The following is a 57,671-nucleotide window of genomic DNA, read 5'->3' on the forward strand; positions in this document are numbered from 1 at the left end:
CACTCGCCGCCGTGCGGCTGGGGCAGGCCGCCGTCCTCACCGCCGCCGAAGAAAGGCACCGGGATTCCGGGGGAGCGGCCGGCGTCCCTCCCGCAGCCGGACCCTCCCGCCGCTTCAGGCACCGGTCGGCCAGGGCTCGGCCCGTCCGTCACCCCTTTCGCACGCCCCCGGCGGTCTCCACCGCCGGCCGCCGGGGGCGTACCCGGCGGCCCGCGGTTCCCCGGTCGGCGGGCTGCCGTGCCGGGCGGCCGCCGTCCCCCGGACCTCCGGCGCGAGCCGGACGAAGCCTCCCCTCCGGCGCGAAGCCCCGGAACTGCGCGGACCGGCCCCCGCCTCGGCGGTGCTCGCGCACGCCGGGCTCCCCACCTCGCCGGCGGCGACGTGTTCCTCGGCGTCTCCGGCTTCCCCGTCACCTCCGGCCTGCCGCGGGAGACCAGGCGGTCCGGATCGCTGCCCCCGCGGCGCTCCCGGGCCCGTCACGCGGTGCGCGTCCTCCCGCTCGCGACCCTGGTCCGCCGGGCCACCGTCGTGGGCTGCCGGCTGTTCACCCCGAGGATCCGCCATGAGGAGTTCTGCACGACGCGCCGGCCGGTGCGCCGTACGCCATGACCGTGGACGCGGCGGTCCCCGGGAACCTCGACCGCCCCGACCCGCAGCTGCGGGAACCCCGCGGGCAGGGACACCACCGAGATCCGCACCCGCACCGGCGACCTCACCGGGTTCAGGACCAGCTGCGCCCGCGACCCCCGGGACCGCCTGACCCACGCCCTGGAAACCGATTCCGCGGGCACCCGCGAGGCGTCCTGGCCGTACTGCTGGGACCAGGCCGGCAGCCTCACCTCCCAGCGAGGACGTTCCGTTCGGCCTCGGACACCGCGTTAACCGCACAAGGATCGAGCGCGTCATGCGCGAACGCGGCATCGGGGGTGTCACGCGGCGCAGGCGCCAGGGCCTGACCCGCCCGGTCGAAAGGAGTGCGAGCGGTGCCGCCGGCGCCCTGGTGGCCCTTGTCGGCCCAGCAGTCGATGCCTGCCTCGGCGGGAGCGCCGACGACGCCGCGCTCGTGTGCCGCCCGGACGTCCTGGACGGCTCCGGACAGGGCCGGTGATGCCCACGGCGAACGGCCCTTCGGATCGGCGGCGATCTGCACGGCCATGCCGTGCTTCCTGTGCTTGCCCGAGTGGAGGGGCCGGTCGGCGGCGATCCGGTCGACAGGCAGAAGCGTCCCGTCCAGAATCGGATACGCGTTCATCGAAGCGGCCCGTACGGGTTCGGCGAGCATGGGTGCGAGGGCGGCCGGAAGCTCGACGGCCTCGGTGACGCAGCGGCAGGCGGTAGCGGTACCGACGCCGGAACCGGCCGCGAGCGGGGGGCAGGTGTGTCCGTTGCGGAGACGGGGGAGGGCGGGCAGGGTCTGCCGGCCCGCGTTCAGGCGTCGCCATCGGGTGCCGAGAGCGTGGCGACGCGCTTGCAGCCGGGCGGACAGGAAACGAAGGGCGGAGCTGGACACGTCGGCACCCGGCGGGTGGACAAGCCCGCAGAGCCTCTGCTGGAGATGGTTCTCTTGGCCGAGAAGCCGTCTGCCGGAGCTTCACCCGCCTGCCGGCTCAACCGTCGAGCCCGCCCGTCAGGCTGGAAGGGCCGGCGCGCAGGCCATAGGGAGGAACGCGTTGTTACGTTGTGAAGCGGTCGGCAAACGTCACGGCAGAGGGCGGTGGATCCTCCGCGACGTGGACATGGAGATCGCGGCCGGTGACGTCCTCGCGGTGGTGGGCGGCAACGGTTCCGGGAAGTCGACCTTGCTGAGGATCCTCGTCGGACTGTCCCGGCCCACCTCCGGAAGCGTGTCGGGCCGGCCGTCGCACATCGGTTACGTACCGGACCGCTTCACCGCCCACGACCGCATCTCGGCGATCTCCTATCTCACCCACATGGGGCGCATCCGCGGCCTGTCGGCCTCCGCCGCCCGTGCCCGAGGCAATCACCTGCTGGAGCGGCTGTCCCTGGTGGGAGGGCGGGACGCGCCGCTGCGCACCCTGTCGAAGGGCAACGCGCAGAAGGTGGCGCTCGCCCAGGCCCTGCTCGTCCGGCCCGACCTGCTGGTCCTGGACGAACCCTGGTCGGGTCTGGACACCTCGGCCCACGGAGTCCTCTCCGAGTTCATCGACGAAACGGCCGCACAGGGCGGCGCGGTGGTCTTCACCGACCACCGCGAGGCAATCACCGAAACGCACGCCGGCGGCGTCTACGTCATCAGCGGCGGCCGGGTCACCTTGCACCACAGCCGACACGCCGGGGATCGGGCCTCGATGGTCGAGCTGGTCCTGACGGTGCCGCCCACCGGCGTCGTGCCGGTCGAGACGAACTGGTCGGCGCTGCCGGGTGTGGTGGACTCCGCCCTACGCGGCGGAGAGGTCGTCCTGCGGGTGACGCGGGAGCACTCGGACGCCGTACTGCTGACGGCACTGCGGCATCGGTGGTCGGTGGCGGGCCTCACCGGACCCGTGGGTGGACACGATCACCGGTTCGATGCGCGGAGGGCCGCCCGGTGATCGCCCTGGTCCGCTACCTGTCCACGGCGCTGCTGCTCTCCCAGCGCCACCTCGCGCCGCTGCTGCTGTTCGTCGGTCTGGTGGCCGTGCTGACCGGCAGCGACGCCGGCCCGTTCACCGCGACCTACGCCTCGGTGGCCGGGGTCATGCTGCCGTGCTCGGCCTGGCTGACCGTGGCACTGATCGGTCTGGAGGATCAGCCGCACCGCTCGATCGTCGTCGTCAGCGCCGGCAGCCACCTACGCGTTCTGCTCGCGACGGTCGGGACGGCCGCCGTATGGTGCCTGCTGCTGACGGTCGCCGGCCTGGTGCTGCCGTTGATGTCCGGAACCCGCACACCCGGCCTCGCGGACCTGGCACTGGGAACCGCGGCCCAACTCACCTGTGCTTTCACCGGCATGGCCATCGGACTGGTCAGCTCACGGCTGGTGTTCCGACGGCAGGGCCACGCGCTCGTCCTGGCCCTGGTGCTCCTGCTGGCCGTGCTGCTGGGCAAAGGCGTCTCCCCGGTCAACATCATGCTCACCCACCTGCAGAACGCGCCGGACTCGGCGGATGCCCTGGTGCCCACGAGTGCCCTGCTCGTCGTCGCCGCAGGCTTCCTGGTGGTCGGCGCGGCCATCACACAGGCGATCACCCGCAGAAACGCATGAGCCGTGCGCGGGTGCGCCCGAACCGGCGCGGAGCAGGTCGGCAAAGGCTCAGGGCCCGACATCATGGGGAGGGTTCAAGCAGCGCGACGCGGTCGAACGATGCATCAGCCGGCTCAAGCAACGGCGTGGCCTGGCCATGGGGGCGGACAAGCTCGCCGTCGTGTACCGGGCCGCACCCCATGCGCCGCCGTCCCCCTCCGGGCGCGGTGCCGACCGAGCGGGACGTCCATCAGCTGTCGTGGAAGAACAGCTCGAGATCCTCCATGGACCCTGGACCGGTCAGGAATCCCTCCGCCTGGGCGATCTCCTTCTCCGGTGGTACCCGATGCTCTCGAAGAAGCTGTGCCATCCACTTCTCGCCCTGCTCGCCGATCGCATAGATGCCGGACAGCAGTTCGGCCATACCCGCAGGGTGCTTCGGACTGCGCCCGACGACAGGCTGGAGTTCCCAGCCCCCTGCTCGGGCGGCAAGCCGGAGTACTCCGGCCCAATTGGCGATCCGCCCGATACGTACGTGCCACGAGTCCTCGGTGAACGGGGCCAGTCGGCCGCCGTGCAGAGCATCGGTCGCGGCCATGATGTCCGCCACCACCTGCCGTTCCACGGGATCACGAACCCAGCGCCCCTCCTGCGCCTCCTCGACTGCGGCCGACCACCACTCCCATGCGCCGTCCAGCCGGGCCATGAATGTGTCCACCCCGACAGAATCTCACGCGTATGACTGCGAACCGTCAGGTGGAGGCCGATGCCCCAAGAACCAGCGGATCAAAGCGACACGCCTCAGTCTCGGACCTTCCTGGAACGGCGGGCGGAGTGCCGTCGACCGCGAGGTGGACCCTGCGGTCGACGTGGCCGGCCGGCCGGTCCGGCAAGCGGCACCTCACCTCGGCGGTGAAGCGCTCGGTGAGGACCGTGAAGTGCGTCCGGCCCTTGGCGCCGACCGCCGGCACGGCGCTCACCGGGAACCGGTTCCCGCTGTGCCGCACCACGGGCGTTCTCCCCTCTCGCCCCGGGTGCGGCCGGTAACCCGGTCGGAGCGGATGCCGGCCCGGCCGGCGAGGAGGATCCCGCCGCCGTCCTTCCTCGCCCGCGCGTGGATCTCCGGCCAGGTCTCCCGGCGCCGGCGCGCCACGGCCCGCGGGTCCTGTTCGACAGCCCGTTCGTCGGGGCGCTGGAAGCTCGAGTACAACCCTTCGGACGCGCTGCGGGTCTCATCGGACGTCCGAAACGTTCGGGACTGTCCGGCAGTTGCCGCTTCGGGCGGCGGGGACCCGTGCTGACCACGCACACCCTCTTCGGGCGTCCCCCGTTCCGGACCAGGTGCCGTGACCACAGTCAGGGGGAATTCACCGCATGCGTTACCTGAAAACCGCCATCGCCTCGCTCACCTGTTCCTTCGTGCTCGTTCCGGCCGGGATGGCCTCCGCGGGGACCGGCCCGGCCCCCGCGCCGGCCGCACGCGGCGCTTCGGCCGCGTCCACCGCACCGTCCCCGGCCGGGAACCCGGCGAGCCCGCGGGCGCGGGCCGCTGGGGTGTGCGCGGACGCATACCAGATCGGAAGCACCGGGTACGTCACGCGCAGCGGCAGGACGATCGCCTCCGTCAAGCAGTTCTACTCGCCGTCCTGCGCCGAGAACTACGGCTACGTCTGGGTCTGGCAGAGCTTCCGTGAGGTCGCCGGAGACTACGACGTGACCGCCGCCGTTTACAGCTATGCGCAGGACGAGGTCCTGGGCGAGCGTTCCTGGACCGACTCCACCGCCCAGGAGTTCTGGTCCAGCGGGACCGGCACGGTCGCCGAGTGCACGGCCGCTGTGGGCTCCGTACGGGGCGCCGGCGATCCCGCACCCGTTGCGGGCTACTCCAGCAAGCGCTGCTGACGCATGGTGACGGCGGCGGCAGGTCGCGGAAGCCGGATCCGCGCCTGTGGCGCCGCCGTTCACCCCGGTCCCTCTTCCGCCGGGGCACCGACCTCTTGCCGTGAGCATGGCGGCCGTCTGGATCGTGGTCGCGGACCCGAGAAGGGAGAGAACGGGCGTTTCCGGCGCTGCCGCTCCAAGGTGGGGACGGCTGCGGCGACCGACGACAGGCGGCTCGGGCTGCAGCGGGCCCCGCGGAGGATCCGCCAGGACTTCAGTCCCGCGACACTCCGCTCGACCGGTGCGCGTTGCCGCTGACAGCGCCCGGTGGGCCGTCGGAGCCCTGGACGACGGCGTGAGCGCGACGCTCACCCTCCGGGCCAGCGCCACCGTCACCGGCTCCGTCACCACTGCCGGCGGTGGCATGGCCGTACCGGGCCGCGGTGATCGCACCGTGCCGTCGTAGCCGCACCGAGGAATTCCCGGCTGTGCCGTACGGCGGCCCGTACGGTGGCTGCATGAGCGATGCCGGAACCCCGGGCGGTGCTCCCGCCGACCTCGTCGTCACCGGGTGCGCGGTCCTGGTGCACGACGACGCGGAACGGATCGGATTCCGCGAGGACGCCGCGGTCGTCGTCCGCGCCGGGCTGATCGACGCGGTCACCACGGCCGCCGCCGCGCGGGACGTGCCGGCCGTGACGCGGATCGAGGCACCCGGACAGATCGCGCTGCCCGGTCTGATCAACTGCCACACGCACGCCCCGATGGTGGCCCTGCGCGGGCTCGCCGAGGACCTGCCGACGCAGGAGTGGTTCAACGACGTCGTCTGGCCCGTCGAGACCAACCTCACCGAACGGGACGTGGAGCTGGGCGCGCGGCTCGCCTGCGCCGAGATGATCCGGGGCGGGGTGACCTGCTTCGCCGACCACTACTTCCACATGGACACGGTCGCCGACGTCGTCGCCGAGTGCGGGCTGCGCGCCCACCTCGGTCAGGCGTACTTCTCCGGCCAGGGTCCCCGGGGCCGGGAGACGTCGCTGGAGTTCGCGCTCCGCCGGCGCGGCACCGCCGACGGCCGCATCACCACCGCGCTCGCCCCGCACGCCCCGTACACCGTCACCGACGCCGACCTCGCCGCCACCGCCGACCTCGCCCGCACGCACGGCCTGCCGGTCCACATCCACGCCGCCGAGAACCGCGACCAGACCGCCACCAGCCTGGCCCGGCACGGCCGCACCCCCATCGAGATCCTGGACCGCACCGGCCTGCTCGACACCGACCTGCTCATCGCCCACGGCACCGGCATCCTGGAGCGGGACCTGCCGCTGCTCGAACGCACGGGCGGCCGTACGGCGGTGGCCACCGCGCCCCGCGGCTATCTGAAGTTCGCCTGGCCGGCCACCACTCCGGTCCGGGCCCTGCGCGCGGCCGGCGTCCCCGTCGGCCTCGCCACGGACGGCGCCGCCTCCAACAACTCCCTCGACGTGTGGGAGACCATGGCGCTCACGTCCCTGGTCCAGAAGTTCGCCGAGGGCGACCCGCGCTGGCTGACCGCCCGCCAGGCCCTGCACCACGCCACCTCGCAGAGCGCCCGCGCGGTCGGCCTCGGGGACCGGATCGGCTCCCTCGCGCCCGGCCGACGCGCCGACCTCGTCCTCGTCGACCTCACCGGCCCGCACACCCAGCCGGTCCACGACCTCGCCGCCACCTTGGTGCACAGCGCCCGCGCGGCCGACGTCCGCACGACGGTCGTCGACGGCCGCGTCCTGATGCGGGACCGCGTCCTGCTCACCCTCGACGTGCAGGCCGTCGTACGGGAACTGACGGACCGGCTGCCCGGACTGACCGCGCGCGACCACGGACGGCGCATCCAGGAGTACGACACCTGACCCGGCCGCCCACCGGGACCCGGGTGCCGTCCTTCCCCCCCCCCGGCCGCGGCAGCCGTCGGAGGCGCGGCTGACCGCGCTCCCGGGAGCCGGCGGCACGCCCACCCCGCTCGCCCGGGTGACGGCGAGCAGCCTCTCGACCGCCTCCAGGCGGTTGCCGAGCAGGACGGCCACCCGTTCGCCCCGCGCCGGACCGGCCCCGCCAACCGGCCGGCCGGCCGCTCGGCCCCGCGCCCCAGGCCCCGACAGGTCAGCCGCGTACGGCGGTCCTCGAAGGCGGCCCTCTCCCCGAGCCGCCGGGCGTGGCTCCGGAGCGTCTCGGGAAGCGGCTCGACGACGCCCGCGTCCGTGACTCGCCCACACCCTCCCGCGGACTCGTGGGCGAGGACGGGGGCGTGCTCGGTCCGGTTCCCCCGGGGCACCAGCACGGTGGGCGCGGTGCACCGGGCCGCCGGCTGCCGTCGGCGGTCCATGATCATGGGCAAGGCGGGGTCGTAGCACAGAGGTGGTGCGCCGCGACAGCATCTCGGAGGACGCCGGTTCGAATCCGGCCGCCCCGCCCCCTTCGACCAGGCCCGCACCCGCCGACCCGGGCCGCGGCCCGATGCGGCGGCCCGCCGCATCGGGCGCGCCTTCCGAAAGCCTGCCGGCTGGACCGTGCCCGCCTCGCCCACGGTGCCTGCCGCGGCGCCGCCGGGAGCGGGTGCCGCAGGTGGGCGGACCCCAGGGTGACGTCAGCGGTACAGCGGACCTGTGGTTCTCCCCAGGGGGAGAACTCAGGATGGCAGGCTGTCCGGGGCCTGCCGCCCATCGGCAGCCTTGATCCATGCCTGTATCGCACAGATCACATCGACTGCATCGGTTACTGCTGCTCCTGCTGGCGCTGGCGCTCGAAGCCGGCATGCTGACGGCCGTCGCCGGGCCGGCACACGCGAACGCGGCGACCACCGCCGATCCGGTGCGCGAACTGGCGCGCGTCGCGCAGCGGCTGCGCACCACGGAGCCCGGCGCCCCCGGCAGCGATCTGCGCCCGCTCGGCCGCATGATCGGCTCGGCGAAGATCGTCGGGCTGGGCGAGGCCACGCACAGCTCCCGGCAGTTCTTCACGACGAAGCACCGCGTCTTCCGGTACCTCGTGGAGGAGAAGGGCTTCACCACGTTCGCGCTGGAGGCGCCCTGGTCCACCGGCCTGGTCCTCAACGAGTACGTGGTGCACGGGAAGGGCGACCCGGAGGAGCTCATGCGGGAGGAGTTCCAGAGCTCGTACCGGATCTGGAACACCCGCGAGTATCTCGATCTGCTGAGGTGGATGCGCGCCCACAACGTCCGCCACCCCGACCGCCCCGTGCAGTTCATGGGGGAGGACAACGGCTACGCGGGACCCGGGCTCTTCGCCGAGGTCACGGACTACGTGTCCGCGCACCACCCGGAGCTGCTGCCGGAGTTCCGCCGCCTTTACCGCGAACTCCGGCCGACCGGGAGCGTGGCGGAGACCGTCGACGAGAACCTGGCCAAGCCCGTCGCCGAGCGCGAGCGGGCGGCCGCGGACGCGCGGCGCGCCTACGAGCTGCTGCGGGCGCAGGGGCCGGACGGGGACCGGCGGGCTTACGCGTGGGTCCTCCAGCACGCCAGGGCCATCTCCCAGACCGCCACCCTCTACGCGTACTACGACTTCTCCGACCCGGAGAAGATCGCTCGGGCCATGCTCTACCGCGACCAGGTCATGGCGGAGAACACCGTGTGGTGGCAGCGGCACACCGGCCACCGGATGCTGCTGTCGGCCCACAACGGCCATGTCTCCTACGAGTCCGACCACCCCGAGCAGTATCCGAAGACCCAGGGGGAGTTCATACGCCAGATGGTCGGGGCCGAGTACACGAACATCGGCTACACCTTCGGGCAGGGCTCCTTCAACGCGATGGACCTCACGGATCCGCAGGAGCCCTACCGCCGTTTCTCCGTGGAGCCGCTGGGCGCCGGCAGCAACGAGGAGGTGCTGGAGCGGGTCTCCCGCCGGGACTACTACTTCGACCTGCGGGCCGTGTCCGAGCCGGCGCGGGACTGGCTGGCGGCGAAGCGCCCGACCCGCTCCATAGGGAACGCCTGGCCGGAGGACCCCTACCGGACCTCACTCGGGCGCCAGTACGACGTGCTGATACACCTTCATCGCGTCACGGCCGCGGATCTGCTCCCCACGACCCGGGACCGCGGGCCCGGCCCCGCACGGCGGGGCGTCACCGGCGCCGGATGAGGGGCGGGACGGACGCGCCGCCCCTCGGCGAAGCAGCCGACCGCCGGCGGGTGGCCGTCCCCTTCCGCCACCGACGCGGATCCTCCGCGTCACGGGCCGACGAGGGCGTCGTGGGTGCCGGCGCGGCGCCCCACGACGTGCGGTACGCCCCGGCGTATCTCCTCCCCGGCCCGTACCGCCAGGCCGCCCGGTGCCGTCCCAGAGCGCCTCGAGGACACCGGGCGCGCCGCGGACGCCCTTCACGCGCAGGCCGGCGCGGAAGCGCCCGTGTCCCATGCCCCGAGGGTGACCGTCCCGGTGATCACTCCTCCTGGGCGCAGGATTCGCGGTGCTCCAGGTGCGGGAACAGCGCCTCCCAGCGGTCCTTCCGACGGACTACCGGTTGTGAGCGGCACATGCCCTCGTAGAGGCGGTCGGTGTCATAACGGGGACATGCCAGGACGCGTCCACAGGGCCGGAAGCCGGCGGTGCGCGGTCGTTCCGGACGGGGATCCAGGACACGACGCGCCCGCCCCCGTCGTGCGGCGGTGCCCGTCGGCCCGTGCCGCGGCGGCACGGGCCGACGGAGCCGGAGAGCTTCCGGGCCGTACGGGAGGAGGAGACCGGCACTCGCTTCCGGCCCGGCCGGGCCATCGCCCGGGCACCGCCGCCAGGCCGGACACGGCTCACCGCAGGATGCCGGCGGTGCGTGCGGCGGCCAGCCAGTCGGGGAATTCCTGCAGGAGCCGGTCGAAGAGCCGGTGGTCGGGGACGGCTTGCGGAGTGCGGCCGGCGTGGAAGAAGCCCGCGTTGTCGACGATGCGACGGGCCGGGACGGCGAGGGCGTCCAGCTTGCGCAGGAAGGCGAACTCGTTGTCGTCGGGGTCGCCGAAGCCGATGAACTGCCAGAACAGGGGAAGGCGAGCGGCTTTGCACAGGTAGCGTTCGGCGGCCAGTCTGCTGGTGGGGCCGCCGTCGGTCTGGAAGACGACCAGGGCGGGGCGGCGGCTGCCGGATTCCGTGTAGTGGTCGATGACCTCGTCCATGGCCCAGTGGTAGTTGGTGCGTCCCATGCGGCCGAGGTTTTCGTGCAGTTCGTTGATGCGGCCGCGGTGCCCGCCGAGCGTCAGCTCCGTGGATCCGTCGACGTCGGTGGAGAAGAACACCACCGGAACGGTGCCGTCGTCGTCGAGGTGAGCCGACAGCGACAGAACCTGTTCGGCCAGGTGCTGCATGGTGCCGTCGCGGTAGTAGGGCCGCATCGACCCGGAGCGGTCCAGCACGAGATACACCGCGGCCCGCACGCCCTCCAGCCCATGCCTGCGCACGCCGGCACCCGCCGCCTTGTACAGACTGACCAGATCGGGTGCCTTCTCCTGTACCTTGGCCAGACTGATGGCCGCGGCACGCTCCATGCCGTTCGTCGAGATCATTCCTCCATGGTGCTGCCCCGCTTCCGGGCCGGTGCAGTGGTTGCCCACGGAAGGCGCTCGCCGCCGCGGTGCGCGGCATCACCCTCGCGGTCCGGGCGCACACCCCGCCCGGCCGGGGTGCGGAGCGAGCACGCACCGCGCGCCGTCGCCGAGAAGACGGCTGCCGCACTCGATGAGGACCAGGAGCCCGAGCCCGATGAGCCCCTGATGCGGCAGCCGGTCCGGAAGCGGCCCCGGAAAAGCCGGAACCGAGGGCGGCCGAGCAGGGGGAGCCGCGCGAGCAGCGGCGGCGGCTCCGGGACACCGCACGTCGCCGCCTCGCCGCCTCGCCGCCTCGCCGCCGGGCAGTCGCGCCGGCCCCGGTCCCGGCGGAACCGGATCGGCGACGCGGCCGCGCGCCGCGACGCCCGCGCCCTGTCCCGGGCGCGGCACTCGGGCGCGGCCGTGGTGACGCTCCCGCGCATCGCCCATCCGATGGCTTCCTCGGCGAATGGGCGGGCTCAGGAGCCGACGAGCTCGTCGAGCAGGGCGAAGGCCAGTGAGTCAAACGTATGAGCGGCATCACTGTAGGTGTTCACCATCATCACCACCGCCGTCCTGCTCCGCCGTTCGAAGGCCGCGCAGGTGCTGAAGCCGTAGGTGCCGCCGTTGTGCCAGGTCATCGTCCGGCCGCCGGACAGCGTGCCGAAGTGCCAGCCGAGCCCCAGCCGCAGGCCTGTGGCGGGGTCGGTGAAGTGGTGACGCTGGGTCAGCTCGATCGCGTCCCGCAGCGGCGAGCGCTCCGGGTGCACCTGGGCGTCCAGGTACCGGAGCATGTCGTCGACGGTGCTGTACATCGAGGTGCCCGCACCGCTGAGGACACGGTCCCGCCAGTCGGGAACCACCTCCCCGGCCATATGGCCGATGGCCTTGCGGGAAGCCATGTCGGGCCGCAGGACCGTGGTCGTGTCCGACAGACCCAGCGGTGCTGCCACCCGGCGCCGCAGCATCGCGTCCACGCCGTCGAAGGCCAGTGCCTGGCCGAGCAGCCCGAAGCCCAGGTTGGAGTATCTGTACGCGCTGCCCGGCTCGTCACCCAGCGGGGTCTGGCGCAGACCGGCGGCCAGGTCCTCCAGCGTGTAGTGCGCGTACGGGTTGTACGGGTCCGCCCCCGCCAGGAGGTTGACGGGGAGGCTGGGCAGGCCGGAGGAGTGGGTCGCCAGGTCGCGCAGGGTGATCCGCCGGGTCTCCCCGCGCGGGACGGTGAACCCGGGGGGCAGGCTGAGCGGCGTGGACAGGCGCACCCGGCCCGCGCCCACCGCGCGCGCCAGCGCGGTGGCGGTGAGCGTCTTGCCGATCGAACCGAGCTGGAACACGGTTCTGCCGTCGGGGGCGGGGCCCTCCTGGGCGGCACCGGCCACATACCGACGCCCACCGCGAATGACGCCGAACACCGCGCTCGGGGCGCCGGCCGCCAGGGCCCGGTCGAGACAGGGCCGCACCTGCGCGGCCAGACCGTCCCCGGACGCCACGGCCCTGCCCGGCATCAGTGCCACGCCGGCCGCGGCCGCCGCCGTACCCAGTAACCTTCGTCGATCCATGTCCCACTCCTCGGCTCGGTACGGCGTGCGCATGCGCACGCCGACGTCGAGTGAAGCGGCATCAGCCGCCAACATCAACAGTCACCTCGCGGGCGACCGCACGCGGTGGACCACGGCCCACCGCGCCGGCACCGCTCCTGACGGCAGCGCAGACGTCCCCGGCCCGAACCCGTTCGCGCATTCGGTGATGGTCCGCCCTCGGCGTCGCCGCGGGCAGGGGGCCGGGCCGGCGGAACGCGGCCCGCAGGGAGAAACGGCCGCGCCCGTGGGGCAGCGGCTCCTCACGGTGGTGGAGTTCCGTATCCGTCGCCACCGACCACTCCCCACGCCGCACCGGCACCGCCATGATGGGAGCGCTCCCATGTCATCGCACGCGCAGAACTCCCGACTCCGGAAGGACCGCCCATGCGCACCGCTCCCCACCTCACCCGGCGGGCCCTGCTCGCGGCCGCCGCCGCGAGCGTCACCACGGGCATCACCACCGCCGCGGCCGCTCCCTCCCCGGCGTCCGCCGCCCCCCGCCCCCTGCCGGCCGCCGCCTTCGCCGGGTTCCGCACGGCGGGCCGGGTCAAGAGGGCGGCCGACGGCTCGGTGCAGTACACCTGGCCCGGCATCGCCTTCGAGGGCCGGTTCCGCGGCACCGGCGTCGGGATCGCCCTCGACGACTCCGCCAACGACTACGACATCCAGATCGACGGCACGACCGTCGGCACACTGGTGACCCCCGGGCGCACCACGTCCTGGGTCAAGGACCTCACCGACACCGAGCACACCGTACGGCTCGTCAAGCGGACGGAGAGCCCGTGGGCCGTCGGCCGCTTCGGCGGGTTCCTCGCCGCTCGGGGAGGGAAGATCCTCCCCGCCCCCGCCGCACGGAGCAGGCAGATCGAGTTCATCGGCGACTCCTTCACCGCCGGGTACGGCAACGCCTCGGGCACACGCGACTGCTCCGCCAACGGAGGGGTCGACCGCAACAGCAACGCCGACCTCGCCTTCGGACCCCTCACCGCCCGCAAGCTCGACGCCGACTACCAGCAGAACGCCTTCTCCGGCCGCGGCATGGTCCGCAACTACAACGGCGGCGACCCCGGCACCGATTACCGCACCTACTACGACCGGGCCCTGCTGAACGTCGACGGCGACGTCTGGCACAAACCGCGCGGCTGGCGCCCGCAGGTCGTCGTCATCGGCCTCGGCATCAACGACTTCTCGACCCCGCTCCGCCCGGGCGAGCCGTGGACCACGCAAAGCGAACTGGTCACCGCCTACACCCGCGCCTACCACGGCTTCCTCGACAAGCTGCGGACCCGCTACGGAAGCAGGACGTTCCTGGTGGTCAGCGCCACCCTGGTCGCCGGAACCGCCTTCGCCGACACCGCCCGGGACATCGTCAGGGACCGCAACGCCCGAGGGGACGACCGGGTCGGCTACTGGTACTACGACGACCCCGGCCTGGACCGGCTCGGCTGCGACTGGCACCCCTCGCTCCACGACCACCGGATCATCTCCGGCCTGCTCGACCAGCACCTCGCCACCCTGCCGCTGGACTGGTGACCGGCAGGACGGCCCGGGCCGGGCAGGGCCCGGGCCGTCCACCGCGGAACGACACGACGACGGTCCGTCTCCGTGACCGGCGGACTTCGAACAGGGGCCTGGCCCTGTTCACGCGTCACGGGTTCTGGCACGGATCCCGGGGACCGGTCGCGGGAGGTCACCGCGGTGTTCGATCGTGAGGGCCGCGCCCGCGGGATGGATCACGAAATCCGACGGGAGCACGGGTCCGGCTCCGGCTGCCGCTGAGGCCGGGGCGTCGGTGACGAGCGGCGGGCCACCTGCCCTGGGGCTCGGCGTAGTGCCCGGGTCGCGCACGCTGTCATCGGTCCCGTCGCACCGGACCGGACGCTGGGCGAGGCCGTGCGCCGCCGCGGTCTCCTCGTGACGCTGCAACGGCCCGCACGAGTTCTCGTACGCGGCCGCGGTCGGGAGCCACGCTGTCGGAAAAAAAATCTCCGCCGGACCGAACCGTTCCCGGGCGCTGCGCATCTTCAGGTGCGTAAGCGCGCACTGACCTCGCGCGCCGATCCGTATTCGAGGGGGATCCGAAACATGAAGAGCAAGCTGACCGCCGTGGCCCTTGCCTCCGTCGTCGTCGCCGGTGCTGCCGCTGCCGCCGTCCCGGCCTCGGCCGCCTCCGCCAAGGCCGAGCCGACCCGCTGCCACACCGCCGACCTGGAGGCCGGCTTCGCCATGGGGGATGACGCGAAGCCGGAGATGGAGCAGACCGAGAAGCAGACCCAGGCGTACATCTGGTTCACCAACCGGAGCGAGCGCACCTGCACCCTGTCCGGCTTCGCCGGTGTCGACATGATCGGCGCTCAGGAGACCGACGGCACCTGGTCGCTGGCGCGCTCCTCCAAGAAGCCCGTGAAGATGACCCTGGAGCAGGGGGACACGGTGGACTTCAGCATCACCCTGCTCCCGGTGGCCGGGTCCACGCCTCGGAAGGAGAAGTTCGTTCCGGCGGAGTTCCTGGTCACCCCGCCGAACGAGACGGAGCACTTCACCCTGAAGTGGCCGTTCGGCGGCCAGATCCTCAAGCAGGACGGTGCCACCCGCCCGGCTACCTACCTCAACCCGATCGGGATGTGACCGGCTGTTCTCCGCTCACGCGTGGCCGGCCCGCTTCGGACAGGCTGCCGGCCCGGGTGAGTCGGCCGGCACGGACTCCTCCTGCTGCCGGACCCACCGGCACGCGGCAGGCGCTCGCTCGCGCCTGCCGCGAGTGCCCGGCCGGCGAAGGACGCCGGTCCGGCACCGACCGGACGAGGCCCTGGACCGGTCAAGGGGCGGGCTGACCCGCAAGATCCATCCGGCAGGTGTGGGCGGACTTCGGCCCACTCGTCGTTCCGCTCGGCCAGGACCGCCCCGACGAGTCGGACGGACGCGGGGCGGTACGCCGGCGGCCCCCGGAGCGGACGAGCGGACAGGACTCGTACGGGCGTCAGCTCCAGACCTGTCGCTCCGCGCTGCGGGGGTCGTCGATCTGGGACCACTCGGCGTCGATGCGCATCGTGGCCCTGCGCTCGGTGTCGTACGGGTCCCAGCCGGGGTCGCCGGTGGTGGCGAACCGGATCCAGGTCTCGTGCACGCGGGCCGCGAGATCCACGGGGGGCTCGCCGGGGCCGAGCAGGGCGGTGGGGCCGAGCAGCCGCGGCAGGTGCGTGAGGTCGAAGACGAAGGGCAGTTCGACCGCGTGCGCGGCGCCGAGCTCTCCGCCCAGGGCAGGCGAGCGCCAGGCGAACTCGTAGGCGAAGGTCGTGGACCCGGGGTGGGCGGCGTGGGCGGCGGCCAGAGCCCTGCTGCCCGCGCCGAACAGCGCGTCGGTCATGATGGCGGAGCGCAGTGCGCCGTAGGACGCCTCGGGGCGTGTCCTGCGGTACGTCTCGACGAGCTGCGCCGGGTCGGGGTGCGAGCGGGCCGCCGTGTCGTCCACGTCCTTGGCGGTCGAGGTGGCGTACTCGCCCACGGGGACCAGGTAGAGGAGTCCCTCTTCGGTGTTGGTGCCGATGAGCAGGTCGACGCCGGAGCCGTGTCCGGTGGCGACGGCTTCGGCGGGCTGGGTGTCCAGGACCAGGCTGAAGGGGCTGAGGCCGATCAGCGGGTCGCGGTGGGTGGCGGTCCGCAGGTCGATGCCCGCGAGCTTGGAGGCGGCCTCCACCAGACGCTCGTCGGAGATCTTCGCGAAGGCCTCCACGTGCGGCTCGACGCCCAGGACCTCGGCGGCTGCGGAGGTGACCCGGGCGGCTTGCTCGGTGGTGAACGCGCCCAGACCGCTGCCGCTCTGCACGATCGCCCTGCGGAACAGGTTCTCGGCCGCCGCGGTGGCGAGGACGCCGCCGACGATGGTGGCCCCGGCCGACTGGCCGAAGAGCGTGACGTCGTCCGGGGCACCGCCGAACGCGGCGATGTTCTCCCGCACCCAGCGCAGCGCGGCGACGACGTCGAGCAGACCGCGGTTGGCGGGGGCCCCGGGCAGGTCGAGGAAACCGGCGATGCCGAGCCGGTAGTTGAGGGTGACGAGGACGACGCCGTCACGGGCGAAGGCGGAACCGTCGTACAGCGCGGCCCGTGTCGAGCCTGCGACGAATCCGCCGCCGTGCACGAACACCATGACCGGCAGGCCGCCCTGTGCGGCAGCGGGTGCCCACACGTTGACGGTGAGGTAGTCCTCGCCGCGGCTCCAGCCGGTGCCGAAGTAGGGGACCATGTCGATGCTGCCGAGCCTGCGCTCGGACTGCGGTGCGGTGGGGCCGGGCGCGGTGGCCTCCCGTACGCCGTCCCACGGCTCGTGCGGCTGCGGCGGCGCGAACCGGCCGGCGCCCAGGGGAGGGGCGGCGTAGGGGATGTTCAGGAAGGCGGCGGTGCCGTCGTCCTGGCGCAGACCGCGGACGGCTCCCTGCGCGGTGATCACGACGGGGCCGGGGTGGTGGCTCATCTCCGGTGCCTTTCCGCGGGCTTCAGCCCTTCTCGGTGTACTCGGTGTACGGGGTGAAGGGCGCCCAGCCCTTGATGGCGAAGGTGCTCCCCTCGCGTACGACTTCGGCGGCGCCGTGGCCGCCCAGGTGGGCCGGGATCAGCAGGGCGTTGTTGTCGGCCGCCCAGCCCAGCACCTTGCGGCGGGTGGCGCGGGCTTCGGCCGGGTTCTCGCAGAAGCAGCTGTTGACGTCCGGCTCCAGGATCTGCACCGGGCTGTGCAGCATGTCGCCGACGAACACCGCGCGGTCCGTGCCGGAGGTGAGAGTCAGCACGGAGGAGCCCGGCGTGTGCCCGGCGGCGATCTCCAGGCGCAGGTTCGCATCGATCTGGTGGCTGTTCTCCCACAGCAGGGTCAGGCCGGCCCGGTGCACCGGGGCGACGCTGTCCTCGAAGACGTTCTGGCTGCCGCGGCCGAGCTTCGACTGGTGGCCGTTCTCGGGGTTCCAGAAGTCGAAGTCGTCCTTCGGCATCAGGTAGGTGGCGTTGGGGAAGGTGGGCACCCAGTGCCGGCCGTCCAGGTAGGTGTTCCAGCCGACGTGATCGACGTGGAGATGCGTGTTGATCACGATGTCCACGTCCTCCGGCCGGACACCGGCTCGGGCGAGGTTGGCCAGGAAATCCGTCTCGAGGTGGTTCCAGACCGGGGCGTGGGGACGCTCCTTGTGGTTGCCGACACCGGTGTCGACCAGGATCGTCCTGCCCTCGCTGCGCAGCAGCCAGGTCTGGACCGCCGCATTCACGATGTTGGTCCCGGCATCCAGGAAATGCGGGACCAGCCAGTCGGCGCCGGTCTCCCAGACCTCCTTCGAGCTTTCCGGCAAGAAGGTGTGGGGCGTCATGTCGACGGGGCCGTAATACTCCCGCACCCGGGTGATGGAGACATTGCCGAGGGTGATCTGTTCCATGGGGCGTCCTTGGGGTTCGGAGGATCTGCTCGACCGTGCGAGGGGCCCTGGCGGGCCCGGTGTCCGCCAGGTGACTCGACCTGTGCGCACGGCTCCGAGCACGGGGTGTTTCCTTTTTCGGCCGGGCGAGAAGGCGAGGCTGCTCCCGTTCCGGCCTCCCTTCCTGATGCCTCGTCGGCGCATGCACGGCGGCCTCGCCGCGGTCGGCGGGCCGGAACCGGAAGCGACGCCGTCGCCCTCGGGGCTCCGGCGGCTGATCGCCGCCACGTCGCCGACCGGTCCGTGGACGGAGGCGGGCGCGGCGCCGGCCCCGGTGCGCCCGGGGAAGGCGCAGCCGACCGCATCCAGGGCCTCGAGGGGACCGCTCCCGGCGGTGGCAGTGGTCAAGGCGGCCTCCTGAGCGAGTGCGGGGCACCGGATCGGGTGCCTTCGACTTCACCCCGGACGCGGGCACGGAACCAGACCCGCCCTTTCCTATCCACAACTGGGTCAGGCTCGGTGCCGCGAGGCGGCCCATACTCGAAACCATGGACGCAAGGACGCAACTCGGGGACTTCCTGCAGACGCGGCGCTCCCAACTGCGCCCGCAGGACATCGGGATGCCCACCTACGGGGAACGCCGGCGTGTGCCGGGGCTTCGACGCGAGGAACTGGCGCTGCTGGCGGGGGTGAGCACCTCCTACTACACGCGGCTGGAGCAGGGGCAGTCGCTGAGCGCATCGCCCGAGGTGCTGGACGCGATCGCCGGGGCGCTGCGGCTGGACGAGTCCGAGCGGCGGTACCTGCACGACCTGGCCCGGATGGGCAGGCAGCGCACCCGGGGCCGGCGTCCGGCGCCGGAACGGGTGCCGGAGGCGACACGTCAGTTTCTGGACGCGCTCGGCGACGTTCCCGCGATCGTGCTCGGCCGGCGCACCGACGTGCTGGCGTGGAACCGGCTGGGCCATGCGCTGTTCGCCGGGCATCTGGACTTCGGCGCCCCCGACCTGCCGGCGCAACGTCCCAACATGGCCCGGCTGGTGTTCCTCGACGGCCACACCCGTGACCTGTACGTGGACTGGCCGAGCAAGGCCAGGGCCATGGTCGGCAATCTGCGCCTGGTGGCGGCCCAGCACCCGGAGGACGCGGCACTGCATGCGCTCCTGGGCGAACTGTCGACGAAGAGCGCCGAGTTCGCCTCCATGTGGGCCGACCACCGGGTCAAGACCTGCACCGCCACCGACTACGAGATGCGCCATCCGCTGGTCGGGTCACTGACCGTCATCCAGCAGGCCATGAGCAGCGGGCGAGGCCCCACCGTCGTGGTCGCCACCGCAGAGGCGGGCTCGCCGTCGCAGGCCGCTCTCGCCCTGCTCGCCCAGGCCGCCGGCCAGGGCGCCGCGCGGACCGATCCGTCCTTCGACGCGGCACAGCCACGGTCCCGCACCGGCAGGGACTGACACCCGCACCGTCACCGGGCGCCGCCTCAACGCACCGGCGTCCGCCCCCTGCCCTGCCCCGCCCCGGTTCGCACGAAAGACTCCCGGCCCGGGTGACGAGCCGGGGCCGGAACGCCTTCCTGCGGGGGCTCCCGGCGTGCTTCCCGTCCTGTCGAACGCCTCCGCGCGGTGCGGGCAGAAGGCCGGCGCCGTATCGCGATGCGGATCCCGGTCGGGCCTGATAAGGAAGAGGCGAGCTGCGGGCCGCGGACCACACCCGGTCCTTCGCCCATGCCTGGGAACAGCCCTGCTCGCCGGGCATGCTCCGGCTCCCGCAGCCGCAGGAGCCGGAACCCCTTCCACCCCCGACCGCCCCACCTGCACGACCGGCGACACGCCCTGGGGGCCGGCCCGAACTCCCGGGCGGGCCTCGCCGGGAGGCAGGAGTGGCACAGCGTATGGAGCGCGCGGCCCTGAAAGAGCCTCCGATGGCGGACCCGCCACCGGGCCGCGGTGGAACGGCGTGTGCCCGACGCAGCGGACGGGGTGGGCCGATGTGCCCCCTCGGCGGACGTCCCGGGAGCGGACCGGTGCGGCGACCCTGCTCCCGTGCGGGAACTTCCGGACGGCTTCGGACGTTGCGGAGAACGACCTGATCGTTCCGGTGTGAGACATGACGGCGATCCCGTCATCGGGGGGAAGCGAGCGACCCGTGGCCATGGTGGGCCTGTTCTGGATAGCCGAGGGCGATGTGTACGTGGGCGCGAAACCGTCCGGCCTGGCCCCCGGGGTGCGCCTGTCTCCCGAGGGCGTCGTCGCCCTCGGGGAGGGACAGTCCGGCCTCCACCCGTGGAAGGACGTGCGGGGCCTGACGGTGACGGACGTTCCCGTGAAGACCCTGAGGCGGCGGGTCGGCGCGGTCACGGACCGGGCGGTGACCACGGCGCTGAACTTCGTGGAGCCGGGCTCGGGCGGGGCGGACGACGCCCCGGCGCTGATGACGGTGAGAGTGGAGACGGCCGACGGCGACCAGGAGCTGGCGGTCCACACGGCCGCGGCCATCGGCTACTCCCGTGCGGAGACCGACCTCTCCCGCGCCCTCCTGACCCGCCTCACGGAGGGAGCCGCGACGGTGTCCGGGATCCTGGCCGCCATGTCGGGGTGGGGCCGCACCCGGGAAGGGGGATCACCCCGGGCTGCGGAGCGGGAGGCGCTGCTGCGGAAGTGGCTGGACTAGGGATTCCTCCCACCCTTGAGACCCTCGCCGTCACGTTCGCCCCGCAGACTCCGCGTGGAACCGCGCGGGCACCGACGCGGCCCGGGAGGGGGCCTTCCCGCCGATCCTGTCCGGGGTGCCGACCGCGTCGGCGATCCGGTCCGCCGCCGCGCCGCCGGAGATCGGCGGGCAGGGCATCGCGGCCCGGATGGCGCCGGCGGCCGCGCCCGGCCGCGCCCGGCGCCGGCGGGGGAGAGGACGGGCCGACGCCCGGTCGGCGGCCCGGGATCCGGGGTCCGGGTCAGGACCCGCGTCGGCGACGGCGCCGGACCGCAGACCCGAGGCAGGCCTCCTTCCCCCAGGCCGCTTCCGTCCCGGGGCGCCCCGTGTCGTCGGCGCCCCGCCTATGATCCGGAATCGGCGAGCACACCTTCAGGAGGTCCTCTCGTGCCCTCGCTCCATGACTTCACCACCTGGCAACCCCTGCTGCGCCTCCTGTGCGCCGCCCACACGGAAACGCTCACCGCGCCCGGCGGACACGTGGCGGGGCAGATCAGTCCCGGGGGATGGAGCGTTCCGCTGCCGCACCGGCCGCCACAGCGGGGGCGCGCCTCACAGGTCTCCGACAACCAGGAGCAGTTCGACGCCGTGGGCCGGATCGTCGAAGCGCTCGAGGAGGACGGGAGCGACAGTGTCTCCTTCGTCGTGGAGGCCTCCTCCGCTCCCGGCGGTGTCCGGCTGCATCTGATCGAGCTGGGCTCCTCCGCGGAGCCGGGTATCGCGACCGCGCACCCGGGCACGCTTCTCCTCGTGGACGGAGCACGGCCCGAGCCGGTGCGCCGCCTGCCCGAGCCGGTGCCGGGCGCGGTACCGGCTCCGTCCGCGGATGTGGAACTGCTGCAGCGCACTCTTCGCGAACGGCTCCCGGACGCGGTGGGCGCCTCCGAGGAGGAGATCGCAGCGGTCGAGGCGCGTCTGGGTGTGCCGCTGCCCGCCGAGTTGAGGGCCCTGTACCAGGTCGTCCGGGGCCGGTACGAGGACTGGGACGACTACCAGGAGCCGTACGACACCATCGGCTGCGAACTGCTTCCCCTCGGCGAGGTGTACGTCGCCGACGCGGCTTCCCGGCATGTGCTGTGGCGGTTCGGCGCCATGGAGGCGGTCGAGACGGGGCCGGAGGACGCCGTGCAGGGGCTTGTCGGCTCACCGGGCTGGATCGTCTTCGGCGACAACGGCGGCGGGGACCGTATCGCCGTCGACCTCACCCCGGGTCCGGACGGGCACATCGGGCAGGTGATCGTCATCGATCACGAGAGGAACATCGGTGCCGGGCTGGTCGCCGACTCCCTCACCGACATGGTCGTCCACCGCCACTTCGACGGCCGGCCGGTCCGAAGGACCGAACGGCCTCCACTGGTCGCCCACGTCAATCGCGCCTCCGTCCCCGGCCTCGAGGCTGCCGCCCACCCTGGCCTGGAAGTCCTCAGCATCGGGGTCTGGGAGAAGGAGCCCCTCGGTCTCGCCCCCGTCTTCGGCCTGCCGCGCCTGCGGACCCTCTCCGCCTATCCCGGCACTCTCGCCGATCCCTGTGAGATCGCCCGGCTCACCCACCTCGAGTATCTGCAGCTCCCGCCCGCGGAATGGCGTGTCCTCCTCGATGCGGGGGCGGTGCCCACCGGGCTTCTCGCCGCGGACATCGAGGCCCATCGGCAGCGGGACAACCCGTTGCGGACCATCGCCCTCGCCGACGAGATCCTCGCCCTGTACGGCCGGCCGCCGATCGCCGACATCACGGTGCTGGAGGGAGCGGCCTCATGAGAAGGCATCCCGACCGGTGAGATCGGTGAGCGCCCCCCCGCAGGCGAGAGTCGAGTCGCCCGGCCCGGGCGTCATGGCTTGACCATGAGGTGAGACGTGCGGGATGGACACGGGGCGTGAGTCGCGGTGGGAGAAGGACGCAATGACAGTGGAGATCGTTTTCGCGCTGGTGACCGCTGCCGCGCCGGGTGCGGCGGTCTTCGCCGTCGCACCGGTCCTCGCGTTTGTCCTCGGCATCTCCGGTTCAGCGGAAAAAGGGTGTGGGGGTGGGGGTGCGCTGCTCGGGGCGGCGGCCGGAATGCGGCGTGCGGTGGGGGTGCTTCGTCGGTTCGACGAGCAGCGCCGCATGGGTCGCTGACCGCGGTCCTTCCGCTCAGGTCGGCAGCCTGCCGATGGGGGAGGGCGTGGAGCGGCTGGTGCCGGATGAGCCGTGGGAGATGTTCCACCGGGCGGTGGCGGAGGCGCCGATACGGCCGCGAGGCGGCGGCCGACGTCGGCCCGGAGACCGGGAAGTCCCGCCCCGCCCCCCGCCCTCCCCGCCCGGTCAGCCCTCCGTGTGGAAGACCACCTCCGGGTGCTCGGCGGTCGGCCCGTCCAGCAGCTTCCGGTCCACGCCCGTCAGGTGCAGGTCGAAGAACGCTGCCACGTACGCGCGGGTGATCTCGTGCGACCGCTTGCCCGACAGGGGTTCCTCCGGCGGCAGGAGGCCGAGCTGGTCACCGAGGACGGGCACGTCCGTGAACGTGAAGTGTCCCGCGCCGGTGACGCTGATCCAGCGCTTCCAGCCGTCGAGGAGCGGCCAGTCGCGTGTCCAGGAGCGGTCGCCGTCGCTGGTGCCCAGCATCATGAAGGGACGCCCGCCCAGGCCTCTTGCCGGGACCGGCTCCATGAAGGAACCGTCCATGTTGACCCCGGCGCGGATGCGCTGGTCCCCCGCCATGGCCGTCGCGGCGGAGGCGCCACCGATGGAGTGGCCGGCCATGCCGATCCTCGTGGGGTCGATCACGCCGGCGTGCCGCCAGGCGGGGTGCCGGCCGGCGAGCAGCCGGTCGAGGAGGAAGGACACGTCCTCGGCCCGGCCCCTGGGCACCACGCCGTACCCACCGGGAGGGATCTTCTCGCAGGCGACGCAGCGCAGAAGGCGCCCACCGGGAAAGGCCGTGCCGACCGACTCGTAGGCGTGGTCGACGGCGGCGACGACATACCCCCGGCTGGCCAGCTCCTCGGCGAGCAGCGTCAGGGTGGAGCGGTTGACGGTGAACCCGGGCGACAGCACGACGAGCGGGAACTTCCCGCGTGCGGGCGTGGCAGCGGGGCGGGCGTGGGTGCGGGTGCCGCTGAGCGTCCCGGCGGACACCACGCCGGTCAGTTCCCGGTCCTCGAGGAAGGCCCGGGCCTCGGCGGAGGTCATGTACGGGGCCGGCCGGCCGCCACCGGGCCGTGCCGGGTAGTACACCGACACCATCAGCTCACGCGCCCCGGCCTCCGGCACCCAGGGGTCGGGGCGGCTCCTGTCGACGAGGTGCAGGGTGTCACGGCCCACCGCGTACGACCCGGTGGGCGGCGGCAGTTCCAGGCGTACGCGGGCGGTCCCGTCGGCCGGTGACACCGCCGTGGGCGCGGGCGGCGCGGCGTGGGACACGCCCGTGCCGAGGAGAGCGAGGGACAGGCCGAGTAAGGCGGCGGCTGCGCCGCGAGGCAGGTGATCCATGCCGATGAGGCTAGGCAGCGGGCCCCGCCCGGGGCGTCGTCCCACGGCCTGAACGGTGTCGCCCCCGGGACGTATGCCGGTCTCCGCCCGCGGACGGACACGGGCACCTCAGCGCCCCTACGGGGGGGGGGACCCGACCGGTGAGGGCCTCGTGCGGCGGCAACGCCTTTCCCGGGCGGTCGGGGCGTCGAAGGGCGGGGTCCGGGCGAGGCGGCCCCGGCCTTCCGTCCGGCCCACCGTGACGCCCGAGCGACGGATGGCCGGACGGACCTCGCCCCGCTCCTGCGCGGACGAGTCCCCCTCCGCGGGGCGCTCCGCCGGTCACCCGGCGACGGCGCGCCCCGCACCGGCTCCGACGTGGCCTCCCCGCCGGCCGGGCCCCGGCCCCGCGCCGTCGGACCCGCCCCACGGGCACGGCCCCCGCCCGGGTCCCGGCGGCCGCAATCTCAGAGTCCTCTGATCCGGGCCCGCTAGCGTCCGCCCCATGGTGCGCGACTACCTCATCATCGGGGCCGGACCGGCCGGACTCCAGCTCGCCGCTCTGCTGGAACGCGAGGGACGCGACTACGTCGTCCTGGAGCGGGGGAGCGGGCCCGGCACGTTCTTCACCCGCTTCCCCCGGCATCGGCAGCTCATATCGATCAACAAGGTCAACACCGGTTACACCGACCCGGAACTCGACCTCCGCATGGACTGGAACTCGCTGCTCGCCGACGATCCCGAGCTGCGGTTCACCCGGTACAGCGAGCGCTACTTCCCGGCCGCCGACGACCTGGTGCGCTACCTGCGCGACTTCGCCCGGCGCAGCGGTGTCCGCGTCGAGTACGGCGTCCGGGCCACCCTCGTCTCCCGCGACGGCGACGGCTTCCTGGTGCGCGACGACACCGGCCGGACCTGGCGGGCCCGGCGCCTCGTCGTCGCCACCGGCGTCTCCCTCCCCAACGTCCCGGACATCCCCGGCATCGAAAGCGCCGAGCGCTACGACGACTTCGACACCGACCCGGCCTCCTTCACCAACCAGCGGGTGCTCGTCCTCGGCAAGGGGAACTCCGCGTTCGAGACCGCGGACGCCCTGATGGAGAAGGCCGCCGTCATCCACGTCGCCGGACCGCACTCGCTGAGAATGGCCTGGAAGACCCACTTCGTGGGCCATCTGCGCGCGGTGAACAACAACTTCCTCGACAGCTACCAGCTCAAATCGCAGAACGCCGTCCTGGACGGCACCGTCGAGCGGATCGACCGGCGGGCCGACGGCGGCTACCGGGTGGAGTTCCGGTACGCCCGGACCACCGAACGGCTCCGCGAACTCCACTACGACCGCATCGTGGTCTGCACCGGATTCCGCTTCGACGTCTCGCCGTTCGACGCGGGCTGCCGGCCGGCCCTCGCCATCGACGACCGGTTCCCCGCCCAGACCTCCGCCTACGAGTCGGTGAACGTCCCCGGCCTGTACTTCGCCGGCACGCTCACGCAGCAGCGCGACTTCAAACGGTCCACGAACGGCTTCATCCACGGCTTCCGCTACGGCACGCGCGCCCTGCACCGCATCCTCGGCGCCCGCCACCACGCGACGCCCTGGCCGGCCCGCACCCTGCCCGCCGCCCCGGAGGCCGTCGCCGGCGCCCTCGTGGAGCGCGTCAACCGCTCCTCCGGCCTGTGGCAGCAGTTCGGCTTCCTGGGCGACGTGGTCACCGTCCACGACGGCCGCGCCCTGTACCAGGAGGAGGTCCCGCTCGACTACGTCACCGACGGCGGACTCGGCCCCGCCGCCCACCGGTTCGTCATCGACCTGGAGTACGGGCCCGACCACGACCACGTCGACCCGTTCGACGTCACCGTGCCCCGCGTCCGCGAGAACGACCCCGAACACGCCATGGACTCCACCTACCTCCACCCCGTGGTGCGCCACTACCGCGACGGCGCCCTCGCCGGCACCCACCACCTGGCGGAGAACCTGGAGAACGACTGGGACATCCCGGCCGTCCACCGGCAGCCGCTGGCCGCGTTCGTGAAGTCCTGCCTTGGCTGAGCAGTTCCCCGGCGCCGTCCTCGACCTCCTCGACGCGGCGGGCGACCGCCCCGTCTTCGAGCACGGCGACCGGGTCGTCACCGGATCCCGACTCCTCGCCCTGGTCAGGCGGGTGACGAACGGCCTGCGCGCCCGGGGCGTCCGCCCCGGCGACGGCGTCGCCCTGCTGCTCGGTGTGCATCCCGAGGCGTTCGCCGCCGTCCTCGCCGCCCACGCGGTGGGCGCCCGCGTCGTCGGTGTACGGCCGGGACTCACGGCACACCAGCGGCACCACCTGCTCGCCGGCACCGCCTTCCGCGTCACCGACCGTCCGGACGGCACGGCCGGCGGCCCGCACGGCACCGTCCTCGCCCTGGACGACCTGCTCGCCGCCGAGGACGACGGCGGCCGCCCGCGGATCTCGGCCCGCCCGCAGGACGTCGCCCGGCTCCTCCACACCAGCGGCAGCACCGGCGTCCCCAAGGCGTGCGCCCAGACCTACGCCGCGATGACCGCGGCCTGGGCGGCGCACCCCGACCGCTGGCCCCCCGCCATCCGCGAACTCGCCCCGCGCCTGGAGCGGTTCCTCGTCTTCGGCACCCTGGCCAGCCAGGTCATGATGGAGTACGGGCTGCTCGCCCTGGCCGCCGGCGGCACCCTGGTCACCGCGGACGCCCCGGCCTTCCCCGACAGCCTGGTGCGCCACCGGGCCACCGGCAGCGTCATCACCGTGGCCCGCCTGACGAAGCTCGTCGCGAGCGTCCGGGCCCGGCCCGTGGACCTCGGCGCACTGCGCGCCCTGATGGTCTCCGGCTCCCCCGTCGGCGCCGGTCGGCTGCGCGAGGCCGCCGACGTGCTCGGACCGGTCGTCTTCCACGGATACGGCCAGACGGAGACCGGCATGATCTCCATGGCCACCCCGTACGACGAACCGGGCTCGCTGGGCGTCCCCCCGGTCGAACTGGAGGTGAGGGACGCCGGAGGGCGGCCCCTGCCGCCCGGCACGGACGGCGAACTCTTCGTCCGCACCCCCTCCCAGGGATGCGGCTACTGGGGCGAACCCGCCCTGAGCGCCGAGGTGTTCACCGACGGCTGGGTCCGCACCCGCGACATCGGCCACCTCGACCGCGAGGGCCGGCTCTGGCTGACCGGACGCGCCCGCGACGTGATCATCGTCAACGCCGACGTGTACTACGCCGGCCCCGTCGAGCGGGTGCTCGCCACCCACCCGGCGGTGGCGGAGGCGTACGTCGTCGCCGTCCCCGACGACAGCACCGGCGAGGCCGTCCACGCCTTCGTGGTGCCCGCACCGGGCCGGGTCCCCCGACTCGGGGAACTGCGCGCCCTGGTGGCGGCCGAGCTGGGCGAGGCCACCGCCCCGACCCGGCTCACCCTGCTCGACGAGGTGCCGCTCACCCCCGCCGGGAAGCCCGACAAACGGGCCTTGGCGGCCGGGGGCTAGCGGCCCCCGCGGACCGGTCCACCGGGCTCCGCCGGCGCGCGGGCCCGCGCGCCGGCGGAGCCCGGCCCCGTCTCAGCGGCTCAACGGGTCCGGGGAGGCCACCGCCGCCGGGCGGGACGGGCCGCCCCGCGCCCGCTCCCGCCGGTCGATCCACGTCAGCAGCGGCGTCGCCATCACGGTGGTGACGACGGCGACCACCACCAGCGCGCTGAACAGCGCCTGCGTCACGATGCCCGCCGCCAGGCCCAGGTTGAGCGCGATGAGTTGCATCAGCCCCCGCGCGTTCATCAGCGCCCCCACCCGCAGCGCCACCGCCCCCGGCTCCCCGGCCAGCCGTGCCGCGAGCCAGCACGCGCCGAACTTCCCCGCCACCGCCACCAGGACGCACCCCAGGGTGAGCAGCAGCACCGGCCCGGAGGCCAGCAGCGCGAAGTCCGTGTTCAGCCCCGAGTAGGTGAAGAACAGCGGCAGGAACACCGTGCCCACCGGCTTCAGCGCCTCCACCGTCTGGTCCAGCCGCTCCGACCGCGGGAAGACCAGCCCCAGGCTGAACGCGCCGAACACCGCGTACAGCCCGATCTCGTCGGTGTACCAGGCCACCAGGAACAGCGCGCCGACCAGCACCGGCAGCAGGCTCTCGGGCGCCGCCCGCTCCGTGAGCCGCACGGCGCGGCCGCGCAGGCGCGCCACCACCGCCAGCACCACGACGAGCCCGAGAGCGCCGGCGACGACCAGCGACACCAGCCCCGCGCTGCCCCCGGCGAGGCTGAAGACACCCGCGAGCAGCACCCACGCGACCGCGTCGTCCACGGCGCCCGCACCGAGCGCCAGCGACCCGAACCGGGTCCCGGTCAGGCCCCGCTCGGCGACGATCCGCGCGAGCATCGGAAACGCCGTCACCGCCAGCGCCACTCCCACGAACAGCGCCGACACCGGCAGAGGCACCCCCGGCGCCAGGGTGCCGGTCCGCTCACCGACGGCGGCGATCAGCGCCACCCCGAGCGCCACCGGCACCAGCACCCCCGCCGCGGAGACCAGCCCGGCCGACCGGGCGACACCGCGCAGCCGGTCCACCCGGAAGTCCCAGCCGACGTGGAACATGAACGCCACGAGGCCGATCTGCCCCACCACGTAGAGGACCGGCCGCAGCTCCGCGGGAAACAGGCCCGCTTCGACGTCCGGGAGGAGGGCGCCGAGCACCGAGGGCCCCAGCACCACACCCGCGAGCATCTCCCCGACCACGGGCGGCTGCCCCACCCGGCGCAGCAGCGCCCCGACGAACCGGCAGACGGCCAGGATCACCACGACGGCGAGGAAGAACGCGGGGGCGAGTTCCGAGGGCGTCATGCGCTGTCTCCCGTGGGGTGGACGACCGGGCACCGGCCGGGCGGAAACTGTGCGAAGTACCGTGCGGCCGGCCGTTGTCGGCGGGCGTGCAGCACCATCACCGTGCCGAGCACGAGCTGCCGCACCCCCCGGGTGACGTCCTCCACGCCGTCGCGCACCCGCAGGAAGCCCCGCAGCGGCGCCAGGCGCGCCCCGGGCTCCAGCCCGCGCGGGATCAGCAGACACGGCGCGCGGTGCGGGATGGACCGGGTGTGCGAGACCGACGAGTCCAGACGGAAGCGGCGCAGCACCTCCCGCACGGCGGCCCGCAGCACCAGCGGGGACAGCCGCCACGCCGGGCACGGGCGGTTGGCCGCCACACCGAACGGGATGTGGTGGGCGTCCCTGGCGGACAGCGACGCCCAGCGGTCCGGATCGAAGACGTCCGGCCGCTCGTAGCCCGTGGCGTGGTAGTCCGGGTAGCTGAAGCACACCACCGAGCCGGCCGGCAGCGTGGTGCGGTCGTCGAGCGGGATCTCGTCGGTGGTGATGCGGTGCGCGATGCCGAACAGCGGATACAGCCGCATCGTCTCGTCGAGCACGTGCGTCAGGTACCGGTCGTCACCCGGGTCGTCCGCGAGCCGCCGCTGCACCCGCGGGTGGCGGGCCAGGGCCAGCAGCAGGTGCGCGGTCGCCTCCGAGAGCTGCACGACGGCCGTGTTGAAGAACGTGCCCTGGAGGTAGAAGACCTGCTCCTGCGGCGACAGCGAGGCCGGCAGCCGGTGCGGCACGTCACCGGCCGCCAACCGCTCGCGCAGGTAGGCCGTCAGCCGCGCCCTGCGCCGCGGATGACGCAGCCCCGTGCACTTCAGGGAGTTGATCACGTCCTGCGCGTGAGCGGTGATCAGCCTCCGGGCGTGCGGCGGGCACGGCTCGCGGAACACCAGCCCGTAGCAGAACTCCGCCCAGGCGGGCATCACCAGGTCGCGCAGCCGCACCAGGCTGATCCGGTCCGCGGGCAGCGGATCCAGGACGCCGGCGACCGCGCGGCCGGCCGCCGCCGCCAGGTCCGCCGAGCCGCCGGCGAGGATGCGCCGGGTCGTGGCGGCCACGTCCTCGTAGCGCGGACCGGGTTCCAGATGCTCCTGGTGCACCTCGGGCCCCGGCGACAGCCAGTACCAGAACAGGTCGGACAGCCCCGCCCCGGCACTGCGGCCGTTCGCGGCCGGATGGGCGTACACCCGCTCGAACACCTCCGGCCCGTACGCCGCGTTGGGCAGCGTCACCGCCCGGTCGCCGTTCACCTTCTCGAAGAGGCGCACCCGCAGCGCCACCACACCGCGCGGCAGCCACCACGTGTCCGGTCCCCGCCCGCCGCTCACCACGTCCCGCCCCTGCGGACCACCATGTCCCGCGTCAGATCGGCGTTGCGGCCGCCCCCGCACAGCGCCAGCGTGTGGTCGTAACCGTCGCGCAGCTCCGCCAGGACCCGCCGCACCCCCGCCTCGCCGTCGGCGGCCAGCCCCCACAGCACCGGACGGCCCACCCCGACCGCCGCCGCGCCCAGCGCGAGCGCGACGGCCACGTCCCCGCCCCGGCGCACCCCGCCGTCGAGCAGCACCGGCACCCGGCCCCCGACCGCCTCGGCGACCGCCGGCAGGCAGTCCACGGCGGCCGGCACGGTGTCGCACTGGCGTCCGCCGTGGTTGGAGACGACGACCCCGGCCGCCCCGTGCGCGACGGCCAGCAGCGCGTCCGCCGGATGCAGGACCCCCTTCACCAGCACGGGCAGCGCCGTCGCGGCCGACAGCGCGTCGAAGTCCCGCCAGGACAGGGCCGGGGACATGGGGATGTCGGTGAGACCGCCCGGCGGGGCGCCGGGCAGGTCCCGCATGTTCTCGGCGGCGTAGCCGGGCGGCAGGTCCGTGAACCCGTTGCGCAGGTCCCGGGGACGCCGGCCGAACACCGGCGCGTCGACGGTGACCACCAGCGCCGTGCAGCCCGCCTCCTCCGCCCGCCGCACCAGCGCCTCGGTGACCTCGCGGCGCGGGTGCATCGAGAGCTGGAACCACACGGCCGCGCCGGCCGCCGCCCGGCGGGCCGCCGCGACCACCTCGCCGACCGCGACGGTCGCGGCCGTGCCCGTCACCAGGACGGCGCCCTCCGCCGCCGCTGCCCGGGCCGTGGCCCGCTCGCCGTCCGGGTGCATCAGCCGGTGGAAGGCGGTCGGCGCGACCAGCACCGGACCCGCCCGGCGGGCGCCCGGCAGATCGACGGACGTGTCCCGCCGCTCGTTGCCGCGCAGCACCCGCGGCAACAGCGCGTACCGGTCGAACGCACGCTCGTTGTCGGCCAGGACGCGTTCCTCGCCCGCGCCGCCCGCCGCGTAGTCGTAGTGCACCGGGTCCAGGACCCGGCGGGCCCTGTCGTGCAGCGCGCGCAGCGTCATGGCGCCACCGGGGCGGCCGGGCCGCGCCGGGCGGCGAGGAACGCGCGCAGCGGGGCCCGGTGCACGTCCTCGCTGTCCCACTCGTTCTCCAGGTTCTCCGTCAGGTGGTGCTCGGCGGCGTACTCCCCGTCGCGGTACCAGCGCAGCACCGGATGCAGATAACGGCCGTCGAGCCCGGTCGCGTCCCGCTGCGAGGGGCGGCCCGCCGACACGTCGAACGGGTCCACCCGGTCGTGGTCGGCCCCGTACTCCAGGGTGATCACCGCGTGGGCGGCCACCTCCCCGAAGTCCCCGGCGCGCACCGCCCCCGGCACGTGTCCCACCGGGACCTCCTCGGCGTAGCGCATCGTGCCGTCCGGGGCGAGCAGCAGCAGGTCGCCGAGGACACCGAACTGCTGCCACAGCGCGGAGGACCGGTTGACCCGCTCGATGATCCGGCCGACGGCCGCCTCGGTGTCCCCGCCCAGTTCCGTCACCGGCCAGGGCTCGCCGTGGTGGCGCCGGCGCAGCTCCCGGTGCAGGGCGCGGACCGAGTAGCGGAAGCCGTGCACGAAACCGGTGGTGGACTTCTTGAAGTCGCGGCCCTGCGTCAGCGTCCCGGCGAAGTACAGCTCCGGCACGTTCACCGACTCGCCGACGGGGGTCACGGCGGGGAACCGGCCGTCGACCACCGTCTCGGGCGTGCACCCGCCGTCGAAGACCGACGCGTCGAACCGGAACCCGGTCGCGACGATCACCCGGTCGTAGCGCAGGTCCTTCACCACCTCGTCGGCCCGTTCGAAGGCCACCGGCACGCGGAAGCCGTCCCCGTCCCGCCGGATCTCCAGCACCCGCCCGTCCAGCAGGGCGTTCTGGGACTTGAGCTGGTAGCTGTCCAGGAAGTTGTTGTTCACCGCCCGCAGATGGCCCACGTAGTGCGTCTGCCAGGCCATGCGCAGCGAACCGGAACCGACCAGGTGGATGACGGCCGCGGTCTCCATCAGGCTGTCGGCCGTCTCGAAGGCGGAGTTGCCCCGTCCGATCACCAGCACCCGCTGGTCGGTGAAGGACTCCGGGTCGGGGTCGAACGTGTCGTAGCGTTCGGCCAGCTCGATGCCGGGGATCGGCGGCAGGTTCGGCAGCGGCACCCCGGTGGCCACCACCACGCGCCGCGCCCGCCAGGTCCCCCCGGCGGCGTCGGTCACGGTGAACCCGCCGGCGTCGCGGGAGACCCGCTCCACGGCGGTGTCGTACCGCACCCGGACGCCGGTGCGTTCCGCGAAGTCCGTCAGATAGCGGACCATGTCGTCGGCCGCCGGGAAGTAGCGCCGGCTGTACCGGGTGAACAGCAGCTCGGGATCGTCGCTCAGCAGGGAGTTCCAGTCCATCCGCAGCCGCAGCTCCGGATCCTCGTAGCCGGTGTGCACCTTGTTGATCGAGATGAGTGTGCGGTGCCGGGGGAACCGTGTGAAGAACGCGCCCGGACCGCTGCCGCGCTCCAGAACCACGTAATCCGCACCGTCGCGCTCCAGGAAGGCGGCGAGCTGAAGTCCCGCGGGCCCCGCTCCGATGATCAGGTAGTCGTGCGCCATGGCCCGGAAGCTATCCAGCGGATTTCAGAGCGCTCTGAGATTCCCCGCCTACCGTTCGGGACGTGCTGACCACCACGGACACCGTCCCGCTCACCGGACCCCTCGATCCCGCCGCCCTGCGCCGCGCGGCCGGGCCGCTGACCGTCACCGTGGACGACGCGGCCCGCGCCCGGCTGGACCGCGGGCGCCGCCTCTTCCGTGCCCTGCGCGACGGCGACGGCACCGCCGGGGGACGGCCGATCTACGGCGCCACCACCGGCTTCGGCGCCCTCGCCGGCTTCGCCGGGCGGGCCGACGAGGCCGACCAGTGCGACAACACCCTCGCCCACCTCGGCGCCGGCCAGGGCCCCGACCTGCCGCACTCCATCGTCCGCGCCGCCCTGCTGGTGCGCGCCCGGTCCCTCGCCCAGGGCCTGTCCGGGGTCTCCGCCGAGGTCGTCGAACGGCTGGCGGAGATGTTCGCCACGACGTTCTCGCCCGCCGTGCCGCGCCACGGATCCGTCGGCGCCAGCGGCGACCTCATCCCGCTCGCCTACGCCGCCCAGGCGCTCCGCGGCCGGGGGCACGCCTACGTGGACGGCCACCGCATGCCCGCCGCCGAGGCGCTCGCCGCCACCGGACTGCGCCCCCTCGCCCTGGACGGCCGCGACGCCCTCGCCCTCGTCAACGGCACCTCCGTCACCACCGCCGCCCTGGCCCTGGCCCACGACGCCGTCCGCGCCGCCCACCGCGCGCTCACCGCCCTGACCTGCCTGCTGGCCGACCTGCTCGGCTGCGACCCCGGCTTCCTCGACGCCGGCCTGCTGCGCGCGTACGGCCACCCCGGCGTCGCCGACACGGGCGCCCGCATGCGGCGCCACCTGGCCGGCACCGTGCCGTCCGGCGGCCGCCCGCTGCAGGAGCCGTACAGCATCCGCTGCTCCCCGCAGCTGCTCGGCGCCGCCGAGGACGCGCTGCGGTACGTCGACGCGGTGGTCGCCGCGGACCTGGCCGGGGTCAGCGACAACCCGCTGTTCCTCCCCGGCGCGGAAGACGCCGCGGACCCGGACGCGGAGCCGGGGGAGGGGAGGGCGGTGCACGGCGGGAACTTCTTCGGGCAGCCCGCGGCGTTCGCCGCCGACCTGCTCGCCTCCGTCACCGCGCAGCTCGGCAACCTCGCCGAACGCCAGCTCGACCTGCTGGTGGACCCGGCCCGCAACGGCGGCCTCCCGCCCATGCTCGCCACCGAACCCGGCGCCCAGCACGGCCTCCAGGGCGTGCAACTGGCGACCACCGCCTTCGTCGCGGAGATCCGCCGCTGCGCGACCCCCGCCGCCATGCAGAGCCTGCCGACGAACCTCCACAACCAGGACGTCGTCCCGTTCGGCACCCAAGCCGCCCTGCGCGCCCACGACATGGCCGACCTGCTCGGCCTGCTGTGCGGCTCCCTCGCCCTCGGCCTGCGCCAGGCCGTCCACGTCGGCGCCAGGCGGCCCGTCGCGCCCCGGTGCGCCGCCCTCCTCGACGCCCTCAGCGCCGCGATCGACCCGGTCGACCCGGACCGGCCGCTGGACGCGGACGTCCGGACAGCGGCACGGGTACTCGCCGCCCACACCACGCCCTGACCGCGCGGTTAGCGACCGCCGGGGGCGACGGCGCGCTCTGCGGCAGCCGGAGGGTGAACCGCGCACCGCGCCCCGGCCGGCCCGCCGCCACGACCGTGCCCCCGTGGCTCGTGACGACCTCCCGCAGCAGGGCCAGCCCCAGCCCGTACCGGCCGCCGCCGCCCCGGTGGAACCGACGGAACAGCCGCTCGGCCTCACCGGCGTCGAAACCGGCCCCGGTGTCCGTGACCACCAGCACCACCGTCGTGCCCGAACGGGACAGCGCCACCTCGATCCGGCCGCCCGGCGGGGTGTGGGCGATGGCGTTGGCCAGCAGCTCCCCGACCGCCCGGCGCAGGGCGGACGCGACCCCGTCGACCCACAGCGGGTGCGGCGGCCCGTCCACGCGGACGGTCAACCCGCGCTCCCGGACGCGTTCCGCCTCGTCGGCGACCGCCGAACGGGCCAGCGCCACCAGATCCACCCGTCGCCGCATCGCCCGCCACGTCTGCCCGGCCGTGAGCGTCGCCGACGACAGCAGATCGTCCAGCACCTCGCCGAGCCGCCCGAGGGAGGCGACCAGCAGTGCCAGGCCCTCCCGGTGCGCCGACGGCAGCCCTTCCGCCGCCGCCCGGCGCGCCAGCACCTGCGCCCGCGTGTGCACACGGGTGATCGGCGTGCGCAGCTCGTGGCTGGCGTCCGCGACGAACCGCCGCTGCCGGGCCAGTGCCTCGGCCAGCGGCGCCACCGCCCGGCGCCCGAGGACCGTGCCGGTGACGGCCGCGGCGGCCAGCCCCACCACCTCGGCCACGCTCAACGCGAACCACAGGTGGCTGCGGTCGGCGAGCTGGAAACGCAGATCGAACACGGCCTGCACCACGTCGCCGTCGTCCCGGACCTGCGTCCGCACCAGATAGGCGGTGTCCGCACGCCGCACCGTGCGCTCGACCGGCGCGCGGGTCAGCCGCACCCGGTCCAGGTCGGCGCGCAACGGGAACCCGGCCGGCGCGTTCGGCAGCGTTGTCGCACCCGGGCCGTACAGCCACATGCACCCGGGAGGCCGTGACAGGTCGCCGTGCGCGGCGCCGTAGCGCACCTCACGGCGCACCTGGTCGTCCTGCGCGTGCGTCATCACGGCGTACGCGACCCCGCCGACGACGGTGATCAGCAGGGTGATGAGGGCGCCGGTGGTCCAGATGATCCGCCGCCGGGCCCGGCGCACCGCCACGTCCCCGGCCCGCCCCGGCTCCCTCACAACGCCCCCAGCCGGTAGCCGACTCCGCGGACCGTGCGCACCGCTCCGCGGCCGAGCTTGCGGCGCAGGTAGTACACGTAGGTGTCGACGATGGACGGCGCGTGCGCCTCCTCGAAGACGATCCGGCGCAGCTCCGCCCGCGAGTACACCGCGTCGGGGCGGGTGGCCAGCGCCCACAGCAGCGCGAACTCCCGCGCGGCCAGGGCGATCCGCTCGCCGTCCGCCAGCACCACCTCCCGGCGTCCGACGTGCAGATGGCCGGCGCCGATCCGCAACACGTCGGTCGCGTCCAGCGAGCGCCTGCACAGCGCCCGCAGGCGGGCGGTGAGTTCGTCCAGGTCGAAGGGTTTGGCCAGATAGTCGTCGGCGCCGGCGTCCAGACCGTCCACCCGGTCGGGCACGCCGCCCATCCCGGTCAGCAGCAGCACCGGCGACCGCACCGGACGGGACCGCAGCCGGCGCAGCAGGTCGAGGCCGTCCAGCACCGGCAGCCGCCGGTCGATGACGAGCACGTCGTACGTGCGGGTGAGACCGAGGTGCAGGCCCCGCTGTCCGTCGGTCGCGACGTCCACCGCGTACCCCTCGTCCCGCAGTACCTCGGTGAGCAGCTCGACCAGCTCCCGGTCGTCCTCGACCAGCAGTAACCGCCAGGGGTCCCGCGTGTGCTCCTGAGCCACTGTGCCTCCCTCGCCGCAGTCTCGCGCCTGTCAACGCCTTCGTGGTACAGGTGAGTTCCGGGCCCCGGCCACCGGGGGGAAGGACGCCTCCGCGCCGGCCGCCGACCGGCGGGATCACGCCACCGCACACCTGTCCGCAAACCCCCGCAAGGCGGACTCACCTGGGAAAACGATCGGCCCGGCGCCGTCACGGCGCAGCCGTCCCCCGGGCGGACGGGCCGGGCGGGAAGGGCCCCCGGAACGGCGGACGCGGACCCGCGGGTGTCCACGGGCTCGGCCGGCCCGTCGGGGAAGCGGACGTCCACCGCACCGCCGGGCTCCGGACGGACCCTGCTCCGGAGACGCGGCAGGTTCCTCCGGGCGGCGCGGGGACGGACGGCACCGCGACCCGCTCGGGCCACGGGAGGCCGGGGCCCGCACACCGCCGTTCCGCCACAGCTGGTGCCGCGGGCGGGCCGGCTTCCGGCTCACCCGCGGACGCCGCGCACCCTCGATCGGCTCGGTCCGCTGCTCGAACAGCTCGGCCGCCCGCATCCGTGTGCTTCGAGGCGGGGGCGGGAAGCCGGCCGACCCGTCGTCGAAACCGTTCGACGGTCGAATCCCTGTACGCGATCGACGGACCGGTGTACGTTCTCGGGCCGATGGACTTTTGGGAGCGCTCCCATGCCGTCTCTCCGCTTTGCTTCGCTTCGCACGAGCACGAGGAGGAACGTTGAAACGCTTTTTGGCCCTCTTGGCGACCTGCGCGACGGCCCTGGGCCTCACGACGCTCGCCGGCCCCCAGGCGGCGGCTGCCACCGGCTGCAAGGTCGACTACACGATCACCAGCCAGTGGCAGGGCGGCTTCCAGGCCGGGGTGAAGGTCACCAACCTGGGCGACCCGGTCAGTGGCTGGACGCTCAAGTGGACCTGGCCGGACGGCGGCCAGAAGATCGTCCAGGGGTGGAACGCCACCTGGTCGCAGTCGGCCTCCACGGTCAGTGCCACCAACCTGGACTGGAACCGCACCCTCGCCACCGGCGCCAGCGCCGACCTGGGCTTCACCGCCACGGTCACGGGCAGCAATCCGAAGCCCGCCGCGTTCACGCTCAACGGCGTGGCCTGCACGGGCTCCGTCGGCGGCGAGGAACCCCCGCCCGACCCGGACCCGGGCACCGGCACCCCCGTGGGCATCAACGGACAGCTCAAGGTCTGCGGCGTCAACCTGTGCAACCAGTACAACCGCCCCATCCAACTGCGCGGCATGAGTACGCACGGCATCCAGTGGTTCGGCAAGTGCTACAACAACGCGTCCCTGGACGCGCTGGCCACCGACTGGAAGGCGGACCTGCTGCGCATCGCCATGTACGTGCAGGAACAGGGCTACGAGACCGACCCGGCCGGCTTCACCAGCCGCGTGAACAGCTACGTCGACATGGCCGAGGCCCGCGGCATGTACGCGTTGATCGACTTCCACACCCTGACGCCGGGTGACCCCAACTACAACCTCGACCGCGCCAAGACGTTCTTCGCGTCCGTCGCCGCCCGCAACGCCGCCAAGAAGAACGTGATCTACGAGATCGCCAACGAGCCGAACGGCGTGAGCTGGACGGCCATCAAGAGCTACGCCGAGCAGGTCATCCCGGTCATCCGGGCCGCCGACCCGGACGCCGTCGTCATCGTCGGCACCCGAGGCTGGTCCTCGCTGGGCGTCTCGGACGGGTCCAACGAGACCGAGGTCGTCGACAACCCGGTCAACGCCACCAACATCATGTACGCGTTCCACTTCTACGCCGCGAGCCACAAGGACACCTACCGCGCCACGGTGAGCCGGGCCGCCGCCAGACTGCCGCTGTTCGTCACCGAGTTCGGCACGGTGAGCGCCACCGGCGGCGGAGCGATGGACCGGGCGAGCACCACGGCCTGGCTCGACCTGCTCGACCAGTTGAAGATCAGCTACGCCAACTGGACCTACTCCGACGCCAACGAGAGCAGCGCGGCGTTCAAACCGGGCACCTGCGACGGCGGCGACTACAGCAGCAGCGGTGTGCTGACGGAGTCCGGTGCGCTGCTCAAGAGCCGGATCAGCACCGCCGACAGCTTCCCGACCAGCTGACCCCACCCGGGCACCGGGAGACCAGGTCGACGCACCGGCGCATTGGGAGCGCTCCCAAACGAGAGCGCTCCCTTCCGGCTTCTTCGCCCCACCGTGAGACACCCGTGCGCAACCCTCCGGCGCTTGCCGGGCTGTCCGCACCGACGTCGGGACGGAGGCATCGAAAACGCCGCCCGGCTCCACCGCGAGATCCAGGAACTCGGGTGTCCCGGCGCCGAGTCGGCCGTCCGGCGGCACCCGCGACGCTACCGGACCGGGAGCGGACACGCCCCCGTGGCGGGACCCGAGCCCGCGCCGGTCCGCGAATCACCTCCTGGATCATGCCCCACCCCGGACGCCTGCGGGACGAGGACGCCGACGAGCTGCACCGGCTGCGTGAGCGCGATCCCGGGCTCGACCGGCTCGCCGGTCACGTCAGGGAGTGCGCCGCCATGACGACCGGCCGCCGTGGCGACCGTCCGGAGGAGTGGATCGCGGATGCCGGACGGGACAGTCCGACGCCGCTCGCGGACTTCGCCCGCAACCTCCGCCGTGACTTCGGCGCGGCCCGCAACGGCCTGTCCCCGGCACGCGGCTCCGACGCCGCCGAGGGCGACACCGGCCGGCTGAAGACACTGAGACGCCGGATGCCCGGACGGGCCGGTCCCGGCCTCCTGCGCAGACGCGTCCCGCTCGCAGGACGAACCCGGCCTTTCCGGATCACGAGATCGTCGGCGGGACCCGCGGCCTCCCCTGCACGCAGTCGGCGAACGGCACCGGATGGACCGCGTCGAGCGGCCGGTTCCGCCCTTCGTGCATGCCGTCGACGGCTCTGCCGGTGACCGTGGAGATCGTCGTCTCGGACACCTCGGCGCCGCAGGCCTCCCTCGGCTGCGCGGAGAGCTCGCCGTGGGTCAGAACGAGCTGCCTGCACCGGTCGGCGACAGAAGCCTTGACAACGATGTCAGGTGCATGATCTAGTCCGCTTCCGTCCAGCCGAGTGCCGCTGATCACGCTGCAACGGGAGGTTCACCGCGATGACCTGCACACTGCCGCCCTCCCCTGCATGACAGCAGGAGGACGCACCAGGGCCGGGCCCTCCCGGGCCGGCGCTCCATCGCGTGCGCCTCGTCCGTTCGCCCATGAACGGTGCCTTCGCCGACGGGCCGTCACCGGTGATGCGAAGGCACGTGCGTGTCCGGCCGCCTCGGAGCACGTCCCGCCCGCCCGGACCGCGCGGGAGCCGTGCACCAGGCGGACATCCGACACGGACCGATCAGTCTTCGCGCCACGTCCCGTGCTCGAGCACCGCACGTGCGACCGGCCGAACGCACCCACTCCGTCCGTCGCTTGGAGATCACCTCTCATGTCACGCAGCACATGACGGGTGAGGAACAGGAGACCGCTTCCATGCACAGACCCCTCCGCCGATGGCGCAACCGCGCATCGGCAGTCCTCGCCGCACTGCTCGTCGCCGGCGGCGCCCTGGGCCCGGCGCCGGCCGCCGCCCAGGCCCCTGCGGCCGCTCCCCGACTCACCTCCCTGGTCAACCCGTTCATCGGCACGCAGAACTTCGGCAACACCTTTCCCGGTGCGAGTGCTCCCTTCGGCATGGTCCAGGTCAGCCCGGACACCGGCGGCCAGGGAGGCTACGACTACCAGCAGGACGAGATCCACGGCTTCAGCCAGACCCACCTCTCCGGCGTCGGCTGCTCCGTCATGGGCGAGCTGCCGCTCATGCCGACGACCGGAGCGGTCGACAGCGTCGACCCCGACACCTACCGCTCGGCCTACTCGCACGACGACGAGGACGCCGAACCCGGCTACTACCGCGTCGGGTTGAAGACGTACGGCATCGACGCCGAGCTGACCGCCACACCGCGCACGGGATGGCAGCGCTACACCTTCCCCTCGACCGACCGCGCCAACGTCCTGTTCAACACGGGCAAGGCCAATCAGAAGGTGTACAGCTCGGAGGTGCACGTCGTCGGCGACCGGACGGTCGAGGGCCGGGTCGAGGCGGGCAACTTCTGCGCGGGCAAGGACCGGCACACCGTCTACTTCACGGCGGCCTTCGACAGGCCGTTCTTCTCGCACGGCACCTGGCGCGGCGCCACCCCCGCCCCCGGTGGGCGCGACGCGGCCGGCGAGGGCGGGAACGGTGCCTGGGTGACCTTCGACGCCGGTACCGACCGTGATGTCGTCGTCAAGGTGGGGCTCTCCTACACGGGCATCGAGGGCGCCCGGAAGAATCTCGAGGCGGAGACGGGCGGCTCCTACGACTTCGACGCCACCCGCACGGCGCTGCATGCGACCTGGGAGCGGCAGCTTGCCGCAGTCAGGATCGACGGCGGGCCCGCCGAGCGGCGACGCGCGTTCTACACGGCCCTCTACCACGCGCAACTGCACCCGAACCTCGCCGGAGACGTCGACGGCCGGTACGCGGGCTTCGACGGGAAGATCCACGCCGCGTCCGGGTTCACGCCGTACCAGAACCTGTCGCTGTGGGACACCCACCGGCCGCACAACCAGCTGCTGCAGATGCTGCAGCCGAAGGTCGCCCGCGATGTCGCGCTGTCGGTCGTCGCGATCGGACGGGACGGCGGCTGGCTGCCGCGCTGGTCGCTCGCCAACAGCGAGACGAACATCATGACCGGTGACCCGGTGACCCCCTTCCTCGTCGAGGCCTGGTCCAAGGGGCTGCTCGCAGGCCACGAGAAGGAGGCGTACGCGCTCCTGAGGAAGAACGCCCTGAGCACGCCGCCGGACGATTCCCCCTACAACGGCCGTGCGGGAGTCGCCGACTACCAGGAACGCGGCTACATCCCCAGCGGGCTGGAACCGGGGAAGGACTGCCCGGACAAAGGCGGTGACAACGACTGCCGTCATCCCGCTTCGGCGACCCTGGAGTACGCGGCGGCGGACGCGTCGCTGGCCCTGATGGCCAAGGGGCTGGGGCACACCGCGGACGCCCGCATGTTCGCGGCACGCGGCCAGTGGTACCGGAACCTGTGGGACTCCTCCGTCAAGCAGTTCCGGCCGCGCACGACCGCCGGCACCTGGCTGACGCCCTACGACCCCGTCGAAGCAGGCCACCAGTTCCATGAGGGCGGCGCCTACCAGTACCAGTGGCTGGTGCCCCAGGACCCGGCCGGGCTGGTGTCCCTGATGGGCGGCAAGCGGGAGGCCGAGAAGCGGCTCGACGCCTTCTTCGCCTACGACGAACTCCTCGCGGACCCCGCCGGAACCGCTCGCGAGGACTGGATCTCCGCACCGTACGACTACTACGGAAAGCCGACCTACAACCCGAACAACGAGCCCGATCTGCACGCCCCGTACATGTACCTGTGGGCCGGCGCGCCCGCCAAGACCGCCACCGTGGTCCGCGCCGCGATGACGCTTTTCACGGACGGGCCCGACGGCATGACCGGCAACGACGACCTGGGCACCATGTCGGCCTGGTACGTCTTCTCCTCCCTGGGCCTGTACCCGACGACGAACGGCGGCGACTTCCTCGCCGTCTCCAGTCCGCAGTTCCCGTCGGCGGTCATCCGCATCGGCGCCCACGGGAACGAGCAGGGCGGCACCCTGACCGTCGAGGCACCGGGTACGAGCGACACCCGACGCTACGTGCAGCAGGCGAAGTTCGACGGGAAGGACCTGCGCGCCACCTGGCTGGACTGGGACGCGGTCGCCAAGGGCGGAAACCTCGTCTTCGAGATGGCCGGCAAGCCGTCGGCATGGGGCACGGGCAAGGGCGCGGAGCCGCCGTCCGTGAACCGCGCGGCAGCCGATTCCCGCCGGCACCTGGACGCGTCGCTCCGCACCGGCTCCGACGTCCTGCCGACGGCCGACAGCGCACAGAGCGTCCGTCTGGAGCTGGACGTGCTGGGCCAGTCCCCCGGGACGCTGCGGGTGGGCGTGGGCGCGAAGGCTCCCGGCGGCTGGACCGTGAAGACCTCCGGGCCCTTCTCGCTCGTGTCCCACCGGCTGCCGGTCCAGCGGACCGCGACGGTGGACGTGAGCGTGCCGGCCGGAACCGCGCCGGGTTCGTACACCGTGCGGATCACGGCGGCCGCGAAGGGGGCGGGGACGGTGGAACGGGTCGCGACCATCGAGGTGCGTCCCGCGGCCCGCTGCGCGGCGGACGCCGGTGAGGAGTGCGCCGTGGACCTCGGCGAGGAGATGAACCACGACGGTACCGCGACCGTCGCCGCTTCCGGCGAGGGCGACTTCGACGGATCGGGGTGGAGCTACGACGGTGATCTGCTGCCCGCGGCGGGTCCGGTCGTCCGGGACGGCGTGGCCTACGACGCTCCCGATCCGTCCGGGACGGCCGCCAACTTCGTCGAGGCCCGCGGCCAGGCCCTGCTGCTCCCGGCCGGGTCGTACAGCGCGCTGCGTCTGGTCGCCGCGGCCCACCACGGCCCGGTGACGACCATGCTCACCGTCCGCTACACCGACGGAACCACCGCCGAAGTGCCGGTCACCGTGGGCGACTGGGCGGGAGCGGCACCGCAAGGCAGCTCCGTGGTGCTGGAGATGCCGCACCGGATCAAGCGCGGGCAGGGCGTGGACGGCCCGCCGGTGCGTCTGTTCGGTTCCTCGGCGGACCTCGACGCCTCGAAGACGGTGCGTTCCGTCGGCCTGCGGAACGACCCCCGGGTGCAGGTCTACGCGATCACTCTCCGGTAGCACCCCGTACGTTCGTCGGCCCTCGCCTCCCGGCCGGCAGGGCGCCGGGTGGCAGCGTGACCGCCGCGGTCACGCTGCCACCTGCGTACGGGCTGCCACGGACCGGCGCCGCCCGGGACCGCTCCTCCTTCCCCGCCGCCGCGGCCGGGAACCGCGGGGCCTGCGTGGTGCCGTCCGGCAGCCGCGCGCCCGCCGGCTGGACCGGCTCGCGCCGCCCGTCCGGCATCGGCCCCGCAGGCGCCACTCGCCCCGCCGCCGATCCCGCCGCGGCGGTGAGGCGGACACATCGGCATCGAACTCCGCCGGCCCGCTCCGGAGCCGTCCGTCTCCCCGGTCTCGGCGGCCGCAGGCCCGCGCCGGAACCCAACACCGGTAATTAGTATGATTTTTGTTGACCGGCCCTGACGGCGCTGCCATGATGGAGCGCGCCAGGCACACACCTGAGCGGTTTTCTGCGTCGCTGCCGAAGAAGACACCGACGATTCCACACACCTCTTCCCCTGCTGCTCGCCGCGCCTCGCCCCCGATCACCCCATGGGGACACTCACGCGTGAGCGGCGGGAGGAAACGCGCACATCGCGGTGCGCGACCACGGTGAATCCTGTGACACCTGCCCCGGCGCCGCCCTGCCGGCCGGACGGATCGAACCCACCGACAGCGCAACACCCCTCGATCCGGTCCCCGCGACAGTGGCCTCGCCGAACGGAGGTCTACGCTGTTGTCCGTCGATCAGATGATCAAGTTATCGGGCGTGGATCTGATCCGCACCCGGGATCCGAACAACCACCTGCACTGCCGCAAGACCCAGCTGCTGGCCTACGTCGGCGGCCGCACCCGCTGGTCCGACCTGCTGATGTACGGGGCGCTGGGCTCCACCTCCGCGATCCACCGGCACTGCTACCTGCGCGGCGAGGACCGCTGGGCGTTCGACGCCCCGTACGTGACCGACGACGATCTGCGCCTGCTCGGGTTCGAGGTGCTCTCGGCCGGGACCGTCGACCTGGCCCGCTTCGAGTCCGGTGTCACCGAGTTCCTCGCCACCGGACAGCCGGTGTTCTTCTACGCGCCCCGGCACCACTTCCCCTACTGGGTGGAGTTCATGCGCCGCGTCGGCACCCTCCCCGAGGAATACCGCCTGCTGCACTCGTTCCTGCTGTGCGGAACGAGCAGCACCGAGGTACTGCTGGTCGACAACGTCACCGACGACCACGAGTACGTCCCGCTGACCGTGAGCTGGGACGTGCTGCGCGACGGCTACGCCCGGGAACCCGAACGCTGGTTCACCGACTGCGCCACCGTCCGGCGGACGTCCGGCCCCGACCGGGCCGGCTTCGAGGCCGCCTACCGCACGTTCCTGGCCGGGTTCGGCGACGGGTTCGAGCTCTACGACGTCATCGGCGACAACCTGGTGGTGGAGCGCGCCTCGGCGACCGCCGCCTACCGCGCGCCCGGGGTCAACAGCCTCGCCCTGCTGGCCGGTTCCCGCACCCTGTTCAGCCGGTTCCTCGCGCTCACCGCGCACGGCGAGGAGGTCCGCTCCGCCTACGCCCGCATCGCGCAGCTGGCCACCGTGCTGTCGGACCGGGTCACCGCCTTCCAGGTCGGACTGCCCGCGCTGTCGGCGGACCGGATCCGCCGCGGGCTCGAGCGCCTGCGGCAGCTCGAGCAGCAGGCGGCGCGCCGCCTCGTCGACGAGGCGGCCGGCCTCCCGCAGCTTCTGCCGACCCCGGTCAGTGACCGGTAGCCGCACCTCACGGGACAACACACGTGCGAGACTTATACCTGTTCAGCGGCATGGCGGGCATACAGGGCCCGCCGCTCGCCGCCCTGCGGGCGCTCTACGCGCGCCCCGAGAACGCCCGGTACTTCACCACCGCGGCCGCGGCCGTGGCCGGCGCGCTCGACCACGTAGGCACGGACGCCTACCGCCGGGAACTGCCCGGCGGCATCCCGCTGACCGCCTGGCTGCGCGGCAGCACCCCCGACGCCGGCGCCCTGGACCACTCCATCGTGGACGGCCTGTGCGCCCACCTCTACCAACTGTGCCTGCTGCAGCCCGCCATCGGCGGCGCGCACGCCGACCGGCCCGCGCCGGTGGCCGCCATCGGCCACAGCCTGGGCCTGATCGGAGCGATGGTCGCCGGACTGCGCATCACCGGCCGCCGGCAGTACACGGCGCTCTGCCACGACGTGATCATGATGACCACGCTGACGCTGGTGCGCTGCCATCAGCCGGCGCCGCCCCGGACGGGTGAGGCCACCCCGATGGCGGCGGTGACGGGCGTCCCGGCCGGGGAACTGCGCGAGCTGGTGGCGGACTCGCCGGTGCACCTGGCCCTCGCCAACTCCGGCCGCTCGCACGTGCTGGCCGGCGACCCCGCCGGCCTCGCCGGCTTCCGGGCGCGGCACGCGCAGCGGTTCGCCGCACCCGGGGCGGGCTGGACGTACCTGCGCAGCACCGCGCCGTTCCACACACCGCTGCTGGAGTCGGCGGTGCGCGCGACGCTGGCGGACCGCCACCTCATGACGCACACGCTCACCGGCGACCGGCTGGCCGTGCCGGTGTACGTCGCCGACGCCCCGGCCAATCTCCAGCACCGCGGCGACCTGCTGCCGGACGTCCTCGCGCACGCGGTGTGCCGGCCCCTGGACTGGCCCGGCACGGTCCGCGCGGCGATCGACGGCTGCCGGCCCGACCGGATCGTCGACTTCGGCCCGGGCCCGTCGGCCCGGGTGTTCACCCGGGAGAGCCTGCGCGGCAGCCGCAGCGGCCTGCGCTACCACAGCATCCCCGCACCAGCCGCCTGAGTGAGGAGCGTCCACGAATGCACTGTCTGGTCTTCCCCGGCCAAGGCGTACAGCGCAGAGGCATGGGAGAAGGACTGTTCGAGCGGTATCCGCGGGAGACCGCGGCCGCGTCCGAGCTGCTCGGTTACCCGGTGGCGCGGCTGTGCCGCGACGACCCCGGCGACCGGCTCGCCGACACCCGCTACGCACAACCGGCCGTCTTCCTCGTCAACGCGCTGTCCTGGCTGGACCTGGAGCGCGACGGCCGACGGTACGACTACTTCGCCGGGCACAGCCTGGGCGAGTTCAACGCGCTGGTGGCCGCCGGTGTCCTCGACCTGATGGACGGCCTGGCACTGGTCCGGCGCCGCGCCGAGCTGATGGCCGGCGTCACCGGCGGCGCGATGATCGCGGTCGTCGGGCTGGACTCGGCGCGGATCGAGACGACGCTGCGCGCCGCCGGGTTCAACCTGGTGCACGTCGCCAACCGCAACAGCGACAAGCAGGTGACGGTGGCCGGCGACAGACGGCAACTGGCGCTCGCGGCCAAGGCGCTGCGCGGCCCGGGCGTCCGGGTGCTGCCGGTGCACGTCAGCGGTCCGTTCCACACGCCCGCGATGGCCGCGGCCGGCCGGGCGTTCGCGGACGTCCTGCGCACGCAGGAGTTCCGCGCCGGCCACACGCCGGTGATGTCCAGCGTCACCGGCACCGAGTTCGATCCCGGCCGGGCGGTCCAGCTGCTCGGCACGCAGATCTCCCGCCCGGTGGAATGGGTGCGCACGGTCCGCGCCCTGCGCGCGGCCGGCGTCGCCCGCTTCGACGAGGTCAACGGCACCACCCTCACCGCCTTCATCGCACGGATCGCGGCCCGGCCCACGGAGGAACACGTATGACCACCGACATCGCCATCGTCGGACTGTCCGTCGAAGTACCGGACGCGCCGGACCAGCACGCGTTCTGGGACATCGTCCGCACCGGCCGCAGCCTCACCCGGCCCTTCCCGGCACGGCGGCGCCAGGACGTGGAGGAATACCTGCGCTACCACCGGGAGTCGGCCCTGGTGCCGGACGCCGAGGAACGCGTCGCGTTCCACGACGGCAGCTTCCTGGACCGGGTCGACCTGTTCGACCACGCCTTCTTCGGCATGACCCCGAAGCAGGCCGCGGTCACCGACCCGCACCAGCGACTGGTCCTGCGCACGATGTACCGGGCGCTGGAGGACGCCGGATACACCGGCGAGCGGCTGGCCGGCAGCCGTACCGGCGTGTACATCGGCTACGCCGGCAACCCCGGCGGGTCGTACCTGGACTACTTCTGCCGCATCGACCCCGCCCTGGGGCAGCTCGGCATCACCGGCAACATCGTCACGATGCTGGCCAACCGGCTGTCGTACCTGCTCGACCTGCGCGGCCCCAGCATGGTCATCGACAGCGCCTGCTCGGCGTCGCTGCTGGCGCTGCACCAGGCCAGGGCCGCGCTGCTGCTGGGCGACTGCGACACGGCCGTGGTGGCCGGTACGCGGGTGGTGCTGGCGCCGGTGCGGCACCCGCACACCCGGATCGGCATCGAGTCCTCCGACGGTGTCACCCGCACGTTCGACGAGAACGCGGACGGCACCGGCTTCGGCGAGGGGTCCGGGGCCGTCGTGCTCAAGCGGCTGGACCGGGCCCTGGCCGACGGCGACCAGGTGTACGCGGTCGTCAAGGGGAGCGCGGTCAACCACGACGGCCGCTCCGAGATGATGACGGCGCCGGACGCCGGGGCCCAGGCCGACCTGCTGGACGCCGCGTGGCGGAGCGCGGGCGTGGACCCCCGCACGATCGGCTACCTGGAGGTGCACGGCACCGCCACCAAGGTCGGTGACCCGATCGAGTTCGAGGGGCTGCGGCGGGCCTTCGCGGCCCGGACCGACGACCGGAGGTTCTGCGCGGTCGGCACGGTGAAGGCGAACATCGGCCATCTCTTCGAGGGCTCGGGCGTCATGGGCGTGATCAAGGCCGCGCTCGCGTTGCGCCACCGGGTGATCCCGCCCCTGGCGAACTACGAACGGCCCAACGAGGCGATCGACCTCGACGACGGCCCGGTGTACGTGCCGCGGGAGGCGCACGAGTGGCCGGACGGGGACGGCCCGCGCCGCGCCGGTGTCAGCGCCTTCGGCCTCGGCGGAACCAACGCGCACGTCGTGCTGGAGGAGTTCACGGCGCCGCCCGCGCAACCGGGCGGGGACCGGCCGCCCTACCTGTTCACGCTCAGCGCGCAGAGCCCGGCCTCGCTCGGCCGGCTGGTCACCCGCTACCGCGAGGCGATCGACGCGGGCCGGATCGACGGCGGCATCCGGGACGTGTGCTGGACCTCGAACGTCTCCCGCGCCGGACACCGGCACCGGCTCGCCTACACGGTCGCCGACCTGCCGGCCCTGCGGGCGGCGCTGGCGGCCACCGAGGCCGGTGAGGTGCCGGACGCCGCCCGCACCGACGCCGCCCGCGACTGGACCGGCGGCGACGGCCTCGACCTGCGCGCCCGGTACGAAGGCCCGCGTCCGCGGACCGTGCACCTGCCGCCGTACGAGTTCGACGAGACCCGCGCCTGGGTCGACTTCCCCGACGACTGGCGCGACCGGTTCGCGCCGGCCGCGCCGCGGGCCGGGCACCCGCTGACCCACGAGGTGGCCTTCACCCCGGCGCCGCACACCCGGTACGGCGAGGCGCCGTCCCGCGTGCTGGCGCTGGCCGGCCCGGAGACGGCCGACGCCGTGGCCGCCGTCCTGCCGGCGGACGCGGTGCTGCGCGCGCCGGGCGCCCCCGGCACCGAACCGGACCCGCTCGCCGAGGAACTCGTCGACGAGGGGTACACCCATCTGGTGTACGCCCCGGCCTTCGGCGCGCGACCGGCGGCCGATCCCGCGGAACTGGACCGCCGCGTCGAGGAGCACCTGATCGGCCTCTTCCTGCTGGCGAAGGCGCTGATGCACGCCGGCGCGACGGTCGACCTGGTGGTGCTGACCCGGAAGGCGCTGGCGGCCCTACCCGGCGAGCGGGGCGTGGTCACGGAACACGCGGCACTGGCCGGGCTGGCCAAGGCGGTCGCCCGGGAGTACCCGTACCTGACCGTGCGGTTCGTCGACGCCGACGACGCGGTGCCGGCCGCGGTGCTGCGCGAGGAGATCCTCGCCCCGCAGAAGGGCGTGTACGCGCTGCGCGGCACGGACAAGTACCGCGAGTCCTTCGCGGAGCTGCCGCAGATCCCGGCGGTCCGCGACGCGTACCTGCGGCCCGGCGGCGCCTACCTGATCACCGGCGGTCTCGGCGGCATCGGCCTGGAGACGGCCCGGCACTTCGCGGCCGGTGCTCCCGGCGTCCACCTGTACCTGCTCGGGCGCACCGCCCTGCCGCCCGAGGCCGAGTGGGACGCGGTCGCCGCCGATCCGCAGCACCCCGCAGCGGCGCGCGTCACGGCGATCCGCGAGATCGCCTCGCTCGGCGCCGGCGTGCACCCGGTGGCCGCCGACGTCGCCGACGAGGCCGCACTGGCGGCCGTGCTGGACACGATCCGCGCCGCGCACGGCCGGGTGGACGGCATCGTGCACGCCGCCGGCGTGCCCGGCGAAAACCTCCTCGCCTACCGGGAGGCCGCCGAGTTCGCGTCCGTCCTGCGGCCGAAGCTGCGCGGCGCGTTCCTGCTGCACCACCTGACCCGGGACGACCGGCCCGACTTCGTGCTGCACATGTCCTCGGTGGCCGCGGTGTTCCCGGCCCTCGGGCAGGCCGACTACGCGGCCGCGAACTACTACCTGGACCACCTGGCCCGCGCCCTGGACACCCCGGAGCACCGGGTGGTCAGCGTCGAGTGGGTGGCCTGGCGGGAGGTCGGCATGGCGGTCGCCACCGGCGTCAACGAGGACCTGGCGTTCCGGTCGCTGCGCACCCGCGCCGGCCTCGGGCTGATCGACGCGGCGCTGCGCGGTGACCGGCCGGGGTTCTTCGCCGGCGAGGTGAACTACGACAGCGACCTGATGAGCGTGCTGCCGACCTACGACGTGGCCCTCTCCCCGGACATCGAGGACAAGGTCGCGACGGGGCTGGCGGCGCTCGCGGAGCGGAGCAAGCGGAGCCTGGCACGCGTGCGCGAGGCCGTGGAGACCACCGAGGTGCGGCTCACCGGACGGCCGGACGGCGCGTACAGCGACACCGAACGGATGGTGGGCCGCTGCCTGGCGCACGTCCTCGGGCACCCGGAGATCGACGTGAACGCCGACTTCCGGGACCTGGGCGCCGACTCGATCATGGCGCTGAGCATCGGCAACGACATCTCCGCCTGCCTCGGCCGCCAGTTCGACGCCATCGACCTGATGAGCGAGCGCACCGTGGTCGCCGTCGCCCGGCTCATCGAGACCAAGTACGACTCGGACGCACTGGGCGACGACGACGGGGACGACGACGCGTGGCTCGACGAGCTGCTGACCACCCCCGGGGAGTGACGTGCCGGACCTGACACGGGGCCCGGTGCTGACCGGCATCGTCGGCATCGCGGCCCCGCTGGCCCTGGCCAACCTGCTCCAGCAGGGCTACCTGCTGGTCGACAGCGCGGTCGTCGGCCGGTACGTGGGTGTCTCCGGGCTGGCCGCGATGGGCGCGGCGCAGCCGCTCTACGCGATCCTGACGTCGCTGTTCACGGGCGTCTCCAGCGCCTTCTCGGTACGGCTCGGACACCTCGCCGGCGCCGGCCGGCGCGACGATCCGAGTGCGTTGCGGGCGCTCGCGGTCTGCACCGTGGTCTGGTCGGCGGTGTGCGCCGCGGCGGCGGTGCCGGCCACGGCGCCGCTGCTGGCGCTGACGGGGGTGACCGGCGAGGTCGCCGCCCAGGCCCGCACCTTCGTGGTGACGCTGTGCTCGGGCATGGTCGCGGTGTACGCGCTCGGCGCGGTGTGCGCGGTGCTGACCGGCCGCGGCGACGCCCGCCGGGCCACCGGCCTGATGATCGCCGCGAGCGTGCTGAACGCGGTGTTCGCCTGGCTGTTCGTGGGGCCCTGGGGGCTCGGTATCGCGGGCGCCGCGCTGGCCGTGTCGGCCGCCAGCGCTCTGGCCGCGGCGGCCGGCCTGGCCCGCCTGGTACGCGAGCAGCGCCGGCGGCCGCCCGGGACGGCCGTGGTCACGGCCGGCACGGTGCGTGCCGAGGTGCGGCGCGGCCTGCGGATCGGTGCCCCGATGGCCACGCAGTACCTGCTGATCGGCGTCGGGGTCCTGGTACTGGTGCGGATCATCACGCCGTTCGGGGACGAGGCCCTCGCGGCGCTGACCGTCGTCTCCCGGCTGGAGCTGCTCACCAGCGCGCTGTTCCTCAACCTGTCCGGCGCGCTGATGGTGTTCACCGCGCAGAACTCCGGCGCCGGCCGGGCCGCGCGCATCCGCGAGGGCGTGCGCCGCACCGTATGGCTGGGCATCGCCCTCACCGCGGTGGTGTCCCTGCTGCTGCTCGCCGGACGCGGGCCGATCGCCGCGCTGTTCTCCGGCAGCGCCGGGACCCGGCTGGTGACCGAGCGGTACATCCTGATCACGGCGCCGTTCTTCCTGTGCTACACGCTGACGGTCGTGCTGCACGGCTGGTTCAACGGCATCGCCCGCACCGTCGTGCCGCTGGTCTGCACGGTGCTGTCGCTGGGCGTGGTCCGGCTTCCGCTGTCGTACGGGCTGGGTCACGCGTGGGGGGTCGACGGCGTCATGTGGGCGACGGTGATCGGCTGGGCCGTGGGACTGGGCTACACCCTGCTGGCCGGCCGGCGCACCGGGCGCCCGCCCGAGCGCGACCCCGGCGCGCAGACCGGCCCGATGGCGTTCTCGGAGAGCGGAGGCGACCGGTGATCCACTCCCTGTTCGTCAGCGACGTCCTGCCCCGCCGGCCCGCCGGAGGCGCGGTGCGGCGGATGGACCTGGTCACCGGCGCCCTCGCCGGCCTGGGCCCGGTCGACGCGCTCTTCCTCGCGCCGCCCGGCACGATGTTGCCGCCGGAGGAGACCGCCCGTTTCGCCCGCACCGGGGTGGCCCCCGTCCCGCCGTACACGGGCACCCGCGCCTTCCTGGAGATCACCGCGCGCGGGCCGTCCGCCGCCTACGCCGCCCACCAGCGGCGCGCGCTCGAACCCGTGCTGCCCGACTGGTCGACCGGCACCCGTTACGACCTCGTCTGGTTCAACCGGGAACGCGCCTGGTTGCCGCTGCGCGGCCGGTTCACCGGCCGCACCGTCGTCGACGTGGACGACTTCGAGGACGTCCTGATCCGCCGCTGGGCACGGCTCGGCCGAGGCGTGTGGGGGGCGCCGCTGACCCCGTGGCAGCGGGTGCAGGCACGCCGTTCGATCGCCTGGTGGAGCCGCGTCCACCGGCGGGTGGCCCGCGAGGCGGACGTGGCCGTGGTCACCTGCGCCGACGACGCCGCCCGGCTGGGCACGGAGCGGACCGCCGTGGTCCCGAACACCTATCCCGCCCGCCCGCCGGCGCCGCCGCGCACCGGCGGCGGCGCGACCATCCTGTTCCAGGGCTCCTTCGACTGGGCGCCCAACGCGGACGGCGCCGCCTGGCTGACCGGTGGGATCCTCCCGCTGATCCGCGAGCGGGTACCGGACGCGACGGTGGTCCTGGCGGGCGCGGCCACACCCGAGGTCGCCGCACTGGCCGGCCCGCACGTGCGGGTCACCGGCGCGGTCGCGAGCATGACGCCCCACCTGCGGGCCGCCGACCTGGTGGTGGTCCCGCTGCGAGTGGGCAGCGGCAGCCGCATCAAGATCCTCGAAGCGTTCGCCCACGGGGTGCCGGTGGTCAGCACCACGATCGGCGCCGAGGGTCTCGACGTCGTCGCCGGGGAGCACCTGGCGGTCGCCGACACGGCCGAGGACCTGGCCCGGCACTGCGCGGACCTGCTCACCGACCGGGCCCGCAGGGACGCGGCCGTCACCGCCGCGGGCCGGCTGCACGCCGACCGGTACCTGCCCGAGCACGCGGTCGCCCGCGTCCGGGAGGCCGCCCTCCGGGCGACCGCGGACGGGACTGCCACGGCACCCGTACGAGCGGCGCACCGGCGGAACACCTGAGCGTGTCCTGTCCTGCCCGCACCAGTCCGAACGGGGACTGGAACCATGCTTCGGCACGCTCCGAAGCCCCATCGGCGGGCATCCGCCGTCAGTGTGACAACGCCCTCGCGCCGCATCTGTCCTGGGCAACGGCTCCACGGGGCCGCCGATGCTGAGCCTTCGGGCTGCGAACGCCCTGCTGGTGCCGGTGAGTTGCCGATTTCCCGGGCGTACGCCCGACTGATTATGATCTTGGTCATGACTGTGCAGAACCCTGACAAAACCCCTTCCCGTAAACAGAGGCTTCAGGAAAGACAGCGCCGTCAGCTGGCGGCGGCCGACACCGTGGACAAGGCCGAGGCCAAGGTCCGCAAGGCAGAGGCCGAACTGGCCGTGGCGGTCACTGAGGCGGTGCAGGTCTTCGGCGGCGAGCGATCCGCGTCCGAAGGACTCGATATGCCGGTCGAAGCCATCCGGCGCTTCCTTGCCATGACACGGGGTCAAGTGACCGGGAGCGACAACGTCGACGAGGACGAGGGAAAGTCCTGAGCCCGGTGTTCGTGGCGAGCCGTGATGCGGGAGCGGTGTCGGCGCCCCGTGTCGCCGCAGGCAGCGCATCATGGGGCGATGTCGTCCGTTCGTGGGTGACGGGACGGTCCCACGCTCGCGTCTGTCGCGCGCATGAGGGAGTCGCGGGCATGGGAGGGATGCCGTACGCGACCGGCTTGTCCGACGAGCAGTGGGTGTTGGCCGAGCCGCTGGTCACCGCGGGGAAGCAGGAGCGGGCGGCGCGGCCGGCGACCGGGAATCCGGGCTCCCGCGACCTGCGCGGGATCGTGAACGCGCTGCTCCACCGGAACCGGACGGGTTGTCGGCGGTGACTTCTGCCGCACATTTTCCCGGCCCGGCCGGCGGTGTCCTACTGCTTCACTCCGTGGCGCCAGGACGGCCTTGACCGGCGGATCCAGGTCCGGCGCGGCCCCGGCGATGAGGGCAGGGGTTTCGTTGCGCAACCGAGGCGCCGGGTGGTCGAGCAGGGCAACGGCGCCCTCATGCTGCAGCGGCCCCTCGCCCGCGGCCGCGGGCGCCGGTCCGACGACGCGGCCTCCCGCGTCTTCCGGGTCTTCACCGCCGGCATGCTCCGCTGCCTGGCCACCCTCGCCGCCGACGGGACGCCGTGGAGTCGGCCGCGTGAACGTCAGCGCACTCCTGCGGCTGCTGCAGGCCGGACACGACGGGACCGCCGCACGAGCCGGCAACCTGCGTGAGCGGACCGAGCGGCTCACCACCTCCCTGGCCGGGACGGAAACCCGCCTGGCCGGACTCGCCGCCACCCGCAGGCTCGTCGACGGCCTCCCCCTCCCGGCCGGGAACCGGCCCCCGCGAGGACCGCCACCGCCACCGTCCACCAGCGCATCGCGACCACGTTCAACGAACACCCCGGGAAGGTGTTCCGCGTCCGCGGCCCGCACGAGCACCCCGGCCCGCCCACCGACGGGCCCCCGATCGACGTCACCCGCTCCCGCCTGGGACGACCCGCTTGCCAGGGACTCCTCGAACAGCCCGGACGCGACCCCTGCCGGAAACGGACTTGACGCCCTCCCGGGGCATGACGGGGCAGCGCTTAGCGGGAGGCGGCGAGTACGTCCTGGAGTATGTTCTCGAGCGTGACGCGGGCCAGTTCGTGTCGCAGGGTCTCCTCGATGCCCTCGTAGATGTTCTGCAATGCCGGCTGGATGCCGTGACCCACCACGCACTCCTGGTGCGGGGTGGTGCGGTGCATCGCGAACAGGGGGCCGGGTTCCACTGCCTCGTACACGTCGAGCAGGGTCATCGACTCCAGCTCGCGCGCCAGCGACCAGCCCGCGCCCGCGCCCCGCCGGGACTCCACGAGCCCGGCCCTGCGCAGCTCGCCGAGCAGCCGCCTGATCACCACGGGGTTGGTGTTCGCGCTGGTCGCGATCTGCTCGGAGGTGGCGACCTCGTGGCCCTGGCGCTGGTAGAGACCGATCCAGGCCAGCGCGTGGGCGGCGATGGTCAGCCTGCTGTTGGCGCTCATGGACTCCTCCTTCCGGCCGCAACGCTTCATGTTACGGCGACGCAGTCGTAACAGTTAATGTTGCAACAGTTCGTCGTAACAATTACTGTTGCGACTGCCGGGAAGGGTCGATCAACGAGGTGAGAAGAATGAGCAAGCCACTCATGGGCAAGGTCGCCCTGGTCACCGGAGGGTCGCGCGGGCTGGGAGCCGCGACCGTACGGCTGCTGGCCGAGCAGGGCGCCGACGTCGCCTTCACCTACGTCAGCTCCGAGAAGCAGGCGCAGGCCGTCGTCGACGAGGTGCAGGGCAAGGGAGTCAAGGCCGTCGCCTTCCAGTCCGACCAGGCGGACACCAGCCGGGCACCGGCGCTGATCGACGACGTGGTCGCGCACTTCGGCGGCCTGGACATCCTCGTCAACAACGCGGCGATCTCGGTGGAGCAGGGCCGCACGGTGGACGACCCGGACGCCGACACCGCCGCACTGGACCGGATGCACGCCACCAACTACCTCGGCGTGATCGCCGTCATCCGGGCCGCCTCCCGAGTGCTGCGCGAGGGCGGCCGCGTCATCACGGTGAGTTCCGGACTGGGCTCCCGGGTCGGCGCCCCCGGCCTTGCCGACTACGCGGCGACCAAGTCCGGGATCGAGAGGTACACCATGGGCGTCGCCCGCGACCTCGGGCCCCGGAACATCACGGCCAACGTCGTGGAGGCCGGACTGATGGAGGGCGGCATGCAACCGCCGGACCCCGAGACCCTCAAGGCCCTGGTCGGCTCGCTGTCCCTGCAACGCATGGGACACCCCGACGAAATCGCCGCGGCGATCGCCTTCCTGGCGAGCCCCGCCGCGTCGTACATCACGGGCGCCGTGCTGGACGCCCACGGCGGCTACAACGCCTGAACCGAAACCCCTGCCGCCCCGAAGGACATCGCGCCTTCGGGGCGCGCACCGCCGACGACCCGCGACAAGGCGCACGACCCGAAGGCCGTACGCGGTGAGCTGCAACGCCGCCGCAGCCAGACGCTGCTCTCCCGCAAGGCCTTCCCGAACATCAGGGGCCCGGGCAAGCTCCGCCGGTGACCTGAGCCGGGGATCCGCCGTCCGCCGCCGGCGAGTCCCCGGCTCAGGTCACCGGCCGCTGTCAGGCGTCTTCGGGTTCCGGCTCGAACGTGAAGTAGATGCTCAGCGTGCAAGGCAGATCTTCGTCGTGCGTGAAGTCCCAGGAGACATCCACCAAGAAGACGTCGTGTTCCCCCACCCACTCCTGTGCCTTCCCGAAGGCTTCCGCGGCAGTCGCGGCGGGGAACAGCTTCCTGGCCATGGGATGCACCTGAGTCTCCGCATCCGTGTCGTCGAAACCCTCCGGAACATGCAGACAGAGGCCGGGATCGAGGTCCATGGACTGCGTCCTTTCCAGTCGGCTGCTGGTACGCGTCGGCAGAGGCCGACGACCTGAACACGACACCCGATAGGACCGAGGCACCCCGGAAGGGGGTGCTTCCCGTGCCGACGCCCCGAGGCGCGGCAGCCTATCTCGCAGCCCTGAGGTTGTTCCCGGCTGCCTGCACGACCGACGTCCCTTGCTCGCCAGGGCACTGTCACATTGCCGGGTCGGGTGGTACTGACGGCTCGTCGGGGTGATGGCTCGCCCGCGCGGGTCCCCGTGGTCGGGCCGCCGCGGCGGGGCCGGGCTGCCCGCGAGAGCCGGGGGAGAGCGGCGCGGTCGGCCGGTATGCGGGGCTGGGCTTCGGACCCCGCAAGCAGGTGGCCTTTCGAGATCCCGTACGCCTTGAGGGGGTCCCTGCGCATCGCAGGCCGTGGGCGCCGTCCGCTGCGGTGTCCACGGATCCCGCCGGGTGTTCCGGTCGAGTGCTGTCGTGCGTGTCACGGCACCGGCCGCTCACCGCCCACCAGATCACTCATCCACCGCCGACGAGCACGAATCCAAAGCGTGTCGGATCAGTAAGAGATCGTCTCATTCGGCAAGCCTGGGCCAGTGGACGAGGGGACGGCGATACCGGTGAACGCCTGAAAGCGGTCAGTCGACAAGGCTTGAATTACTGCGCTTGTTGGCGAGGAAGCGCGCCTTCTTCTCGCGATTTCCGCACGTGTTCATGTCGCACCATTTCCGTGTGCCGCCTCGGCTGGTGTCCAGGAAAGCGGCTCGGCACGTGGGCGATGCGCACAAGGAGATCTTCCCCTCCCGTTCTCCCGCGAGGACACTGATCGCGTCGGCGGCGATCACACTGAGCGCATCTTCTACGGAAGAAGAGTTCAGTCGCCATTTCCGGCCCCCCTCGGGCGTCAGGATCGCCGAGGCCAGACCCTGAGTGCTGCAGTCATTGATGACTTGGACGGCTGAAGAGGGAAGCGGGTCTTGGTGCGCGACGGCCGTGGCAGCTGTATGAATCGATTCCCTCAGCTCTCGGGCCCGGTCGAGCTGGGACGGGGTGCAGGAGTCGACCGCGAGTCCGTTGACCGCCAACCAGTCTACGAGCCGAGAGGGCACGGGAATTCTCTCCAGCTTTTCACCGTAACGCTCCGACAGTGTTCCCGTGAAGCTGGTCGCCAACACTTTGCCCAGGCGAAATTCGGGAAAGCGAAGAGTAGCCACTGAACCACCTTAGCCGGTTGCCACCTGAAGGGCAAACGTGTTAGAACCGCCATAGGTGGTTCTAAGTCGACTCGGGGATCTCGTGGAGTCCTCCATGGTCAGCAGCATGTGCCCGACCGCCGACTGAGGCGACCCGGCGCGGATCGATCACGTCGGCATCGAGGAGCTCCTGGCGCACCACGCTGAAACCGGAGGTGGTCGACGATGGTGGATTTATCGGTACTGCCCAGCTACGTTGCGGTGATCCTGCTCTTTCTCGCTCC

At 73.2% G+C, this 57,671-nt stretch carries 44 protein-coding genes, 1 tRNA gene and 4 pseudogenes (1 of these 49 running past the window's edge); 30 read left to right on the forward strand and 19 right to left on the reverse strand.

Annotated elements, in window-relative coordinates:
* Window positions 1-476 precede the first annotated feature (476 nt).
* Together ABD363_RS10855 and ABD363_RS10860 are read right to left on the reverse strand one after the other, a co-directional pair.
* The gene (locus ABD363_RS10855) at window positions 477-839 is read right to left on the reverse strand and encodes a hypothetical protein (RefSeq protein ID WP_344602130.1); all 363 of its coding nucleotides are present in this window, start codon (window positions 837-839) and stop codon (window positions 477-479) included.
* Window positions 840-943: 104 nt separating this feature from the next.
* Window positions 944-1,510 (reverse strand): annotated as a pseudogene (locus ABD363_RS10860) (transposase family protein); the annotation flags it as partial.
* Between the two features lie 220 nt (window positions 1,511-1,730).
* Between ABD363_RS10860 and ABD363_RS10865 the strand changes: the two are divergent.
* The 3 genes and pseudogenes from ABD363_RS10865 to ABD363_RS10875 form a co-directional block, all read left to right on the forward strand.
* Window positions 1,731-2,552, forward strand: a complete 822-nt coding sequence (locus ABD363_RS10865) for an ATP-binding cassette domain-containing protein (RefSeq protein ID WP_344602134.1) — start codon at window positions 1,731-1,733, stop codon at window positions 2,550-2,552.
* Window positions 2,549-3,205, forward strand: a complete 657-nt coding sequence (locus ABD363_RS10870; RefSeq protein ID WP_344602136.1) for a hypothetical protein — start codon at window positions 2,549-2,551, stop codon at window positions 3,203-3,205. Before ABD363_RS10865 ends, ABD363_RS10870 begins: the two co-directional genes overlap by 4 nt.
* 73 nt (window positions 3,206-3,278) lie before the next feature.
* Window positions 3,279-3,380: pseudogene (locus ABD363_RS10875) on the forward strand (IS5/IS1182 family transposase); the annotation flags it as partial.
* Between the two features lie 54 nt (window positions 3,381-3,434).
* On the opposite strand, the gene ABD363_RS10880 reads toward ABD363_RS10875, so the two are convergent.
* Window positions 3,435-3,890 carry a hypothetical protein gene (locus ABD363_RS10880; RefSeq protein WP_344602138.1) on the reverse strand — a complete coding sequence of 152 codons (456 nt, stop codon included), beginning with the start codon at window positions 3,888-3,890 and terminating at the stop codon, window positions 3,435-3,437.
* Between the two features lie 668 nt (window positions 3,891-4,558).
* On the opposite strand from ABD363_RS10880, the gene ABD363_RS10885 reads away from it, so the two are divergent.
* The 5 genes from ABD363_RS10885 to ABD363_RS10905 all read left to right on the forward strand — a co-directional run bounded on the left by ABD363_RS10885 (window position 4,559) and on the right by ABD363_RS10905 (window position 9,205).
* On the forward strand, window positions 4,559-5,086 hold the full coding sequence (locus ABD363_RS10885; RefSeq protein ID WP_344602140.1) for a hypothetical protein: 528 nt from the start codon (window positions 4,559-4,561) through the stop codon (window positions 5,084-5,086).
* Between the two features lie 280 nt (window positions 5,087-5,366).
* The gene (locus ABD363_RS32610; protein WP_425577969.1) at window positions 5,367-5,531 is read left to right on the forward strand and encodes a hypothetical protein; all 165 of its coding nucleotides are present in this window, start codon (window positions 5,367-5,369) and stop codon (window positions 5,529-5,531) included.
* A gap of 52 nt (window positions 5,532-5,583) precedes the next feature.
* Window positions 5,584-6,954, forward strand: coding sequence for an amidohydrolase (locus tag ABD363_RS10895; protein ID WP_344602142.1), 1,371 nt, complete (start codon window positions 5,584-5,586; stop codon window positions 6,952-6,954).
* Between the two features lie 486 nt (window positions 6,955-7,440).
* Window positions 7,441-7,515 (forward strand) — tRNA-Leu (locus tag ABD363_RS10900).
* Between the two features lie 265 nt (window positions 7,516-7,780).
* Window positions 7,781-9,205: an erythromycin esterase family protein gene (locus ABD363_RS10905; RefSeq protein ID WP_344602144.1), complete on the forward strand. Its 1,425-nt coding sequence runs from the start codon at window positions 7,781-7,783 to the stop codon at window positions 9,203-9,205.
* A gap of 665 nt (window positions 9,206-9,870) precedes the next feature.
* Here ABD363_RS10905 and ABD363_RS10910 read toward each other — a convergent pair.
* Window positions 9,871-10,617, reverse strand: a complete 747-nt coding sequence (locus tag ABD363_RS10910; RefSeq protein ID WP_344602146.1) for a vWA domain-containing protein — start codon at window positions 10,615-10,617, stop codon at window positions 9,871-9,873.
* Window positions 10,618-11,117: 500 nt separating this feature from the next.
* Complete coding sequence (locus ABD363_RS10915; protein WP_344602148.1) at window positions 11,118-12,197, reverse strand: serine hydrolase domain-containing protein; 1,080 nt, start codon at window positions 12,195-12,197, stop codon at window positions 11,118-11,120.
* 405 nt (window positions 12,198-12,602) lie between these two features.
* On the opposite strand from ABD363_RS10915, the gene ABD363_RS10920 reads away from it, so the two are divergent.
* From ABD363_RS10920 to ABD363_RS10930, 3 genes and pseudogenes are all read left to right on the forward strand, one after another.
* Window positions 12,603-13,751, forward strand: a complete 1,149-nt coding sequence (locus tag ABD363_RS10920; protein ID WP_344602150.1) for an SGNH/GDSL hydrolase family protein — start codon at window positions 12,603-12,605, stop codon at window positions 13,749-13,751.
* 552 nt (window positions 13,752-14,303) lie between these two features.
* Window positions 14,304-14,846, forward strand: a complete 543-nt coding sequence (locus ABD363_RS10925) for a DUF4232 domain-containing protein (protein ID WP_344602152.1) — start codon at window positions 14,304-14,306, stop codon at window positions 14,844-14,846.
* Between the two features lie 73 nt (window positions 14,847-14,919).
* Window positions 14,920-15,094: pseudogene (locus ABD363_RS10930) on the forward strand (IS5/IS1182 family transposase); the annotation flags it as partial.
* A gap of 104 nt (window positions 15,095-15,198) precedes the next feature.
* Here the strand turns inward: ABD363_RS10930 and ABD363_RS10935 are convergent.
* A complete protein-coding gene (locus ABD363_RS10935) occupies window positions 15,199-16,692 on the reverse strand; it encodes a carboxylesterase/lipase family protein (protein WP_344602154.1) in 1,494 nt (497 codons plus the stop codon).
* Between the two features lie 22 nt (window positions 16,693-16,714).
* On the reverse strand, window positions 16,715-17,638 hold the full coding sequence (locus ABD363_RS10940; RefSeq protein WP_344602156.1) for an MBL fold metallo-hydrolase: 924 nt from the start codon (window positions 17,636-17,638) through the stop codon (window positions 16,715-16,717).
* A gap of 527 nt (window positions 17,639-18,165) precedes the next feature.
* Between ABD363_RS10940 and ABD363_RS10945 the strand changes: the two genes are divergently transcribed.
* The 4 genes from ABD363_RS10945 to ABD363_RS10960 all read left to right on the forward strand — a co-directional run bounded on the left by ABD363_RS10945 (window position 18,166) and on the right by ABD363_RS10960 (window position 22,448).
* On the forward strand, window positions 18,166-19,077 hold the full coding sequence (locus tag ABD363_RS10945) for a helix-turn-helix domain-containing protein (RefSeq protein WP_344602158.1): 912 nt from the start codon (window positions 18,166-18,168) through the stop codon (window positions 19,075-19,077).
* 697 nt (window positions 19,078-19,774) lie between these two features.
* Window positions 19,775-20,293: a hypothetical protein gene (locus tag ABD363_RS10950; protein WP_344602344.1), complete on the forward strand. Its 519-nt coding sequence runs from the start codon at window positions 19,775-19,777 to the stop codon at window positions 20,291-20,293.
* Between the two features lie 426 nt (window positions 20,294-20,719).
* The gene (locus ABD363_RS10955) at window positions 20,720-22,090 is read left to right on the forward strand and encodes an SMI1/KNR4 family protein (protein WP_344602160.1); all 1,371 of its coding nucleotides are present in this window, start codon (window positions 20,720-20,722) and stop codon (window positions 22,088-22,090) included.
* A 103-nt stretch (window positions 22,091-22,193) separates the two neighbouring features.
* A complete protein-coding gene (locus ABD363_RS10960; RefSeq protein ID WP_344602162.1) occupies window positions 22,194-22,448 on the forward strand; it encodes a DUF6332 family protein in 255 nt (84 codons plus the stop codon).
* Between the two features lie 186 nt (window positions 22,449-22,634).
* On the opposite strand, the gene ABD363_RS10965 is transcribed toward ABD363_RS10960, so the two are convergent.
* The gene (locus tag ABD363_RS10965; RefSeq protein WP_344602164.1) at window positions 22,635-23,801 is read right to left on the reverse strand and encodes an alpha/beta hydrolase family protein; all 1,167 of its coding nucleotides are present in this window, start codon (window positions 23,799-23,801) and stop codon (window positions 22,635-22,637) included.
* Window positions 23,802-24,285: 484 nt separating this feature from the next.
* On the opposite strand from ABD363_RS10965, the gene ABD363_RS10970 reads away from it, so the two are divergent.
* The gene (locus ABD363_RS10970; protein WP_344602166.1) at window positions 24,286-25,830 is read left to right on the forward strand and encodes an NAD(P)-binding domain-containing protein; all 1,545 of its coding nucleotides are present in this window, start codon (window positions 24,286-24,288) and stop codon (window positions 25,828-25,830) included.
* Complete coding sequence (locus tag ABD363_RS10975; RefSeq protein ID WP_344602168.1) at window positions 25,823-27,271, forward strand: class I adenylate-forming enzyme family protein; 1,449 nt, start codon at window positions 25,823-25,825, stop codon at window positions 27,269-27,271. Before ABD363_RS10970 ends, ABD363_RS10975 begins: the two co-directional genes overlap by 8 nt.
* A 72-nt stretch (window positions 27,272-27,343) precedes the next feature.
* Here the strand turns inward: ABD363_RS10975 and ABD363_RS10980 are convergent, their stop codons facing one another.
* Genes ABD363_RS10980 through ABD363_RS10995 form a run of 4 tightly spaced genes read right to left on the reverse strand, consistent with a single transcriptional unit; the run spans window position 27,344 to window position 32,617 of the window.
* Window positions 27,344-28,618 (reverse strand): cation:proton antiporter, encoded by a 1,275-nt coding sequence (locus ABD363_RS10980; RefSeq protein WP_344602170.1) that lies wholly within the window; start codon window positions 28,616-28,618, stop codon window positions 27,344-27,346.
* Window positions 28,615-29,979 (reverse strand): cytochrome P450, encoded by a 1,365-nt coding sequence (locus ABD363_RS10985; RefSeq protein ID WP_344602346.1) that lies wholly within the window; start codon window positions 29,977-29,979, stop codon window positions 28,615-28,617. The genes ABD363_RS10980 and ABD363_RS10985 overlap by 4 nt, the downstream gene beginning before the upstream one ends.
* Window positions 29,976-31,046, reverse strand: coding sequence for an alpha-hydroxy acid oxidase (locus tag ABD363_RS10990; RefSeq protein WP_344602172.1), 1,071 nt, complete (start codon window positions 31,044-31,046; stop codon window positions 29,976-29,978). The genes ABD363_RS10985 and ABD363_RS10990 overlap by 4 nt, the downstream gene beginning before the upstream one ends.
* Window positions 31,043-32,617, reverse strand: coding sequence for an NAD(P)-binding domain-containing protein (locus ABD363_RS10995; RefSeq protein ID WP_344602174.1), 1,575 nt, complete (start codon window positions 32,615-32,617; stop codon window positions 31,043-31,045). Before ABD363_RS10995 ends, ABD363_RS10990 begins: the two co-directional genes overlap by 4 nt.
* A 62-nt stretch (window positions 32,618-32,679) precedes the next feature.
* On the opposite strand from ABD363_RS10995, the gene ABD363_RS11000 reads away from it, so the two are divergent.
* A complete protein-coding gene (locus ABD363_RS11000; RefSeq protein ID WP_344602176.1) occupies window positions 32,680-34,221 on the forward strand; it encodes an aromatic amino acid ammonia-lyase in 1,542 nt (513 codons plus the stop codon).
* Here the strand turns inward: ABD363_RS11000 and ABD363_RS11005 are convergent.
* The 3 genes and pseudogenes from ABD363_RS11005 to ABD363_RS32615 all read right to left on the reverse strand — a co-directional run.
* Complete coding sequence (locus tag ABD363_RS11005) at window positions 34,127-35,455, reverse strand: sensor histidine kinase (RefSeq protein ID WP_344602178.1); 1,329 nt, start codon at window positions 35,453-35,455, stop codon at window positions 34,127-34,129. The genes ABD363_RS11000 and ABD363_RS11005 overlap by 95 nt on opposite strands.
* Window positions 35,452-36,132 (reverse strand): response regulator transcription factor, encoded by a 681-nt coding sequence (locus ABD363_RS11010; RefSeq protein WP_344602180.1) that lies wholly within the window; start codon window positions 36,130-36,132, stop codon window positions 35,452-35,454. Before ABD363_RS11010 ends, ABD363_RS11005 begins: the two co-directional genes overlap by 4 nt.
* Before the next feature lie 321 nt (window positions 36,133-36,453).
* Window positions 36,454-36,732, reverse strand: a pseudogene (locus tag ABD363_RS32615) (hypothetical protein); the annotation flags it as partial.
* Window positions 36,733-36,844: 112 nt separating this feature from the next.
* Between ABD363_RS32615 and ABD363_RS11015 the strand changes: the two are divergent.
* The gene (locus ABD363_RS11015) at window positions 36,845-38,227 is read left to right on the forward strand and encodes a cellulase family glycosylhydrolase (RefSeq protein WP_344602182.1); all 1,383 of its coding nucleotides are present in this window, start codon (window positions 36,845-36,847) and stop codon (window positions 38,225-38,227) included.
* Window positions 38,228-38,926: 699 nt separating this feature from the next.
* On the opposite strand, the gene ABD363_RS11020 is transcribed toward ABD363_RS11015, so the two are convergent.
* Entirely contained in the window at window positions 38,927-39,220 is a 294-nt protein-coding gene (locus ABD363_RS11020; RefSeq protein WP_344602184.1) for a hypothetical protein, read from the reverse strand.
* 396 nt (window positions 39,221-39,616) lie between these two features.
* On the opposite strand from ABD363_RS11020, the gene ABD363_RS11025 reads away from it, so the two are divergent.
* The 9 genes from ABD363_RS11025 (at window position 39,617) to ABD363_RS11065 (ending at window position 53,632) form a co-directional block, all read left to right on the forward strand.
* Complete coding sequence (locus ABD363_RS11025; RefSeq protein ID WP_344602186.1) at window positions 39,617-42,901, forward strand: GH92 family glycosyl hydrolase; 3,285 nt, start codon at window positions 39,617-39,619, stop codon at window positions 42,899-42,901.
* Window positions 42,902-43,634: 733 nt separating this feature from the next.
* Window positions 43,635-44,645: a hypothetical protein gene (locus ABD363_RS11030; RefSeq protein WP_344602188.1), complete on the forward strand. Its 1,011-nt coding sequence runs from the start codon at window positions 43,635-43,637 to the stop codon at window positions 44,643-44,645.
* A gap of 23 nt (window positions 44,646-44,668) precedes the next feature.
* Complete coding sequence (locus ABD363_RS11035; protein WP_344602190.1) at window positions 44,669-45,709, forward strand: hypothetical protein; 1,041 nt, start codon at window positions 44,669-44,671, stop codon at window positions 45,707-45,709.
* Window positions 45,710-45,726: 17 nt separating this feature from the next.
* Entirely contained in the window at window positions 45,727-46,581 is an 855-nt protein-coding gene (locus tag ABD363_RS11040) for an ACP S-malonyltransferase (RefSeq protein WP_344602192.1), read from the forward strand.
* The gene (locus ABD363_RS11045; RefSeq protein ID WP_344602194.1) at window positions 46,578-50,165 is read left to right on the forward strand and encodes an SDR family NAD(P)-dependent oxidoreductase; all 3,588 of its coding nucleotides are present in this window, start codon (window positions 46,578-46,580) and stop codon (window positions 50,163-50,165) included. Before ABD363_RS11040 ends, ABD363_RS11045 begins: the two co-directional genes overlap by 4 nt.
* A gap of 1 nt (window position 50,166) precedes the next feature.
* On the forward strand, window positions 50,167-51,546 hold the full coding sequence (locus tag ABD363_RS11050) for an MATE family efflux transporter (protein ID WP_344602196.1): 1,380 nt from the start codon (window positions 50,167-50,169) through the stop codon (window positions 51,544-51,546).
* Window positions 51,543-52,772, forward strand: coding sequence for a glycosyltransferase (locus ABD363_RS11055; protein WP_344602198.1), 1,230 nt, complete (start codon window positions 51,543-51,545; stop codon window positions 52,770-52,772). The genes ABD363_RS11050 and ABD363_RS11055 overlap by 4 nt, the downstream gene beginning before the upstream one ends.
* Before the next feature lie 237 nt (window positions 52,773-53,009).
* Window positions 53,010-53,300 carry a hypothetical protein gene (locus tag ABD363_RS11060; RefSeq protein ID WP_344602200.1) on the forward strand — a complete coding sequence of 97 codons (291 nt, stop codon included), beginning with the start codon at window positions 53,010-53,012 and terminating at the stop codon, window positions 53,298-53,300.
* 149 nt (window positions 53,301-53,449) lie between these two features.
* Window positions 53,450-53,632: a transposase gene (locus ABD363_RS11065; protein ID WP_344602202.1), complete on the forward strand. Its 183-nt coding sequence runs from the start codon at window positions 53,450-53,452 to the stop codon at window positions 53,630-53,632.
* A 743-nt stretch (window positions 53,633-54,375) separates the two neighbouring features.
* Here the strand turns inward: ABD363_RS11065 and ABD363_RS11070 are convergent.
* Window positions 54,376-54,810 carry an Rrf2 family transcriptional regulator gene (locus ABD363_RS11070; RefSeq protein WP_344602204.1) on the reverse strand — a complete coding sequence of 145 codons (435 nt, stop codon included), beginning with the start codon at window positions 54,808-54,810 and terminating at the stop codon, window positions 54,376-54,378.
* A 128-nt stretch (window positions 54,811-54,938) separates the two neighbouring features.
* Here ABD363_RS11070 and ABD363_RS11075 point away from each other — a divergent pair, with 128 nt between their 5' ends.
* Window positions 54,939-55,694 (forward strand): SDR family NAD(P)-dependent oxidoreductase, encoded by a 756-nt coding sequence (locus ABD363_RS11075; protein WP_344602206.1) that lies wholly within the window; start codon window positions 54,939-54,941, stop codon window positions 55,692-55,694.
* A gap of 241 nt (window positions 55,695-55,935) precedes the next feature.
* On the opposite strand, the gene ABD363_RS11080 is transcribed toward ABD363_RS11075, so the two are convergent.
* Both ABD363_RS11080 and ABD363_RS11085 read right to left on the reverse strand, forming a co-directional pair.
* Window positions 55,936-56,193 carry a hypothetical protein gene (locus tag ABD363_RS11080; protein WP_344602208.1) on the reverse strand — a complete coding sequence of 86 codons (258 nt, stop codon included), beginning with the start codon at window positions 56,191-56,193 and terminating at the stop codon, window positions 55,936-55,938.
* 639 nt (window positions 56,194-56,832) lie between these two features.
* Window positions 56,833-57,408: a CGNR zinc finger domain-containing protein gene (locus tag ABD363_RS11085; protein WP_344602210.1), complete on the reverse strand. Its 576-nt coding sequence runs from the start codon at window positions 57,406-57,408 to the stop codon at window positions 56,833-56,835.
* Window positions 57,409-57,612: 204 nt separating this feature from the next.
* Between ABD363_RS11085 and ABD363_RS11090 the strand changes: the two genes are divergently transcribed.
* Window positions 57,613-57,671, forward strand: the beginning of a protein-coding gene (locus tag ABD363_RS11090) for a LysE family translocator (RefSeq protein WP_344602212.1). It continues 565 nt past the right edge of the window; the window shows 59 of its 624 coding nt (coding positions 1-59); the start codon lies at window positions 57,613-57,615; its stop codon lies off the right edge, out of view.

The organism is Streptomyces glaucus, from assembly GCF_039533365.1.
Taxonomy (GTDB): Bacteria; Actinomycetota; Actinomycetes; order Streptomycetales; family Streptomycetaceae; genus Streptomyces; species Streptomyces glaucus.

Coding starts and splice junctions, on each gene's coding strand:
- ABD363_RS10880 (WP_344602138.1), bottom strand. CDS start 3,890: ATGGCCCGGCTGGACGGCGCATGGGAGTGGTGGTCGGCCGCAGTCGAG.
- ABD363_RS10885 (WP_344602140.1), top strand. CDS start 4,559: ATGCGTTACCTGAAAACCGCCATCGCCTCGCTCACCTGTTCCTTCGTG.
- ABD363_RS10895 (WP_344602142.1), top strand. CDS start 5,584: ATGAGCGATGCCGGAACCCCGGGCGGTGCTCCCGCCGACCTCGTCGTC.
- ABD363_RS10905 (WP_344602144.1), top strand. CDS start 7,781: ATGCCTGTATCGCACAGATCACATCGACTGCATCGGTTACTGCTGCTC.
- ABD363_RS10910 (WP_344602146.1), bottom strand. CDS start 10,617: ATGATCTCGACGAACGGCATGGAGCGTGCCGCGGCCATCAGTCTGGCC.
- ABD363_RS10915 (WP_344602148.1), bottom strand. CDS start 12,197: ATGGATCGACGAAGGTTACTGGGTACGGCGGCGGCCGCGGCCGGCGTG.
- ABD363_RS10920 (WP_344602150.1), top strand. CDS start 12,603: ATGCGCACCGCTCCCCACCTCACCCGGCGGGCCCTGCTCGCGGCCGCC.
- ABD363_RS10925 (WP_344602152.1), top strand. CDS start 14,304: ATGAAGAGCAAGCTGACCGCCGTGGCCCTTGCCTCCGTCGTCGTCGCC.
- ABD363_RS10935 (WP_344602154.1), bottom strand. CDS start 16,692: ATGAGCCACCACCCCGGCCCCGTCGTGATCACCGCGCAGGGAGCCGTC.
- ABD363_RS10940 (WP_344602156.1), bottom strand. CDS start 17,638: ATGGAACAGATCACCCTCGGCAATGTCTCCATCACCCGGGTGCGGGAG.
- ABD363_RS10945 (WP_344602158.1), top strand. CDS start 18,166: ATGGACGCAAGGACGCAACTCGGGGACTTCCTGCAGACGCGGCGCTCC.
- ABD363_RS10950 (WP_344602344.1), top strand. CDS start 19,775: ATGGTGGGCCTGTTCTGGATAGCCGAGGGCGATGTGTACGTGGGCGCG.
- ABD363_RS10960 (WP_344602162.1), top strand. CDS start 22,194: ATGGACACGGGGCGTGAGTCGCGGTGGGAGAAGGACGCAATGACAGTG.
- ABD363_RS10965 (WP_344602164.1), bottom strand. CDS start 23,801: ATGGATCACCTGCCTCGCGGCGCAGCCGCCGCCTTACTCGGCCTGTCC.
- ABD363_RS10970 (WP_344602166.1), top strand. CDS start 24,286: ATGGTGCGCGACTACCTCATCATCGGGGCCGGACCGGCCGGACTCCAG.
- ABD363_RS10980 (WP_344602170.1), bottom strand. CDS start 28,618: ATGACGCCCTCGGAACTCGCCCCCGCGTTCTTCCTCGCCGTCGTGGTG.
- ABD363_RS10990 (WP_344602172.1), bottom strand. CDS start 31,046: ATGACGCTGCGCGCGCTGCACGACAGGGCCCGCCGGGTCCTGGACCCG.
- ABD363_RS10995 (WP_344602174.1), bottom strand. CDS start 32,617: ATGGCGCACGACTACCTGATCATCGGAGCGGGGCCCGCGGGACTTCAG.
- ABD363_RS11025 (WP_344602186.1), top strand. CDS start 39,617: ATGCACAGACCCCTCCGCCGATGGCGCAACCGCGCATCGGCAGTCCTC.
- ABD363_RS11030 (WP_344602188.1), top strand. CDS start 43,635: ATGATCAAGTTATCGGGCGTGGATCTGATCCGCACCCGGGATCCGAAC.
- ABD363_RS11040 (WP_344602192.1), top strand. CDS start 45,727: ATGCACTGTCTGGTCTTCCCCGGCCAAGGCGTACAGCGCAGAGGCATG.
- ABD363_RS11045 (WP_344602194.1), top strand. CDS start 46,578: ATGACCACCGACATCGCCATCGTCGGACTGTCCGTCGAAGTACCGGAC.
- ABD363_RS11060 (WP_344602200.1), top strand. CDS start 53,010: ATGACTGTGCAGAACCCTGACAAAACCCCTTCCCGTAAACAGAGGCTT.
- ABD363_RS11065 (WP_344602202.1), top strand. CDS start 53,450: ATGGGAGGGATGCCGTACGCGACCGGCTTGTCCGACGAGCAGTGGGTG.
- ABD363_RS11070 (WP_344602204.1), bottom strand. CDS start 54,810: ATGAGCGCCAACAGCAGGCTGACCATCGCCGCCCACGCGCTGGCCTGG.
- ABD363_RS11075 (WP_344602206.1), top strand. CDS start 54,939: ATGAGCAAGCCACTCATGGGCAAGGTCGCCCTGGTCACCGGAGGGTCG.
- ABD363_RS11080 (WP_344602208.1), bottom strand. CDS start 56,193: ATGGACCTCGATCCCGGCCTCTGTCTGCATGTTCCGGAGGGTTTCGAC.